The sequence below is a fragment of the Micromonospora sp. HK10 genome (assembly GCF_000982955.1).
In the GTDB taxonomy this organism is placed as follows: Bacteria; Actinomycetota; Actinomycetes; order Mycobacteriales; family Micromonosporaceae; genus Micromonospora.
This window is the reverse complement of the sequence record NZ_KQ058771.1, coordinates 18,727-75,938: the sequence shown is the minus strand read 5'-3', so window position 1 is coordinate 75,938 and position 57,212 is coordinate 18,727. Positions and strand designations below refer to the sequence as shown.

Below are 57,212 nucleotides of genomic sequence, written 5' to 3'. Positions count from 1 at the left end.
CCGGGTCGTCGGCCATGCCGAGGACGAACGACCGGTCCACCTTCACCTCGGACAGCGGCAGCCGGCGCAGGTGTTGCAGGGACGAGTACCCGGTGCCGAAGTCGTCCAGCGCGATGCCGACGCCGATCCGGTGCAACTGGGTGATGCTGGCCAGCACCCGCCGCGGATCGGCCATCAGGGCGCCCTCGGTGATCTCCACCTGGAGGCGGTCCGGGCTGACGCCGTACCGGGTGAGCCGGTCGGCGATCTGGTCGGCGATCTCGCCGGTGTGCAGATCACGCACGCTGACGTTGAGCGCCGCGCGGAGCGTGATGCCGGCCGCCGACCACTTCGCCACCTGCTCCACCACGTCGTCGACCACCCGGCGGGTGAGCAGCCGCATCACCGCGCTCTGCTCGGCGACCTGGATCAGCTCCCCCGGGTCGACCATGCCGCGGCGCGGGTGCCGCCAGCGCAGCAGCGCCTCCACCCCGACGACCTCACCGGTCGCGATCGCGATCTGCGGCTGGTAGTACATGGTGATCTCGCCCGGGTCGCCCGCCGGACCGTCCCCGGTGCCGTCCCCGACCAGCCCGCCCGGACCCACGGCGCCCGGCACGTCCGCAACCGGACCCCCGGCGCCCGGCACGTGCACGCCCGGACCCACGGCACCCGGCAGGCCGGTGACGAGATCCGCAGTGCCCGGCGTACCCGGCCGGACGTCGGCCGGACGCCGGCCGTTCCCGCCCGATCGGGCTGGGGCCGCGGCGCTCGCCCCGGCGCCCGCGGCCGGCACCGGCCCGCCGGCAGCACCTCGCGGCCGGCCGGCGCGGTCGTCGGCGCCCCGGCCGTCCCCGTCCCGCGGCACAGCGGGCGTGGGGGCGAGGCGGGTGGCGGACGCCTCCGGGAGCCGGGCCACGTCACCCGCGACCCCCACCGGCTCCTCGGTGGCGAGCGCCCGCGACCTGCGGCGGATCGGGTCGGCGCTGGTGACGATCCGGTTGATCAGCTCGTCGTCGGCCCGCCCCTCCACCCGGGCCGGCCGCCGGCGCAGCCAGCGCCGCCCCGGTGCGTCGCCCGGGCGGGCCGGACGGCCCCGGCTGCCGTTGCGGGCGACCGCGTCCCCGCGAGCGGCCCGGCCCGGGTTGCCCGAGGCCGGATTGCCCGAAGCCGGATTGCCCGAAGCCGGATTGCCCGAAGCCGGATTGCCCGAGGCCGGATTGCCCGAGGCCGGCCCGGCCGGCAGGGCCGCGCCGTCGCCGCCGCGGACGCCGGCGGGCGGCTCCTCCCGGCGCGGCGTGGCCTCCAGCACCCGGCGCAGGTCGGCCAGGAGGCTGAGCCGCTCCGCCGAGTTGTGGTCGGACTCTGCCGCGTAGACGGCGACCGTGTCGTTGCGGTGCTTGGCGTCGTACATGGCCACGTCGGCGTGGCGCATCAGGGTGGCGAAGTCCTCGCCGTGCTCGGGATAGATCGCCACACCGATGGAACCGCCGACGTCCAGCGGCAGCCCGTCCAGCGGCACCGGCTCGGCGAGCGCGGCGACCACCCGGCCGGCCCGCTCGCGCGCCTGCTCGGCGCCGGTGATCCCGGGTACGACGAGGGCGAACTCGTCGCCGCCGAGCCGGGCCAGCAGCTCACCCTCGCCGACCACCGCGGCCAGCCGGGCGCTCACCTCGACCAGCAGCCGGTCGCCGACCGCGTGCCCGAGCGCGTCGTTGACGTGCTTGAACCGGTCCAGGTCGAGCAGCAGCAGGGCCAGCTGGCCGTCCGGCTCGCCCCGGGCGGCCCGCTCGGCGTGCAGATGCACCTGCTCGGCCACCTCGGTGAGCAGGGCCTTGCGGTTGGGCAGGCCGGTGAGCGGGTCGAGCGCGGCCAGTTGCTCCCGCTCGGCGGAGAGCCGGGCCATCCGGTAGACCGCGAAGAGCGGCACCAGCACCAGCGGAATCAGCGCGGCGCTGGCCCGCGCGGCGGCCACCAGCACCGGGGCCAGCAGCAGCAGCGACCCGGTGGAGAGCAGCTCGTACGCGAGACCGAGCCGGACGGTGGGCCACCAGCGGTCCCCGAAGCGCAGCCGGATCGCGGAGCTGACCAGCGCGTAGTTGACCGCGAACCAGGCCGCGGTGGCGGCACCGACCACGACCACGTCGGTCCAGCGCAGCCGCCCTCCGTCGAAGAGACCGCCGGGCCCCAGCCGGGTCACCGCGTACGCGGCGGCGAGCGCGCAGGCGTACTGGGCGGCGTTGAAGGCGGTGCGCCAGGGGGCGTGCCCCATCCGCCAGCCGGAGACGGCCACCGCGACGGCCTGCACGGCCACGGCCGGGCCGAGCCCCCAACCGAGCAGGATGGCGAAGGTGAAGCAGGTCGACGGGAAGACCGCCGAGCCCGCCCGGCGGCCGGGCGGCAGGAACGGTCGGGCGTCGCAGGCCACGGCGAGCGCCGCCATGGTCCAGAAGGCCGCCGGCATCGCGGACAGCCGCCCGGGTAGCCCGGCCAGCGGCCCGGCCGAGACGAGCACGGCCAGGACACCGACCGCGACCACGAAGCCGAAGAACGGCCCGCCCCGCCCGGGTGGCACGGAGTTGCGCGGATCGGCGGTCTCCATCGCACCTCCCGGGGACAGCCGTGGCGTGCCCGTTCACACGCCGTACGCCAATGAAACGCCCTCGGTGCCGATTTCCCCGACACGACAGTCACGAATCGGTCGTAGTCGTAATTAAGTTGGTATACGCGGCAAGGTCGCGTCAAGATCCAAAATGGGCCGGTGCTCAGCCCTCGACGCGGGCTACCTCCCGGGCGGCGTCCGGGCCGGACTCCAGCAGCACTCGGAAGCCGTCCTCGTCGAGGATCGGCAGCTTGAGGCTGGCCGCCTTGTCGGCCTTGCTGCCGGGGTTGTCCCCCACCACCACGAAACTGGTCTTCTTGGAGACCGAGCCGGTGACCTTGCCGCCCTGCCCCTGGATCGCCTCGGACGCCTGATCCCGGCTGAACCCGGCGAGCGTCCCGGTGACCACCACGGTCACCCCGTCCAGCGGGCGCGGCCCCTCCTCGCCGCCTGCCTCGGCCATCCGTACCCCGGCCGCGGCCCACTTGGCCACCACCTCGCGGTGCCAGTCGACGGCGAACCACTCCTTGATGCTCGCCGCGATGGTCGGGCCGACACCATCCACCGAGGACAGCTCCTCCTCGCCGGCGGCCTCGATCGCGTCGATCGAACGGAAATGCCGGGCGAGGGCCTGCGCCGCGGTCGGGCCGACGTGCCGGATGGAGAGCGCGACGAGCACCCGCCACAGGTCCCGCTCCCGGGCCACCGCCAGGTTGTCCAGCAGTTTGGTGGCGTTGCTGCCGAGCGTGCCGTCCTTGTTGACGAAGAACGGCGAGCGGGCCAACTGCTCGGCGTCGAGCTGGAACAGGTCGCCCTCGTTGGTGATGATCTGCCCGTCCAGCAGCGCGGCCGCGCTCTTCTCGCCCAGCGCCTCGATGTCGAGCACCCGGCGGCTGGCCAGGTAGAAGACCCGCTCCCGGATCTGGCCCGGGCAGCCGCGGGCGTTGGGGCAGCGGATGTCGACGTCGCCCTCCTTGGCCGGCGCCAGCGGGGTGCCGCAGGCCGGGCAGGTGGTCGGCATGATGAACGGCCGGGCGTCGGCGGGGCGCAGGTCGACCACCGGGCCGAGCACCTCCGGGATGACGTCGCCGGCCTTGCGCAGCACCACCGTGTCGCCGATCAGCACGCCCTTGCGCTCGACCTCCTGGGCGTTGTGCAGGGTCGCCAGGGCGACCGTGGAGCCGGCCACCCGCACCGGCTCCAGGACGGCGAACGGGGTGACCCGGCCGGTACGCCCGACGTTCACGTCGATGTCGAGCAGCTTGGTGGTCACCTCCTCCGGCGGGTACTTGAAGGCGATCGCCCAGCGCGGTGCGCGGCTGGTCGAGCCGAGCCGGCCCTGGATGGAAACCGGGTCGACCTTCACCACCACGCCGTCGATCTCGTGCTCGACGTCGTGCCGGTGGGTGCCGTAGTAGGCGATGAAGTCCGCCACGCCGGCCAGGTCGGGCACCACCCGCCAGCGGTCGCTGGTGGGCAGCCCCCAGGCCCGCAGCGCCGCGTACGCCTCGGACTGCGCGGCCGGCTGGAAGCCCTTCCGGGCACCGATGCCGTGCACCACGAGACGCAGCGGCCGGGACGCGGTGATGCGGGGGTCCTTCTGGCGCAGGCTGCCGGCGGCCGCGTTGCGCGGGTTGGCGAACGGGGCCTTGCCCTGCTCGACGAGGCCGGCGTTGAGGTCGGCGAAGGCCGCTACCGGGAAGTAGATCTCGCCGCGCACCTCGAGGAGGGCGGGCACGTCGGGGAAGTCGTCGGAGGGGGTGAGCCGGGCCGGGACGTCCCGGATGCTGCGCACGTTGGCGGTGACGTCCTCGCCGGTGCGCCCGTCGCCCCGGGTCGCGGCCCGGACCAGCCGGCCCTTCTCGTAGGTCAGGTTGATGGCCAGCCCGTCGACCTTCAGCTCGCACAGGTAGGGCACCGGGCCACCGGCGTCGCGCTCGACGCGCTCGGCCCAGGCCGCCAGCTCCTCGTCGGCGAAGGCGTTGTCCAGCGAGAGCATCCGCTCGGCGTGGGTGACCGGGGTGAAGTCGGTGGAGAACGTCCCGCCGACCCGCTGGGTCGGCGAGTCGGGGGTGCGCAGCGCGGGGTATTCCGCCTCGAGGGCCTCCAGCTCGCGCAGCTGCTTGTCGAACTCGGCGTCGGAGATGATCGGCGCGTCCAGCACGTAGTAGCGGTACTGGTGGTCGGTCAGCTCCTGGCTGAGCGTGGCGTGCCGCTCCCGCGCCTGCGGGGTCGGCTCGGCACCCGCCGCTGCCTCCTGGGCCGGGCTGACCGCCTGGGGAACCGCTTCTTCGGACACGCTGCCGCCTTCGGCCACCGCTGTCGACCTCCCGTACTCGTGCTACCCCCGAACCGTAGCGGTCGGTACCGACAACCGTCCGGTCACCCGCCTGACCAGGCATCCCGGCCCGCACCGCCGGACCTCGCGCGGCACGGCCGGGAGGCTCGCCGGGCCACCGCGGGCGGGCCGCCGCCGACCGGGTACGGCGCGCCGGCGAGGACCGCCGGACCGCCGCGGGCGGGTCACCCTCGGCCGGGCCGGCGACGCCCCGGACGCCGGTACGCCGCCCGCCTCCCGCGGCCCGAGGCCGCCCCGCCATAGTGGTGCGGTGACCAGTCGTACCCCCGGGGTCGGGGTGGCGGTGCGGACCCGCTGGCTGCTGGCGCTGCTGGCGTCGCTCGTCGGTGGCCCGTTGCTGCTGCTCTACGGCTACCTGCTGGCCTGGTTCAGCCCCGAGATCACCGGGGCGGGCCGGGCCGCCGACCGGGGCGCGGCATGGTGGCTGACGCTGCTGCTGGCCTGCCTCGCGACGGCCGGCTGCCTGCTGGCCGGCTGGCTCCGGCTGCGCCGGCCGGGACGCTGGTGGCCGTGGCCGGTCGGGATCGGGGTGGCGTTGGCGGTGGGCTGGCTCGCCGCCGGCGCCCTGGCCTGAGCCCGCGCGGGCAGCCGGGGATGGATTTCTTCTGATCGATCCGTCCGGATGATCCACACCGCCCCGGGGTGCTGATAGCTTCCCCGCCAACGAGCGCGCCGTGGCGCTCGCCGGGGGCGCCCGCGCGCCGGATATGGGGACAAAACATGGGGGAACGCTGGCGTGCCCGACTGGCGACGGGCCTGGTGGCCGCGGTCGGCTGGGTCGGACTGGTGGTGCCGGCCGCGCCGGCCCGGGCGGCGGCACTGCCGTCGGGCGGGATGACCGGGGCCGCACTCACCACACTCTTCAACAACTACGGCAACACCAGCGGACGCTGGAGCGGGGCGGACAGCACCGCCTCGGTGGCGCTGCCCGACGGGCGGATGGCCTGGCTCTTCTCCGACACCATGCTCGGCACCGTCAACGCGGACTTCAGCCGGCCCCGCAGCAGCCCGATGATCAACAATTCGGCGGTGGTGCAGGACGGGACGGCGCTCACCTCGACCGTCCACGCTGGCAGCACCAGCAACCCGCAGTCGCTGATCCCGTCCGGGGTGACCGGCGAGTGGTACTGGATCGCCGACGCGACGGTCGAGGGCAACTCGGTCCGGGCACTGGTCAACCGCTACAAGCGCACCGGCGAGGGCAGCCTCGACGTGGTACTGACCGGCACCGCGCTGGCCACCCTGGCGCTGCCCGGCCTCACCACCACCGCCGTCACCGAGCTGCCGCTGGGCGACAAGGTCGCGTGGGGCGCCGCGGTGCTGGAGGACGGCGCCTGGACGTACGTCTACGGCTCCGAGTACGTGGCCGCCGACCAGCAGCGCTTCGCCCACCTGGCCCGGGTGCCCGCCGGCGGGCTCACCGGCGGCTGGCAGTTCTGGACCGGGAGCGGCTGGTCCAGCGGGGTCGCCAACTCGGCGCGGCTGCCGCTGTCCGGTGTCGGCACCGCGTTCGGCGCGCAGCGGGTGGGCGACCAGTACGTGGTCGTCACCGTGCAGGGCAACGTCACCTTCGGCACGCAGGTGATCGCCTACACCGCCGCCTCGCCGACCGGCCCGTTCAGCGGCCCGATCGACCTGTTCACCGCGCCCGAACCGGCGGCACGGCAGGGTGTGATCGTCTACGACGCCCGGCTGCACCCGGAGCTGGCCCCGTCCGGCCGGCTGCTGGTGTCGTACAACGTGCACAGCCTCAACGACGACGACCTGTACAGCGACGCCCGGATCTACCGGCCCCGCTTCGTCGACGTCGCCTGGCCCCCGCCGGCACCCGACCCGGCGCTGCTGCCCGCCGCCCCGACCAACCTGACCGCCACCGCCGACCCGACCGGCGCGGTCCACCTGTCCTGGCCGGCGGTCGCCGGCACCGGGATCAGCTACGAGGTGCACCAGCGCGACGTCACCGTCGGCCAGACCCACTTCGCCCGGGTGGCACAGCCGACCGGCACCAGCGCCGACGTGGGCGGCACCAGGACCGGCCACACCTACGAGTACCGGGTCACCGCCCGCAACTCCACCGGCGTGGGGCAGCCCTCGCCGACCCGCAGCGTCGCGGTGACCATCGCGCCGCCGCCCGCCCCGGCCAACCTGACCGCGACCGCCGGCACCGACGGCTCGGTCAGGCTCACCTGGTCCGCCGTCCCGTACGCCTGGCGCTACGACGTGCTGCGGCGGGACATCACCGCCGGGGAGACCGAGTACGCGCCGGTCAACGACGACAACCCGGTCGACCTGACGGTCACCGCCAACTGGCTCGCCAAGGACCACGAGTACGAGTTCGTGGTCACCGCGAGCCACGGCGGGGGCGAGTCGCCCCGGTCGACGCCGGTGCGCGCCACCGCCCGGTACGCGGTGCCGGCCGCGCCGACCAACCTGACCGCCACGGCCCGCGCCGACGGCCAGATCGACCTGGCCTGGCAGGGCCCGTCCGAGGGGGTGCACTTCCTGGTACGCCAGCGGGACGTGACCGCGGGCGAGACCGAGTTCACCCAGCTGCCGCTGCCGATCACCAGCTGCTGCGCGATGACCGCCGGTTACCTGCTGCACGGCCACCAGTACGAGTTCACGGTCAGCGCGAGCAACCTGGGCGGCGAGTCGGCGGTGTCGAACACCGCCCAGGCCACCTCCACGTACCCGAGGCCGGCGGCGCCGGGCACCCTGACCGCCGTGGCCGGTGACGGCCAGGTCCAGCTGACCTGGGGCGCGAGCACCACCCCGAGCGCCTGGTACTGGGTCTACCGGCGGGACGTCACCGAGGGCGAGACCGCTTTCACCCAGTTGCCGCTGCCGGTCGCCACCTGCTGCACGGTGAACATCGGTTACCTGGCGAACGGGCACACCTACGAGTTCAAGGTGACCACCACGGCGCAGGGCGGCGAGTCCTTGCCGTCGAACGTCGTGCAGGCGACGCCGCGCCGCCCGCTGCCCGGCCAGGTGACCGGGCTCACGGCCACCCCGCAGAGCGACGGGAAGATCAAGCTGACCTGGACCAAGCCGGGGGACGACCTCTACTACTGGGTCTACCAGCGCGACGTCACCGCCGGCCAGACGAGCTTCACCAAGCTGTCGATCCCGGTGACCACCTGCTGCACCTTCAGCCCCGGGCTGCTCGCCCACAACCACGTGTACGAGTTCAAGATCGCGGCGAACAACGAGACCGGCGACGGCCCGACCTCGGCGGTGGTCCGGGCCACCGCGTTCTACCAGCCGCCCGCCGCGCCGACCGGGCTCACCGCGCTGGCCGCCGGCGACGGCAGCATCGACCTGGACTGGAACCCGGTGGGCCCGGACGTCTTCTACTGGATCTACTACCGGGACGTGACCGCCGGGCAGACCGCCTTCACCCGGTCGGTGTACCCCACCGACCGCACCTCGGCCACCTGGGGCTCGCTCGTGCACGGGCACGTCTACGAGTTCAAGGTGACCGCCGACAACGCGGGTGGTGAGGGGCCCGCCTCCGCGGCCGTACGGGAGACGTCGGTCGGCGGGCTGCCCCAGGCGCCGTCCGGGCTGACCGCGAGCGCGGGCGACGGCAAGGTGACGCTGCGCTGGACCGCCAGCGCCACCGCCAACGTCTACTACTGGATCGAGATGCGCCCCGCCGGGGGCACCTGGAAGCGCCTCCAGTACCCGGTCAACACCTGCTGCTCGTTCACCGTCGACCTGCTCGACAACGGCACCACGTACGAGTTCCGGGTCCGGGCCAACAACGTCTCGGGCAACTCGCCGGCCTCCAACGTGGCCAGCGCCCGGCCGCTGCCGCCGCTGCCCCAGGCGCCGTCCGGGCTCACCGCGAGCGCGGGCGACGGCCAGGTGACGCTGCGCTGGAGCGCCAGCCCCACCGGGAGCGTCTACTACTGGATCGAGATGCGCCCCGCCGGCGGCACCTGGAAGCGCCTGCCGTACCCGGTCAGCACCTGCTGCTCGTTCACCGCCGGCCTGCTCGACAACGGCACCACGTACGAGTTCCGGGTCCGGGCCACCAACCTCGCCGGTGACTCGGGGGCGACCAACACGGCCAGCGCCCGGCCCATGCCGCCGCTGCCCCAGCCACCGACCAACCTGACCGCCGCCGCCTCCGGGGACACCGCCGCCAAGCTCTCCTGGCGGGCCAGCAGCACCGGCAACGTCTACTACTGGATCTACTACCGGCTCGCCGGTAAGTCGGGCTGGACCAAGGCGCAGTACCCGCTGAGCACCTGCTGCACGTTCACGATGAGCATGCTCACCCCGGGCAAGACGTACGAGTTCCAGCTCAAGGCGGAGAACCTGACCGGCTACAGCTCGGCGTCGAACACGGCGAGCGTCACCCTGACCATCACGGCCCCGGGCACCCCGCAGGACGTGCGGGCGGTGCCGCAGACCACCTCCTCGGACGTCCGGGTGTCGTGGAACGCGGTGAGCACGGCGACCGGCTACTCGGTCGAGGCGAAGGCCTGCCGGGGTGACTCGTGGCGGCTGGTCGGCTTCATGATCACCACCAACTACGTCACCATCCGGTACGCCGCCGGCTGCTACCAGTACCGGGTCATCGCCGACCGGTACGGCAAGCAGGGGTACGCCTCGTCCGGCAAGTTCGCCTTCGGCACGGTCGACGACTATCCGTGGGGGTCCGGCTTTCCCTGGGTCGACCGGTACGGCTTCGTGCTCCAGCAGTGCACGTCGTTCGTGGCGTCCCGGGTCTACAAGTACATCGCCCACGACCCGCCGGGCTTCACCGCGCTCAACTACTGGCACGCGAAGAACTGGGACAACGCCGCCCCGAAGTACGGCGGCATGGTCTCGCAGACCCCCGCGGTGGGGGCCATCGCCCAGTGGAACGGCGGCGACTACGGCCACGTCGCCTGGGTGTCCGGTATCGACGGGTCGTACATCATCATCGAGGAGTACAACGCCGTGAACCCGAGCGCCTACTCGCGGCGCCGGATCCTCGCCTCCAGCGTGGACAACTACCTCTCGGTGATGTGACCGGGGCGGGGTCGGGCGGCGCGCCGCCCGACCCCGCGCACCGGGTTCAGTCCGTGGCGGCGCCGAAGGCGGCGAGCTGGTCGGCGTACTCGATCCGCGCGGCCCAGTCCGCCGGCCAGGCGGCCATGCCGTGCGCGGCCCCCACGAAGGCGCCCGCGAGCGCCGCGATGGAGTCGGAGTCGCCGGCCGTGGTCGCGCCGCGGGCCAGCGCGCCGACCGGGTCGTCGGCGTGCCACAGCGCGCAGAGCAGGGCCGTGGCCAGGGCCTCCTCGGCGATCCACCCCTCGCCGGTGAACCGGCACGGGTCGCCGCCGTCATCCGGGCGGGCCAGCGCGGCGTCGAGCCGGCCGAGCACGTCCCGGCATTCGTCCCAGCCGCGGGCGATGAACTCCCGCGGTGTCCCGGCGTCGTCCGCGCGCTGCCACAGGTCACCGAGCCAGTCGCCCCGGTAGACGGTGCGCTGCTCGTGCGCCCGCTCGGTGAGCAGGCCCGGCAGGTCGGCGAGCGCCGCGCCGTCGCGCAACAGCCGGACCGCGTACGCGGTCAGCTCGCTGGCCGCCAGGCCGGTCGGGTGGCCGTGGGTCAGGCCCGCCTGGAGCTGGGCCAGCCCGGCCAGGGTGTCCAGGTCGACGTCGAGCAGCCCGACCGGGGTGACCCGCATGTTGGCCCCGCAGCCCTTCGAGCCGGCCACGGTGGCGTCCTGCCAGCGCAGCCCCCGGCTCAGCTCGCCACAGGCCCGCAGGCAGGTCATGCCGGGGGCCCGGTTGTTGTCCGGGCTGGCCGCCCAGTCGAGGAAGCGCTGCCGCAGCAGCGGCTCCACCGCCTCCGCCGAGTAGCCGGGCGCGTCCCGCAGCGCCCCGGCCACGGCCAGCGCCATCTGGGTGTCGTCGGTGACCAGCGCCGGGTCGCCGACGAGCTCCCGGGGGCCGGCCGGCCCGTACCGCCGGACGATCTCGGCGACGGTGAGGAACTCGGTCGGCTTGCCCAGCGCGTCGCCGAAGGCGAGGCCGAAGAGCGAACCCGAGGCGCGGCGCGGCGGGGAGTCGGTCACGGCGTGATCATGCCGGACCGCGGCAACCCGCCGGCGCCCTGGGCACGGGGCCGGGGCGTGGCCGCCCGGCCACGCCCCGGAGGCCAGCCCGGCCGCCCGGCCACGCCCCGGAGGCCAGCCCGGCCGGTCAGTCCCAGCAGAGGCAGAACGGGTGGCCCACCGGGTCGGCGTAGACCCGGAAGCCGTCGCCCTCGCCCGGGAGCCGGCGCGCGCCCAGGGCCAGCGCCGCCTTCTCGGCCGCCTCGATCTCGTCGACCGTCACGTCGAGGTGGAACTGCTGCGGCCGCTCCGGGTCGGGCCAGGCGGGGGCGCGCAGGCCGCGCGCCCGCTGGAAGGCGATGCGGGGCTGGTGCCCCGGCGGGCCGCCGAGCACGACCCACTCGTCGCCGTCGGAGCTCTCCTCGACCAGCGGCAGGCCGAGCAGCTCGGCGTAGAAGCCGGCCAGCGCGCGCGGATCAGGGCAGTCGATCACCACGGAACGGAGCTGTCCAATCATGCCCGTCATCCTGCCCAGCGGGTACGACAGGAAACCTCACTCCTCCTCGGCCAGCCGCCGCCCGGCGTCCCGGCAGGCGGCCAGCACGGTCCGGACGTATCCGGGGGTGGCCCCGGCCAGGCCGCAGGCGGGGGTGACCACCACCTGCTCGGCGAGCCGGCGGCGGGGGAAGCCGAGCTGGTCCCAGAGCCGGCGTACCCGCTCGGCGACCTGGGCCGAGGTCGGCGCGCGACCGGCGGACGGTGGCAGCGCGGGCGCGGCCCCGGCCAGCAGGCCCAGCCCCGCGTCGATCGCCTCGCCGAGCGGGTCCAGCTCGGTGACCAGGCCCAGGTCGAGCGCGACGCCCACGGCCCCGGCGTCGCGGATCAGCGCCACCGGCACGTCCGGCGCGCAGCAGTGCACCACCGTCGGCACCCCGACCGCCTCGAGCACGCCGCGCAGCAGCGCCGCCGCGTCCCCGGACTGCACGGCCCGGTAGGTGCCGAGGCCGCTCTCGGTGGGCACCCGCCCGGCCAGCACCGCCGGCAGGGACGGCTCGTCGAGCTGGAGCAGCACCGACGCCCGGGGCAGCCGGCGGGCCACCGCCGCGACGTGCCCGCGCAACCCCTCGGCCAGCGAACCGGCCAGGTCGCGGACCGCGCCCGCGTCGCGCAGCACCCGGCCGCCGAGCGGCAGCTCCAGCGACGCGGCCAGGGTGAACGGCCCGGCGGCCTGGACCTTGACCGGGCCGGCGTACTCCTCGGCCTGCTCGGCGAGCTGGTCGAGGTCGCGTTCCATCAGGTCGCGGGCGCGGCGCAGGTCCTTGCCGGGCCGCGGGGCGATCCGCCAGCGGGCCGCGTACAGCTCGACCGGCAACTCGGCGAGCAGCCCGCCGGTGCGCCCGATCAGGTCCGCGCCGGGGCCCCGGGCGGGCAGTTCCGGCAGGTGCGGCAGGGCGGGCAGCTCCCCGAGCACGATCCGCTGCGCCTCGGCGATGTCGGTGCCGGGCAGCGAACCGATCCCGGTCGCCGATCCGGTCGGCCAGGGCCACGTCTGGTCACTCACCGCCGAAGACTATCCGCCGCACCGGCCGGCGCACGCCGCCCACGGGTCAGTCGCTGATGGTGGCCGAGCCGAGCACGACGTCACCGGCCGGGTCGGGGCGGTACGCCACGATCGCCTGGCCGGCGGCGACGCCGCGCACCGGCCGGCGCAGCTCGGCGTGCAGGGCGTCACCGTCCAGGGACACCGTGGCCGGCACCACGTCGCCGTGCGCGCGCAACTGCACCTCGCACTCGATCGGTCCGCCGGGCCGCGCGCCACCGGTCCAGACCGGGCGGACGGCCCGCACCCGGTCGACCTCCAGCGCCTCGGCCGGGCCGACGGTCACGGTGTTGGTCACGGGCGTGATGGAGAGCACGTAGCGGGGGCGGCCGTCCGGGGCGGGCCGGTCCAGGTGCAGGCCGCGCCGCTGCCCGACGGTGTACTGGTAGGCGCCGGAGTGGCTGCCGACCACCGCGCCGGTGAGCGCGTCGACCACCTCGCCGGGGGCCTCCCCGAGCCGCTGGGCCAGGAACCCCCGGGTGTCGCCGTCGGCGATGAAACAGATGTCGTGCGAGTCCGGCTTGTCGGCCACCGCGAGGCCGCGCCGGGCGGCCTCGGCCCGGACCTCCGCCTTCGTCGAGTCGCCGAGCGGAAAGATCGACCGGTCCAGCTGCGCGCGGGTCAGCACGGCGAGCACGTACGACTGGTCCTTGGCCGGGTCGACGCTGCGCCGCAGCAGGCCGTCGGCACCGAGCCGGGCGTGGTGGCCGGTCACCACGGCGTCGAAGCCCAGGGCGACGGCCCGGTCCAGCACCGCGGCAAACTTGATCTTCTCGTTGCAGCGCAGGCACGGATTCGGGGTACGGCCGGCCGCGTACTCGGCGACGAAGTCGTCCACCACGTCGGCGTGGAACCGGTCGGCCATGTCCCAGACGTAGAACGGGATCCCCAGCACGTCGGCGGCGCGGCGGGCGTCCCGGGAGTCCTCCAGGGTGCAGCAGCCCCGGGCACCGGTCCGGTAGGTCTGCGGGTTGCGGGCCAGCGCCAGGTGCACGCCGGTCACGTCGTACCCGGCCTGCACCGCGCGGGCCGCCGCCACCGCGGAGTCCACCCCGCCCGACATCGCCGCCAGAACCCTCACCAGCCCACTCCCCTCGTCCTCACCGAGGGTATCCGGGTCAGCGGGGGGTACGGAGGGCGGCCGCGCGCCGGGCCCGGTCGACGGCCGCCGGCAGCGCAGCGATCAGCGCGTCGACGTCCTCCCGGGTGCTGGTGTGGCCGAGGGTGAAGCGCAGCGAGGAGCGGGCCCGGTCGTCGTCGGCGCCCATCGCCAGCAGCACGTGCGAGGGCTGGGCCACCCCGGCGGAGCAGGCCGACCCGGTCGAGCAGGCGATGCCCTGGGCGTCGAGGAGGAGCAGCAGGGCGTCCCCCTCACAGCCCGGGAAGGAGAAGTGCGCGTTGCCGGGGAGCCGGTCCACCGGGTCACCGTTGAAGATCACCTCGGGCACCGCCTGGCGGACCCGCTCCACCAGCTCGTCGCGGAGCGCGGCGACGTGGGCCGCGTACTCCTGCTGGCCCTTCACGGCCGCCTCGACGGCGACCGCGAAGGCCACGATGCCGGCGGTGTCCAGGGTGCCGGACCGGACGTCCCGCTCCTGGCCGCCGCCGTGCAGCAGCGGGGTGGCGGCGACGTCCCGGGCGAGCAGCAGCGCGCCGACCCCGGTCGGGCCGCCGAGCTTGTGGCCGGTGACGGTGAGCGCGGAGACGCCGCTGGCGGCGAAGTCGACCGGCACCTGGCCGACCGCCTGGATCGCGTCGGTGTGGAACGGCACCCCGTGCTCGGCGGCGACGGCGGCCAGTTCGGCCACCGGCTGCACCGTGCCCACCTCGTTGTTGGCCCACATGGCGGTGACCACCGCGACCCGGTCGCCGTGCGCGGCCAGCTCGGCGCGGAGCCGCTCCGGGTCGAGCCGGCCGGCGGCGTCGACCGGCAGCCAGCCGACCTCGGCGCCCTCGTGCCCGGCCAGCCAGTCGACCGCGTCCAGCACGGCGTGGTGCTCGACGGCGCTGGAGACGACCCGGTTGCGGTCGGCGCGGGCGGCGCGGCGGGCCCAGAAGACCCCCTTGACGGCGAGGTTGTCGCTCTCCGTGCCGCCCCCGGTGAAGATCACCTCGGAGGGGCGGGCGCCGAGCACCGCGGCCACCCGCTCGCGGGATTCCTCCACCCGGCGCCGGGCACGCCGGCCCGCCGCGTGCAGCGACGACGCGTTGCCCACCTCGCGGGCGGTGGCGACGTACGCCTCGAGTGCCTCATCGAGCATCGGGGTCGTCGCCGCGTGATCCAGGTATGCCATCACCGTTCAGCCTAACGGCCGACGGGCGCGCCGCCGGATGCCGGACCGCCCGTCCCGTACGGGGTGGCGGTCCGGCCGCTCCGGCGGCGCGCCCGCACGCCGACCCGGTGCCGTCACGCGGGTACGGCAGTGACCACGATGTTGTCCCGGTAGTGCCGGGTCTTCGGGTCGAACGGGCCGCCGCAGGTGATCAGGGTCAGCCGGGGGCGGCCGTCGCGGGCGAAGTACCGGTCCAGCGGGATCTTGGTCTTGGCGTACTCCTCCCGGGCCACCACCCGGTAGCGGCGTTCCCGGCCGTCGGCACCGGAGACCGTGAGGAGATCGCTCCGGTCCAGCTCACGCAGCCGGAAGAACGCCCCCTTGCCCTGCTCGGCGCTGTCCACGTGGCCGGCGATCACCACCGAGCCGGTGGTGGCCTCCAGCCCGGGGCCGTAGCGGTACCAGCCGACCTGGTCGACGCTCGGCGGCACGTCGAACTCGCCGGTGCGGGCGTTGACCCCGACCGGGTTGACCGTGGCGGTGACGCCGATCGCCGGGACGCGCAACCTGGTCGGCGGGACGGTGGCGTCCGCCGGCAGGGTGCCGGTGTTGACCGGCACCCGGCCGGTGGTGCCGGCGCTGGCCGGGGCGGCCGGCGTGGGGGTGGCGCTGGCCAGTGCCGACGCCTCCGCCGCGCCGACGGTCTCGGCCGGCCGGGAGGCGCACGCGACGAGGCCGGCGACGGTGAGCGCGGCAGCGCCGGCGGCCATGGCCGCCAGCGCCCCGCGGTTCCGCACCGTCATCGGCGCCCGGTCCGGACGGTGGCGACCCGCGCCCCACCGACGACCAGCAGCAGCACGCCGACGCCGGCGAGCAGGTACCACCAGGTCTGCACCCCGGTGCCGGCCTGGCCGCCGGTGCCGCTGGGCACGCCGCCCGGCGCGGAGTGCAGGCCGCTGATGGTCTGGGCGACCAGCTTGAGGTTCTTGTCCTCGGCGGAGCCGATGGCGTAGACGATCGTCGCGGTGCCCTCCTTGAGGGTGAGGTCGGCCGGGCCGATCGCCACGGTGTCGGTGCCGGCGAGGACCACGTCCGCCTTGACGGTGCCCGCGTCGATGTCGGCCTTGGCCTCCTTCGGGTTGGTGAGACCCTGGAAGACCGGCTGGCCACCGGCGCGCACGTCGACGGCCGGGGCGGCGGCGGTGTGCCGGACGATCAGCCGGGCCTTGCCGGCGCCCACCTTGGACACGTCGTTGACGAACGGGGTGATCTGCGGCTTGCCGTCGGCGCTGAGGTGCGCGGCGAGGCTGATGTTCGCCCCGCCCGGGACCTTGGCGTCGTCGACCTTGAGGATCGCCTGGTCGAGCGCCTCGCCCGGCTTGGTCAGCGCGATGTCGTAGTCGCCCTCCGGCAGGCTCAGCGGGCCGGCCACGTCACCCGGCTTGAAGTTGTCCAGCGTCTTCTTGCCGTTGACGTACACGTCGACCGGGGTGTCCGGGATGCCGTGCACGACCGAGACCTTGCTGCTGGCCGCGTACGCCGGGGTGGCGGCGGTGGCGAGGCCGCCGGCGAGGGCCAGCGCGGCGACCGCACCGCCGGCGGCGACCCGACGGATGGATACGAGCTGCATTGCGTGCCTCCTGATAGTTCGTGCTGGTTCATCACGCCTGGTGTGCAGAACGGGTTACGCCCGCTCCGCCGCCGCCGGATGCGCCCGGATCGGATTTCTTTTTTCCGCCCGGGATGCATCCGGGGCGGACCTCCGGAGCGAACCAAGGGTGCGGGCACGAGCAGGAGAGGTCGGCCGGGAGAATGGGGCGAGGGCTGTGGCGGTTACAGTCGGGCATGCCCCACCGAAGGCGAACCACCCGGTGACGGGGGTGCCGAGACAGCCGGAACCACCGGGCGACGACGAGCTGGCCGAGCGTTTCCGCGCCGGCGAGGAGGCTGCGCTGCGCGAGGCGTACGACCGCTACGGCCGGGCGGTGCTGCACCTGGCCAGCACCACGCTGGCCAACCGCAGCGACGCGGAGGACGTGACCCAGGCGACCTTTGTGGCCGCCTGGCTGGGCCGGGAGACGTTCGACCCGACCAAGGGATCGCTGGTCGGCTGGCTGCTCGGCATCGGCCGCCGCAAGGTGGTCGACCGGATCCGGGCGGTCGCCCGGGAGACCCGGGTGGTCGAGACGGTCAAGCAGCTGCCCGAGCCGGTGCCCGGCGGGCCCGACCCGGACGCGGTGGTCGACCGGCTGGTGGTCGCCGACGAGCTGGCCCGCCTCCCCGACGACCAGCGACGCATGCTGGAGTTGGCGTTCTACGACGACCTGACCCACCAGCAGATCGCGACCGTGACCGGCGTCCCGCTCGGCACGGTCAAGAGCCACATTCGACGCGGGATGCAGAGCCTCAAGCGCAGATGGGAGGTGGACGGTGTCCCACCTGGACCACGACCGGCTGGTCTTCCTGGCACTCGGTGAGAGCGAGGCGGCGGCTGGCGAGTCCGCCCACCTGGACACCTGCGAGCTCTGCCGGGCCGAGCTGACGACGCTGCGACACGTGGCCGGCCTGGGCGCGGAAACCCAGGGGCTGGGCAACCTGCCCGACCCGCCCGAGCACGTCTGGCAGGGCATCGTCGCGGAGATCCGGGCCGCCGAGGAGCTGCCCGCGCTCGCCGAGCGGCGCGCGGCCCGGCCACCGGCCGAGCCCGGCCCGCGGGTCGCCGCGGCACCGGCGGTGTCCCGGGGCGGTGGGCGGTGGCGGCGCTGGGCGGTCACCGCGGTGACCGCGGCAGCGGCGGCCGCGGCCGGCGTGCTCGGCACGGTGACGGTGCTGCGGTCGGGTGAGTCGGACCCGCCGCAGCCGGCGGTGCTGGCCAGCGCGGCGCTGAGCGCGTACGGGCAGACGCCGAAGGAGGCGGCCGGCGACGCCCGGGTGCTCGGGGACAACCGGCTCCACCTGCACGTGGCGAATCTTCCGGAGGTCCCGGGGTACTACGAGGTCTGGCTGATCGATCCGGGGACGATGAAAATGTTCTCGGTCGGTACGCTGAGCAAGGGGTCGGGAGACGAGTTGCTGCCGATGCCCGCGAACGTGGACCTGCGCACCTTCTCGGTGGTCGACATCTCCGCCGAGCAGTACGACAACAACACCCGCCACTCCGGCGACAGCCTGTTGAGGGGCACCCTGACGAGCTGATCGGCGGGCCGGCTCAGCTCCCCGGCCCGCCGATCAGCTCCCTTCCGCCGCTGCGGAAGGGCCGCAACGCACAGAGCCGCCGCCCGGTGATCCGGGCGGCGGCTCTGTGCGTGGGTCAGCCGGGTGGGCTCACTTGCGCTTGCGGATCTCCTCGGCGGCCTGCGGGACGACCTTGAACAGGTCGCCGACCACGCCGAAGTCGGCCAGCTCGAAGATCGGCGCCTCGGCGTCCTTGTTCACCGCGACGATGGTCTTCGAGGTCTGCATGCCGGCCCGGTGCTGGATGGCGCCGGAGATGCCCAGCGCCACGTAGAGCTGTGGGGAGACCGTCTTGCCGGTCTGGCCGACCTGGAACTGGTGCGGGTAGAAGCCGGAGTCGACCGCGGCACGGGACGCGCCGACCGCGCCGCCGAGCAGGTCGGCCAGCTCCTCGACCAGCTTGAAGTTGTCGGCGTTGCCGACGCCGCGACCGCCGGAGACGACCACCGACGCCTCGGTCAGCTCCGGGCGCGAGCCCTTCTGCTCGGCGACCCGCTCGACGACCTTGGCCAGCTTGTCCGCGTCGGTGACCGAGACGGTGAGCTGCTCGACCGCCGGGGTGGCGGCGGCCGGGGTCGGGTTGAGCGAGTTCGGCCGGACGGTGACCAGCGGCAGGCCCTTGGTGACCTTGGACTTGACGATGGTCGAGCCGGCGAAGGCGACCTGGGTGGCGGTGCCGTCGGCGTCGAGGCCGACCACGTCGGTCAGGATGCCGTTCTCCAGCTTCACGGCCAGCCGGGCGGCGATCTCCTTGCCCTCCTGCGAGGAGGCGAGCAGCACGGCGGCCGGCTGCACCCGGTTGACCAGCTCGGCCAGCACGGTGGCCTTCGGGGCCACCAGGTAGCCGTCGATCTCCGCACCCTCGGCGGCGTAGATCTTCGCCGCGCCGTACTCGCCCAGCTTGGCGCTGAGCGCGTCGGCGGCGCCGGCGCCGCCGAGCACCACGGCGCTCGGGGTGCCCAGCTCGCGGGCGAGGGTGAGCATTTCCAGGGTGACCTTCTTGACGCCGAATTCCTTGGTGGCTTCGACGACGACGAGAACCTCAGCCATGTCCAGACCTCTCACACGAACTTCTCGGTGGCGAGGAACTCGACCAGCTTGACGCCGCCCTCGCCCTCATCGGTGATCTTGGCGCCGCCGGAGCGCGGCGGGCGCTTGGAGTGCTCGACCACGGCGCTGGTGGCGCCGTCGAAGCCCACCTCGGCGGGCGCGACCCCGAGGTCGGCCAGGGCGAGCGTCTGCACCGGCTTCTTCTTGGCGGCCATGATGCCCTTGAAGGACGGGTAGCGCGGCTCGTTGATGGTGTCCCAGACGGAGACCACGGCCGGGGTCGAGGCGGTGACCACCTCGTAGCCCTCCTCGGTCTGCCGCTCGACGGTCAGGGTGGCGCCGTCGACGGTGAGCTTGCGCGCGCCGGTCAGCGCCGCGACGCCCAGCCGCTCGGCGATCATGTGCGGCATGACCTGCACCCGGCCGTCGGTGGACTCGGCGCCGCAGATCACCAGGTCGGCACCGAGCTGACCGAGGGCGGCGGCGAGCACCTTGGAGGTGGCCACGGCGCAGGACCCGTGCAGGGCGTCGTCCACCACGTGCACGGCCTTGTCCGGACCCATGGAGAGCGCCTTGCGGATCGACTCGGTCGCCCGGTCCGGACCCATGGTCAGGACGGTCACCTCGCCGCCGTGCGCCTCCTTGATCTTCAACGCCTCCTCGATGGCGTACTCGTCCATCTCGTTGATGACGTTGTTCGCCGAACCGCGGTCGACGGTGTTGTCGTCAGCACGCAGGTTGCGGTCCGCGCCCGAATCGGGCACCTGCTTGACGAGTACGACGATGTTCATCGCGCTTCGACGACCCTCCTGTTTGGTGTAGCGATCTCTCGCCCGGTCACGGGCGCAGCCTCGCGCGTGACTTAACGTTCGGTCAACCGCGCGCAACTGTGCAGTTGCCCACGGAGGCAATGTTACCCGCAAGTAGCATTGCCTCTCCCGAGCCCCAGAGTGACACAGCTCACCGGAGCCCGCGCCGCCGGGTAAGCTGCCGGAAAAAGGAGGTGACGGACATGTCCGACTCTGCGCGCCGCGCCGGGCGACGCGGCCCGGCCGAGGCGGTCGCCGCCTCCCGCCGGGCCTGCCGCCGGATGATCCCGGACACCTACCGGTGCGCCTGCGGCCGGGTGCGCGACCGGTGCGTCCGCGCCAGCGTCCGGGCGCTCTGGTCCGGCGAGCCGGTCAGGCCGGCTCGGCCAACGCCTGCCTGATCTTCTCGATCACCGCGGCCTCGGCCGGCGCCACCCCGCGGTGCGCCTGCGCCACCCGGTCCGCCGCGGCCAGCACCACCGACCGGTACGCCGCGACGTCCGCCGGCGACTTGGCCCGCAGGATCCGCACCGCCTCGCCCAGCGCCGGCAGCACGGTCGCCTCGACCTCCAGCGCGGAGTCCCGGGGCAACTGCGGCAGCGGCCCGGAGGTCAGCGCCGCCCGGACCACCCCGCTGGCGTCGGCGAGCGCCCCCGACGCGGCCATGCTCTCCCGCACCATGGCCAACATCCCGGGCTCCGCGTTGGAGACCAGGAAGACGGCCCCGAAGGCGCCCGTCCGGAGGGTGAGCTGCTCGTCCGCCGTCAACGGTTCCATGATCACGGAGTGTAGACGTACGGGGTGGTGGTGGTGACCGCAACGAGCCCGAGCCGCTCCAGGATCGGCCGGCTCTCCGGCGAGCAGTCCACCTGCACCAGGGTCTTGCCGCGCTGCTCGGCCAGGCGCGCCCGGTACGCCACCAGCGCCCGGTAGATGCCCTTCTTCCGCCACTGCGGCAGCGTCGAGCCGCCCCAGAGGGTGGCGAAGCCGGTGCCCCGCTGGTAGCGGACCCAGCCGGCGCTCACCACGGTGCCGTCCGCCTCGGCCACCACGATCGTGATCGACTGCGGGTCCGCCTCGATCTCCCTGGCCAGCCCGGTCACCAGATGGCTCCGGTCCGCCTGCCAGACCTCCTCCTCCATCGCCGCGATCCGGTCCAGGTCCTCGCGGGCGGTGACCTCGCGCAGGCGTACCCCCTCGGGCAGGACCGGGACGGCGCCGGCCAGGGCCGCGACCGGCCCAATCACGACGGTCTCCAGGTCTTCCGGCACGAAGCCGGCGGCGCGCAGCCGGTCGCCCAGGTCGGCCGGCTCGTCGTGGCCGGCCAGCTTCCACTCGACCGACTCGCCCCGGGCGCGGAAGAACTCGACCTGCCGGGCGATCAGGGCGTCCAGCTCGGCGCCGGCCAGCCCGTCCAGGGTCCGGTACGTGATGAAACCACCCCGGTCCAGGTTGAGGACCCGGAACAGCGGGCCGTCCCGATCGATGATCACCCCGGCCGGCACCGGGTCCGGCAGCTCGGGTCGGATCTGCGTGTCATAGGCGTCGCGCAGGCGTAGCGCGTCAAGATCGGTCATCCCCTCAGGGTAGGCACCGGGCAAAGCGGATAATCGACGACGTGTGGCAGACGATCAGACGCTGGTTCGATCCGCGCGAGCTGCGGTCGGTCGGCACCACCCCCGACTACCGCTTCTCGCTGGCCAACGAGCGCACGTTCCTGGCCTGGCTGCGGACCGGGCTGGCGCTGATCGCCGGCGGGCTCGCCGCCGCGCAGTTCCTGCCGCAGCTGGCCCTGGAACACCTGCGGGAGGTGATCGCCGTCACGCTGCTGCTGCTCGGGGCCGCGGTGGCGATCCGGGCGGTGGACCACTGGGCCCGGACCGAGCGGGCCATCCGGCTGGGCGAGGAGCTGCCCGCCTCCCGCTTCCCGGCCATCCTCGCCCTGGTCGTGGCGCTCGGCGCGCTGCTGCTGGTCGCCGCCGTGCTGACCCGGGCCCTCGGGTGACCCGCGACCCCGGGCTGCAGCCGGAACGGACCCGGTTGGCCTGGCGGCGCACCCTGCTCTCCCTCACCGCGGTCACCGTGCTGGAAGTGCGGCTCTCGCTCGGCGGCGGGACCGTGGACGCGCTGCTCGGCGGGGTGGCCGTGCTCGGCTGGCTGGCCATCCTGCTGATCACCTGGCGCCGGGCCACCGGCACCGGGCTGCGTCGCGCGCCACGCTGGGCGCTCCCGCTCACCGCGCTGGCCGCCGCCGGGTCCGCCCTGCTCGGCGTCCTGCACGTGCTGGGCGGGCTGCGCTGACCGGCACCCGTGGTCCATGATGGCCGGCATGGTTCGCCTGTACGGGCTTCTCTTCCTCGCCCAGGTCGTGCTCGCCGTCTGTGCCCTGATCAGCTGCCTCTCCGCCGAGGAGGGGGAGATCCGGGCCCTGCCGCGGGTCGCCTGGGTGCTGATCATCCTGTTCTTCCCGCTGGTCGGGTCGATCGCCTGGTTCGTCGCCGGGCGGGAAACGGGCGGACGGCGTCCCCGTACCGCCTGGCCGGTGGGGAACGGCTTCGCCGAAACCGAGCGCCGCCGGCCGGTCGCGCCGGACGACGACCCGGAGTTCCTGGCCTCGCTGAAGGAGCAGGCCCGCCGCGACGACCAGGACCTGCTCCGAAAGTGGGAGGCGGACCTGCGCCGCCGCGAGGAGGAGTTGCGCCGCAACACCGACGACCGGGACCGGCCGGAGGTCTGAGCGCCGCCGGCGTGCCCCGGGCGGGCAGAATCGACGCCGTGCGGATCAACCTGCTCGGGCCCCTGGAGCTGCGCACCGACGCCGGCACGCCGGTCGAGGTCGGCGGTGCCCGGCTGCGCCGGCTGCTGATCCTGCTGGCGCTGGAGCCGGGGCGGACGGTCACCGCGGGCCGGCTCACCGACGCGCTCTGGGCGGGCGAGCCACCGGCCAGGGCCGCCAACGCGCTCCAGGCCCTGGTCTCGCGGCTACGCCGGGCCGGGCTGCCCGTCGAGGCGCAACCGGGCGGCTACCGGCTCGCCGTCGCACCGGACGACGTCGACGCGCACCGGTTCGAGACCGCCGTCCGGGCCGGCCGGGCCCGGCTCGCCGACGACCCGGCCGAGGGCTGCCGCCGGCTCACCGAGGCGCTGGCGCTCTGGCGCGGCGCGGCCCTGGCCGACGTGTCCGACGCCGACTTCGCCCGGGCACCCCTGGCCCGGCTCACCGAGCTGCGGCTCGCCGCCACCGAGGACCTGGCCGAGGCGCGGCTGGACCGGGCCGCGCCGGACACCCTGCTGCCGCGGCTGCGGGAGCTGGTCGCGGCCCATCCGCTGCGGGAGCGGCTGGCCGGGCTGCTGATCCGGGCGCTGCACCGGGCCGGCCACCCGGCCGAGGCCCTCGCCGAGTACGAACGACTGCGCGCCACCCTCGCCGACACGCTCGGCGCCGACCCCGGGCCCGAACTGGCCGCCCTGCACCTGGAGATCCTGCGCGGCGAGCCGGCGGCCGCCCCGGCCCGCACCGACCACCGCGCCCTGGCCGACCCGGCGCGGGGGAACCTGCCGGCCACGCTGACCAGTTTCGTGGGGCGCGAGCAGGAGGTGACCCGGGTCGCCGAGCTGCTCGACCGGTCCCGCCTGGCCACGCTCACGGGCCCGGGCGGAGCCGGCAAGACCCGGCTGGCCGTCGAGTCGGGCCGGGCGCTGGCCGGCCGCTTCCCGGACGGGGTGTGGCTGGTGCCGCTCGCCCCGGTGACCGACCCCGCCGAGGTGCCGCAGGCCGCCCTCGCCGCGCTCGGCCTGCGCGAGCAGGCGCTGCTGGCCCGGGCCGGCCGCAGTGCCCCCGAGCCGGCCGACCCGGTCGGGCGTCTCGTGGACGCGCTCGCCGGGCGTACCGTCCTGCTGCTGCTGGACAACTGCGAGCATCTGCTCGACGCCGCGGCCGGGCTCACCGACCGGCTGCTCACCGCCTGCCCGGGGCTGCGGGTGCTGGCCACCAGCCGGGAGCCGCTCGGCATCACCGGCGAGGCACTGCGGCCCGTGGAGTCGCTGGGCCTGCCACCGGCCGACGCGGCGCCGGACACCGCGCTGGCGTACCCGGCGGTGCGGCTCTTCGCCGACCGGGCCGGCGCGGTGCGCCCGGACTTCGCGGTGGACGCGGCCACGGTCGGGCCGGTGGTGCGCATCTGCCGGGCGCTCGACGGCATGCCGCTCGCCATCGAGCTGGCCGCGGCACGGCTGCGCGCCCTGACCGCACAGCAGGTGGACACCCGGCTGGACGACCGGTTCCGGCTCCTCACCGGCGGCAGCCGGACGGCCCTGCCCCGGCACCAGACGCTGCGCGCCGTGGTCGACTGGAGCTGGGACCTCCTCGACGACGGGGAGCGTGCGCTCTGGCGGCGGCTGGCCACCTTCGCCGGCGGCGCCACCCTGGACGCGGTGGAGCGGGTCTGCGCGGCCGTACGACCCGACCCGCCCGGGGCCGCGCCGGACGTCCTCGACGGCCTCTCCGCGCTGGTGGACAAGTCGCTGGTGGTGGCGGGCGGCACGGCCGAGCCGCGCTACCGGATGCTGGAGACCATCCGCGAGTACGGCCTGCACCGGCTGGCCGAGGCCGGCGAGACGGACGCGGTCCGGCGGGCGCACGCCGCCGAGTACCTGGCGCTGGCCGAGGCGGCCGAACCGGAACTGCGCGGGGCGGCACAGCTGGACTGGTTGCGCCGGCTCTCGACCGACCACGACAACCTGCACGCCGGCCTGCGCTACGCGATCACCACGGGCGACGCCCTCACCGCCGTCCGGTACGCCGCCGCCCTGGGCTGGTACTGGTGGCTCACCGGCCAGCGCGCCGAGGGCGCCGACCTGGCCGGCCAGGTGCTGGCGCTGCCCGGATTGGCCGACGCGGCACCGGCCGCCACCGCGCTCGCCCTGGCCACCGGCGCGCTGAACCTGATCGACAACCACTCCCGCAACATCAGCACCAGCCGGGAGTGGCTGACCCGGGCCGCCGAGCTGGCCCGGGGGCACGAGCAGGAACACCCGCTGCTGCGCCTCGCCGGGCCGATCGAGGCGGCGTTCGAGACGAACTTCCAGCCGCCGGCCATGGCCGCCGTGGTGGCCCTGTTCGACGACCCGGATCCGTGGGTTGCCGGGATCGCCCGGCTGATGCGGGCGCACGCCCTGCTCAACGGAGGCCTGCCGGACTCCGACGCGGAGGCGGACCTGCGGGCCGGGCTGGCGCACTACCGCCGGGTCGGCGACCGGTGGGGCATGTCGTTCAGCCTCACCTCGCTGGCCGACCTGCTCGACCGGCGCGGCGAAGCCGCCGAGGCGACGCGGTACCACGAGGAGGCCATGGCCTACTTCGAGGAGCTGGGCATCCGCGAGGAGGTGGCGGAGATGCGGGCGCGGCTGGCGCACAACCTGTGGCGGCGCGGCGACCGCGGCCGGGCGTGGGCGGAACTTGAGCGGGCGCTGCACGAGGCCGAACTCTGCGGGTCGGACGAGACCCGGGCCGCGGTCGCGTACGGCAGGGCGGAGCTGCTGCGCGCCGAGGGGGACCGGGCCGGGGCGCGGGCCTGCCTCACGGAGAGCGCCCGGCTGGTGGGCGACCGCCCCATCGCCGCGCAGTGGCGCGCGCTCAACGTCTCCGCCCTGGCCGTGCTGGACGCCGACGACGGCAACCTGGTCGCCGCCCGGAACCACCACGACCAGGCCCTGAAGCTGGCCGTCGGCTCGCAGGACGCACCGGTGATCGCGGCCGTGCTGGTCGGGTACGCCGATCTGGCGCTGCGGCTGGACCGCCCGGCCGCCGCCGCCCGGCTGCTCGGCGCGGCCACCGGGATCCGGGGCGGCCCGGACCACGCGGTGCTGGACCGCCCCCGGGTGGAGGCAGCCGCCCGCGCCGCGCTCGGCGAGCCGGGCTTCGCCGAGGCGTACGCGGGCGGGCTGTCCTACCGCTGGGAGACCGCCGCCGAGGCGGTGGCCGTCACACTCGACGGCTGAGCGCCCGCACCGACAGCGGCGCGAACACCAGCAGGATCCCGGCGGCCCAGAGCAGCGACTGCCCGACCGGGCCGGCCACCGGCCCGCCGACCAGCAGCCCGCGCAGCGCGTCGGCCAGGATGGTCACCGGGTTGACCTCCACCCAGTGCTGCAACCAGGTCGGCATCTGGTCCGTCGGCACGAAGACGTTGCTGGTGAAGGTCAGCGGGAAGATCACCGTGAAACCGAAGATCTGCACCTTGTCCGGCTCGCTGACCAGCACGCCGACCAGCACGGAGATCCACGAGGCGGCGAGCGAGAAGACGAGCAGCAGGACCAGCGCGCCGAGCAGCCCGGCCGCGCCGTTGCCGAGCCGGAACCCGAGGATCATGCCGACCCCGAGCAGCAGCGCCAGCGACCAGGCCTGCTTGACCGTGTCGGCGACGATCCGGCCGGCCAGCGGCGCCCAGCGCGCCACCGGCAGCGCGCGGAGCCGGTCGAAGACGCCCTTGGTGAGGTCCTGGTTGAGCCCGAACCCGGTGGTCATGGTGGCGAAGAGCGCGGTCTGCACGATGATGCCGGGCAGCGCGAACTTCAGGTACGTCCCGGGTGAGCCGGAGATCGCCGTGCCGAAGACGTAGGTGAACAGCAACACGAACATGACCGGCTGCACGCTCAGGTCGAGCAGCTCCATCGGGTTGTGCTTGATCTGCACCAGGCTGCGCCAGGCCAGGGTGAGGGTGTGCCGCACGCCGGCGAGCGGCCCCGGCCTGCGGGCCGGCGCGACCGGGGACGCGGTGGCGGTGAGGGTGCTCATGCCGGGCTCCCTTCCAGGGTCGGGGTGTCCTCCTCGGCCCGGTGGCCGGTGAGGGAGAGGAAGACCTCGTCGAGGCTGGAGCCGCGCAGGGCCAGTTCGGCCACGCGTACCCCGGCGTCGTCGAGGCGACGGACCACCGCGGGCAGCACCTCCGGGTCGCTGACCCCGACGGTGACGGTCTGGTTGGCCACCTCCGGGGTGGCCCGGGCCACCTCGCCCGCGACGGCGAGCACCGTGGGCAGGTCGGCCGGGTCCGCCGGCCGGACGGCGAGCACCTGCCCACCCACCTTCGCCTTCAGCTCCTCGGGGGTGCCCTGGGCGATGACCCGGCCATGGTCGACCACGGCGATCTCGCCGGCGAGCTGGTCGGCCTCCTCCAGGTACTGCGTGGTCAGCAGCACGGTCACCCCGTCGGCGACCAGGGTGCGGACGATGTCCCACAGCTCGTTGCGGCTGCGCGGGTCGAGCCCGGTGGTCGGCTCGTCGAGGAAGAGCACCTGCGGCCGGCCGACCAGGCTGGCCGCCAGGTCGAGGCGGCGCCGCATGCCGCCGGAGTAGGTCTTGGCCGCCCGGGCGGCGGCGTCGGTGAGCTGGAAGTCGGCGAGCAGCTCGCCGGCCCTGGCCCGGGCGTCGGCCCGGGACAGCCCGAGCAGCCGGCCGATCAGCAGCAGGTTCTCGGTGCCGGTCAGGTTCTCGTCCACCGAGGCGTACTGGCCGGTGAGGCCGATCAGCTGGCGCACCCGGTGGCCCTCGCGGCGCACGTCGTACCCGCCGACGGTGGCGTGCCCCGCGTCGGCGGTGAGCAGGGTGGCCAGCACCCGGACGGCGGTGGTCTTGCCCGCGCCGTTCGGCCCGAGCAGCCCGAACACCGTCCCGGTGGGGACGGCGAGGTCCACCCCGGCCAGCGCGGTGGTCGCGCCGAAGCGGCGCACCAGACCCTCCGCGCGGATCGCGTATGTCATCGACAACTCCTGTCGTTCTCGCTGGTCACCCCACGATGAGCGACGGCGCTGACGTTACGGCGACAGGCGCTGACATTCCGCTGATTTAGCTCCGGGCAGCACGACCCGACCGCCGCCGCCGGTCGTCCCGGTGGCGGCGGTCGCGGTGGCGCGGATCAGGCCAGGTTCGAGGAGCGGGGGTACGCGTCGGCCGGGTCGGTCAGCACGTTGACCAGGTACGGCACGCCGGCGTCGAAGGCCCGGGTCAGGGCCGGGCCGAGGTCGGCGGCCTTCTCCACCGTCTCGCCCGCGCCGCCGAGCGCCTCGACCACCCGGTCGTAGCGCAGGCCGGGCTGAAGGTCGGCGGCGACGTCGTAGCCGTACATGGCCCGCATCGGGTGCTTCTCCAGGCCCCAGATGCCGTTGTTGCCGACCACGATGACCACGGGCAGCCGCTGCCGGGCCAGGGACTCGACGTCCATCAGCGAGAACCCGGCCGCGCCGTCGCCCATCAGCACGCAGATCTGCCGGTCCGGGTGGCTGACCCGGGCTCCCATGGCGTACCCCAGGCCGGTGCCGAGGCAGCCGTACGGGCCGGGGTCGAGCCAGGTGCCGGGCTGGGCGGGCTCCAGGTACTTCCCGGCGTACGAGACGAAGTCGCCGCCGTCGCCGATGGTGATCGCGTCGGGAGCGAGCACCTTGCGCAGCTCCCCGTAGACGCGGGCCGGGCGGATCGGGTCGGAGTCGGCGGCCATCGCCTCGGCGTCGCGGGCCTTCGCGGCGTCCTCGGCGGTGCGCAGCTCGGCGATCCAGCCGGCGTGGTCGGCCCGGTCGCCGGGGTGTTCGGCGAAGGCGGTGAGGATCAGCCGCAGGTCGCCGGCCGGGGCGGCGGCCGGCGTGACGTGCCCGGCCCGCTGGCTCGGCGCGTCGACCACGTGCACCACCCGGGCGTCGCCGAAGTCGCCGAAGGCGAGCCGGAAGTCCAGCGGGGTGCCGATCACCACGACCAGGTCGGCACCCTTGAGCGCGACCCGGCGGGCCTTGGCGAAGGCGAGCGGGTGCTCCGGCGGCAGGGCGCCCCGGCCCATGCCGTTGGTGAAGACCGGCACCTGGAGGGACTCGGCGGCGGCGCGAAGCGCGTCAACGGCGTCGCCCGCGTATACGTCGGAGCCGGCGATGATCACCGGGCGGGACGCGGCGGCGATCAGGCGGGCCGCCGTGCTGACCTCCTCCGGGTCGGCCTCGATCGGGGTGACCGGGGTGACCGCGGGCAGCTCGGCGTCGCCGACGGAGAAGACCGCCTCGAGCGGGAAGTCGAGGAAGACCGGGCCGCGGTGCGGGGTGAGCGCCGTGGTCAGCGCCGCGGACACGGCGCGCGGGATGTCGTCGGCGCCGAACACGGTCTCGGCGTGCTTGGTGACCGGGGCGACCAGCGGCAGGTGGTCCATCTCCTGGAGGCTGCCGGAGCCCCAGCGGAACTGCGGGGCCCGCCCGCCGAGCACCAGCACCGGTGAGGCGTTGAAGTAGGCGCTGGTCAGGCCGGATACGCCGTTGGTGACGCCGGGGCCGGCGGTGAGCACGGCCAGGCCGGGCCGGCGCTGGAGCTTGGCGACCGCCTCGGCGGCGAAGACCGCCGACTGCTCGTGCCGGACGTCGTAGATCGGGAAGCCGGTCCGGTGCGCCGCGTCGTAGAGCGGGAAGACGTGCCCGCCGGAGAGGGTGAACATCTCCCGTACGCCGTGCGCGCGCAGCGCCGCCAGCGCCAGCTCTCCGCCGTGCCCCTCGACCCGTTCCGTCATGGTCACTCCCCTTCGTCCAGGACCGGAGTCACACGCTACTGGCCGGTAAGCAAGATGTGAACAGCCCTCGGGTCGGCGGCGGGGGTGCCGCCGCCGACCCGGGGCCGCGGTCAGCGGCCGGTGAAGCCGGGCTTGCGCTTCTCGACGAAGGCGACCATGCCCTCGCGCCGGTCCTCGGTGGCGAAGAGCGCCGCGAACAGCTGACTCTCCCAGGCCAGACCCGAATTCAGGTCCATGTCCAGGCCGCCGTCGACGGCCAGCTTGGCCGCCCGCAGCGCCTGCACCGGGCCGGTCAGGAACGGCGTCACGTAGGCGACGGCCGCCGCGTAGACCTCGGCGGCCGGGACCACCTGGTCGGCCAGGCCGATCCGCAGCGCCTCCTGCGCGTCGACCATCCGGCCGGTCATGACCAGGTCCTTGGCGCGGGCCGGGCCGACCAGCCGGGCCAGCCGCTGGGTGCCACCGGCGCCCGGGATGATGCCCAGCTTGATCTCGGGCTGGCCGAGCTTGGCGTCCTCGGCCACGATCCGCCAGTCGCAGGCCAGCGCCAGCTCGCAGCCGCCGCCCAGGGCGTATCCGGTGATCGCCGCGACCACCGGCTTGGGGATCCGGGCGATCGCGCCGAGCGCGCTGGACAGGTCGGCGGCCCGCTCCGCCATGTCCACGTAGGACATGTCGGCCATCTCCTTGATGTCCGCGCCGGCCGCGAAGACCTTCTCCCCGCCGTACACGATGACCGCCCGGACCTCGGCGTCGGCGGTGGCCGCGGCCGCGGCGGCGCGCAACTCCTCCTGCACCTGGGTGTTGAGCGCGTTCATCGGCGGCCGCTCCAGCCGGATGGTGCCGATGCCGTCCTTCACGTCCAGCCTGACCAGCTCGCCCACGCTGCCCTCACTTCCTCGTCGAAGTCGCGTGCCAACCTTACGGCCCGGCTCGTTGGGGTAGACAGTGTGGTATCGACAGCCCAGGTCGCTGCCCGGCGTCCGCCGCGCCGAGCTGAGGTTGTCGCAGCCGCGACACCCGGAGTGAGGCCATGACCACCTACTACGACGATCGAGCGGTGCAGGTGACCTCCACCGCGCTGCGGGTCGACGGCCGGACCTACCCGCTCGCCGAGCTGGGCATGGTGTGGCACCGGCGGGGCAGCCGCTCCTGGCGGGTGCTCGCCGGGCGGGGCGCCGTCGGCGCCGCCCTCGCCGGGCCGCTGGTGGCCGCCGTGCTCGGCATCGGGCTGGCCGTCTGGCTGCACCGCTCCGCCGTGGTCACGATCGCCATCGTGGGCGCCTCGGTGCTGATCGGCCTCGGCGTCGGCCCCCTCGCCGACGTGCTCTTCGAGCGCCTGGACCGCTCCTACGCCCGGGGCAGCCGGGAGCTGGAGATGTGGGCGCGCTGGCGGGGGCAGCCGGTGCGGCTGCTGCAGACCCGCGACGCGCTGCGGTTCGGGAAGATCTACCGGGCCATGCAGCGGGCGATGGAGCAGGCGCCTCAGTCAAAGGTGATCGGCGCGTCCGGCAGCAGACCCAGGCCGCGCAGCAGGCCGTAGGTGTCCTGCTCGCCCCAGAACTGCACGATCCGCCCGCCGGCCAGCCGGTACATTTTGCAGGCGCTCTGCACCGTGGTGGCACCCGTCGCGTCCCGCCGGTACGTCTGCGCCAGCGAGACCACCACCCGGTCCTCGGCCGCGAAGATCTCCCGGATCTCCTGGTCGAGCACGGTGAGCCCGGGCGAGGAGACGGCCGCCTCGGGGTAACGCCGGCCGCACACCGCCGTGCCCGAGCCGTAGATCTCCACGTCCTCGGCGACCACCTCGGCCAGCTCGGCCAGGTCCTTGGTGACGAAGGTCCGCAGATACCGCCGGACCACCTCGACGTTGCGCTCCTGCTCGCGTCCGACCGTCCCGGGCTCGCCCCGATCCGCCGCCCCGGCCCCGCCCCGATCCGCCGTCCCGGCCCCGCCCCGATCCGTCATGCCGGCGACGCTACCCGGGCTCGCCCCCGAGGCGCGGCCCTCCACGCGCCCGAGCGCGGTCCCGGGCGCCGCCCGAGGAGCGGTCCGCGAGGCCGGCATGCCTTCCGCTCCGCTGCCGGCTTGATGACGCGAGCAGATCGCACCACGCCCACCGACCGACACCCCACCCGCGTCCCGGGCCCGCGCCAGGGGCGGCACACCCCCACGCCCACTACCGACCTGATGACGCAAACGGATCGCACCACACCCCACCCATCGACACGTCATCCACGCCAGCCCCGCCAGGGCCGCCATACCCCCCACGCCCACTACCGACCTGATGACGCAAACGGATCGCACCACACCCCACCCATCGACACGTCACCCGCGTCCCGGGCCCGGCCCGTCGCCCGGCCGTGAATCAGCTACGTCATCAAGTCGGTAGCGAGTCCGAACCGACTGCCGCCCGGGCGAAACAACGGAGCGCAGCCGGGCCGCACCTGGCCCGCTGGACCGGCCCTGGAGGCGCCCCGGCAACGGACCCGACGGACGGCCCGGCGGCACCGAACTCTGCCGACGGGCCTGCGGTCCCGCCGCCAGCACCCCACCCTGCGGTCCCGCCGCCAGCACCCCCCTGCGGTCCCGCCGCCAGCACCCCACCCTGCGGTCCCGCCGAGCGAGCGGGGCAGGGAGGGCTCGATGAGCACCCGCGCCATCCGGCGGCGCTGGCCGGGACCACGCACACTGGTGGGCATGGCGATTCCCCTCCCCCGGCCCGGCGCCGTCGTCGGCCTCACCCGTTCCGCCCTGGACCAGGCGCTCGGCTCGGCCGCCGCGTTCGCCGGCGTACCGGCCCGCGCCTTCGCGGTGCTCGACGAGGTGGAGGCGCTGCTGCGCCGGATCAACGGGGTGGTCGACCGGATCGAGGAGACCCTCGACCGCACCGACCGGGTGCTCACCGACGCCGAGGGGGCGGTCCGGGAGGTCGCCGTGATCAGCGCCGCCGCGACCGAGGCGATCGGCACCGCGACCGAGGTCGCCGCGGCCGCGGCCGTGGTGGTCGGCGAGGCCGAGCGGGTCTCCGCCGCCGCCGGGGTGGTGGTCGGCGAGGCCGAGCGGGTGGCGCGGACGGCCGGCACGGTGGTGACCGACGTCGAGGCGGTGGCCGGGCGGGCCGCCGGCACGGTGGCCGCCGCCGAGCAGGCGGCCGGCACCGCCACCGAACTGCTGGCGGCGTACGAGCCGGCGCTGCGCCGGGCCGCGCCGATGGCGGCCCGCTTCGTCGAGCAGCTCAGCCCGGAGGAGGTGACCGCCGCGATCCGGCTCGTCGACGAGTTGCCGAAGCTCAAGGAGCATCTGACCGGGGACGTCCTGCCGATCCTGGCCACTCTGGACCGGGTCGGCCCGGACCTGCACGACCTGCTCGCCGTCACCCGGGACCTCAAGCTGGCCGTGGCGGGCATCCCGGGCCTCGGCATGCTGCGCCGCCGCGGCGAGCGGCTCACCGACGAACCGGACCGCGACGCCGCCGCGAACTGAGCGGCAGCCGCGGCTCAGCAGTCGCAGACCACGGCGGAGCGCGGCGCGGTCAGCTCGTCCACCCGGCGCCGTACGGTCCCCTCCGGGGTGACCACCGGCAGCCCTTCCCGGACCCAGTACTCGAAGCCGCCGATCATCTCCCGCACCGGCCAGCCGAGCCGGGCGAACTCCAGCGCGGCCCGGGTCGCCCCGTTGCAGCCCGGCCCCCAGCAGTAGGTGACCACGCTTGATCCGGGCGGCAGCACCGCCGCGGCCCGGGCGGCGATCTGCGCGGTGGGCAGGTGCACGGCCCCCGGCAGGTGGCCCTGCCGCCAGGCCGCGTCGCCCCGCGAGTCGACCACCACCAGGCCGGGCCGGCCCGCCTCCAGGGCGGCGTGCACGTCGCTGACGTCGGTCTCGAAGCTGAGCCGGGCGAGGAAGTGGGCGGCGGCGGTCGCCGGGTCGGCCGGCGGTACGTCGAAGGTCATACCTCGATCCTGCGGCTCGTCCCGCCGGTCCCGGGAGTGGCGTGATCGCCCGCCACCGCTAGCATTCCGCCATGGCTGCCGTGGACCGGAGCGTGGCGGTGCTCGCCTACCCCGGGATGTCCGTCTTCGAGACCGGCATCGTCACCGAGGTCTTCGGGCTGCCCCGGCCGGAGCTGGGCGTCGAGTGGTACCGGCTCACCGTCTGCGCGGAGCGCCCCGGGCCGGTGCCGGTGGTCGGCGGTGCCGCCCTGCACACCCCGTACGGCCTGGCGGAGCTGGCGGCGGCGGGCACGGTGATCCTGCCCGGGGTGCCCGACGTGACCGCCGACCCGTCGCCGGGGCTGGTGGCCGCGCTGCGCCGGGCCCACCGCCGGGGCGCCCGGCTGATGTCGATCTGCTCCGGCGCGTTCGCCCTGGCCGGGGCGGGTCTGCTCGACGGGCGGCGGGCCACCACCCACTGGCGGTACGCGGACCTGCTGGCCCGCCGCCACCCGGCGGTCACCGTCGACCCGGACGTGCTCTACCTCGACGACGGCGACATCCTCACCAGCGCCGGCAGCGCCGCCGGGCTGGACCTCTGCGTGCACGTGGTCCGCCGCGACCTGGGCGCGGCGGTGGCCAACGCGGTGGCCCGCCGGCTGGTCATCCCGCCGCACCGGGACGGCGGGCAGGCCCAGTTCATCGAGGCGCCGGTGAGCGTCGACCCGGACGACGACCGGATCTCGGCCAGCATGGCCTGGGCGGTGCGGCACCTGGCCGAGCCGCTGACCGTGGCGGCGCTGGCCCGGCACGCGCACATGTCGACCCGTAGCTACCTGCGCCACTTCGCCCGGGCCACCGGGACCAGCCCGATCCGCTGGCTGCTCGACCAGCGGGTCCGGGCCAGCCTGGCCCTGCTGGAGACGACCGACGCGCCGGTGGCGGAGATCGCCACCGCCGTCGGGTTCGACAGCCCGGTCACCTACCGGCACCACTTCGGCCGGGCGATGCGGACCGCACCGTCGGCGTACCGGCGGGCGTTCCGGGCCGGCGCGGCCTGAGGGCGGCGGCCCGCGGGTCAGGACGGCCGGGCGTAGAGCTCGTCGATCTCGGCCCGGTGGGGCAGCGCCACCGACGCGCCGAGCCGGCGTACGCAGGCCGCGCCGGCCGCCGCCGCCCAGCGCACCGCGTCGAGCAGCTCGCGCCCCTCGCCCCAGGCCACGGCGAGGGCGGCGGTGAAGGCGTCGCCGGCCGCGGTGGAGTCGACCACGTCCACCCGGACCGCCGGCACGTGGGTCGCGCCCCCCGCCCGGTCGACGTACCAGGCGCCGTTGCCGCCGAGCGTGACCACCGCCCGGGGCACCAGCTCCAGCAGCGCGGTCGGCTCGTCCGGGCCGCGGCCGGTCAGCGCGTACGCCTCGCTCTCGTTGACCACCAGCAGGTCCACGGCGGCCAGCAGCTCCGCCGGCACCGGCCGGGCGGGCGCCGCGTTGAGCACCACGCGGGTGCCGGCCGCCCGGGCCGTGACGGCCGCCTCCGTCACCGTCTCGACCGGCACCTCCAGCTGCGCGACCAGCACGTCCGCCTCGCGTACGGCGGCCAGCTCGGCCGGGGTGAGGCCGGTGAACGCGCCGTTCGCGCCGGGGCTGACCAGGATCGCGTTCTCGCCGGCGGCACCGACCAGGACCAGCGCGACCCCGGAGGCGCCGTACACCACCCGGAGCTGGCTGGTGTCCACGCCGGCGGCGGTGATCCGCGCCCGGAGCGTCACCCCGAAGGCGTCCGACCCGATGGCGCCGAGGAAGACGCAGGACGCGCCGGCCCGGACCGCGGCGATGGCCTGGTTGGCGCCCTTGCCGCCGGGGAGCATCACGAACTCGCTGCCCAGCACCGTCTCGCCCGGCCGGGGCAGCGCGGGGGCGGTGCCGACCAGGTCCATGTTGGCGCTGCCCACCACGGCCACCCGGGTCTGCCGCACGTGTTCCTCCGTCGGCTTCAGGCGGCCCGGGCGGTCCAGCGTTCGCCGGACCGCTCGACGACCAGGGGCAGGCCGAAGGTCTTCGACAGGTTGTCGGCGGTGAGGGTCTCGGTGAGCAGGCCCTGGGCCACCACCCCGCCCTCGCGCAGCAGCAGCGCATGGGTGAAGCCGGGCGGGATCTCCTCGACGTGGTGGGTGACCAGCACCAGGGCCGGGGCGTCCGGGTCGTACGCCAGCTCGGCGAGCCGGCCGACCAGGTCCTCGCGCCCGCCCAGGTCGAGCCCGGCGGCCGGCTCGTCGAGGAGCAGCAGCTCCGGGTCGGTCATCAGGGCCCGGGAGATCTGCACCCGCTTGCGCTCCCCCTCCGACAGCGTGCCGTAGGCCCGGTCGGCGAGGTGACCGATGCCGAGCTGGCTCAGCAGCGCCTGCGCGCGGGCCTCGTCGGCGCGGTCGTAGCTCTCCCGCCAGCGGCCCACGACGGCCCACGCGGCGGTGACCACCACGTCGACGACCCGCTCGTCGGCGGGGATCCGCTCGGCCAGGGTGGCGGTGGAGAGGCCGATCCGGGTCCGCAGCTCGTTGACGTCCGTGCGGCCGATCCGCTCGCCGAGCACGTGCACGGTCCCGGTGGTCGGATACAGCCGGCCGGCCGCGAGGTTGAGCAGGGTGGTCTTGCCGGCCCCGTTCGGGCCCAGCACCACCCAGCGCTCGTCCAGCTCGACCTGCCAGTCGACGTCGCGCACCAGCGCGGTGCCGGAGCGCTTGACGCCGACCCCGTCGAGGCTGACCACCAGATCCGCGTCCACGTGCGAGGGGGCGGCAGGGGCACCGGCGGCGCCGGGGATCAGGTCACCAGTCACCGCTCCATCCAACCACGCAGCCCGCGAGGTGCCCCCCACGGGCGGCGTCACCGCCATATGGTGGGTCGCCATGCCGTTGCCCACCTCGCCCGGGAGGTCGCTGATGCCCGATCGCTGCCAGGAGCGGCGCCGATGAGCGCGGTCATCGAGATCGCCGGGCTGCGCAAGTCGTTCCACTCCGCGCGTCAGGGGCGGCGGGTCGCCGTCGACGGCTTCGACCTGCTGGTCGAGGCCGGGCAGATCCACGGCTTCCTCGGCCCGAACGGCTCCGGCAAGACCACCACGCTGCGTGCCCTGCTCGGGCTGGTCGGGGCCGACGAGGGGCGGATGAGCGTGCTCGGGGCCAGCTCGCCCGAGCGGCTGCCGGAGGTGGCCGGCCGGGTCGGCGCGATCGTGGAGAGCCCGCAGTTCTTCGGCAACTTCACCGCCCGCAAGACGCTGCGGCTGCTGGCCGTCGCCGGCGGCGTGCCCACCAGCCGGGTGGACGAGGTGCTGGAGCAGGTGGGGCTGCGCGACCGGGGTGGCGAGCGGGTCAAGGGCTACTCGCTGGGCATGCGGCAGCGGTTGGCGGTGGCCTCGGCCCTGCTGAAGAACCCCGAGCTGCTCATCCTCGACGAGCCGGCGAACGGCCTGGACCCGGCCGGCATCCGGGAGATGCGCGACCTGATGCGGTCGCTGGCCGCGGCCGGGGTCACCGTGCTGCTCTCCAGCCACATCCTGGCCGAGATCCAGCTGATCTGCGACCACGTGACGATCATCAGTCGCGGCCGCCGGGTGGCGCACGGCCGGGTCGACGAGGTGCTGGCCGGCTACGACCAGCACCAGTGGCGGGTCGTGGTGGCGGCGCCCGACCGGGCCGCCGAACTGCTCGGCATGGCCGGGGTGTCGGTCACCACCCTCGCCGACCAGCTGGTGGTCACCGGTGTGGACGACCCCGAGCTGATCAGCCGCACCCTGGGCGAGCAGGGCCTGTGGGTACGCGAGCTCGTCCCGCTCCGGCCGGACCTGGAGAGCGTCTTCCTGGAGCTGACCGGCGCGCACCCGCAGCCGGCGGTGCCCCGTCAGGTGGACGGTGGGGTCCCGCCCGAGGGGCCGGACGGCCCGCTCATCGACCTCGACGTACGCGAGACCCGGGAGGTGGGCGCGTGAGGCTGGTCCGTGCCGAGGTGGAGCGGCTGGCCGCCCGCCGCTTCGTGCAGTTGATGGTGGTGTTGCTGCTCGCCGCCTTCGCGGTGACCGTGGTGACCACCCTGGCCGGGTCGCACCGGCCCAGCGTGGCCGAGTTGACCCGGGCCCAGGCGCAGGCGGCCGAGGCGGTACGCGAGCTGGAGATGCAGCACGACCGCTGCCTGGCGATCAAGGCGGGCACGACCACCCCGGTGGAGACCGACTACATCCCCCGGGACTGCTCGGAGGTGGACCCGGCGCTGATGGAGCGGCTGCCCACGTCGGCGGACTACCTGAGCGGGGTGTTCGTCTTCGGCCACGAGGCGGAAGGGCTGCTCTACTTCCTCATCGCGTTCCTGGCCCTCTTCGGGTTCCTGGTCGGCGCCTCCTACATCGGTGCGGACCTGAACTCCGGTGGGGTGGTCAACCTGCTGCTGTGGCGGCCGCAGCGGCGGGCCGTGCTCGGCGCGAAGCTCGGCACCCTGCTCGGCGCGGTGCTGGCGCTGGCCGCCGTGGCGTCGGCGGCGTACCTCGCGGTGTTCTGGCTGATCGGCCAGTTCGCCGGGCGGCCCGGGCAGCCGGACTGGGCCGCGCTCGGGGTGACCCACGGGCGGGGCTTGGTGCTGGTGCTGCTCACCGCGGCGCTCGGCTTCGCCATCGCCACGCTGGGTCGGCACACCTCGGCGGCGCTCGGCACCGTCGCGGCGTACCTGGTGGTGTGGGAGCTGGGTGCCCGGCTGGTGTTCGACATCCTCTCGGTGAGCCGCCCGGAGCGGCTGATGCTCTCCACCTACCTGGGCGCCTGGCTGGCCGGCGAGGTCCGGTTCTTCGACAGCGCGTCCTGCGCGAGCGTGACCGAGACGTTCTGCGACGCCTCCTACACCATCGGCTGGGCGCCCGGGATGGTGGTGCTGGTCGGGCTGACGGTGGCGCTGGTGCTGGCCGCGTTCGCCGCGTTCCGCCGGCGGGACCTGATCTGAGCCGCCGGTGCGGTCCCCCGAGGGCCGTACCGGCAACTCCTTGCAGGCCATCGCCGCGTCGTGAAGAATTCCTTCACATGGTGGCAGGGGTGGCGGGCGACGGGCGGTCAGCCGACCGTCGAGCCGAACACCTCGTCGCGTACCGCGTCCAGCGCGGTCCGCAGCGCACCACGCAGGATCGGCTCCTCGGTGAGACCGGTGCTGACCACCCGCGGCCGGACCAGCGTGATCGCCGCCACCTCGTGCTGCACCCGCTCGGCCAGCGCCGCCCCACCGGCCCGCCCCACCTCGCCGGCGAGCACCACCAGCGGGGGGTCCAGCACCACGCAGGTGCTCGCCACGCCGAGGGCCAGCCGGCGGGCCAACTCGTCCAGCATCGGGCCGCCGGCCGTGCCGGCCGCGATCGCCGCGCGGACCGCGTCGGCGGCGTGGTCGGCCGGGAAGCCGTGCTCGGCGGCCACCGCCCGCACCGCGTCGGCGCCGGCGAGCTGCTGGAACGCCGGCTTGGCCCGCTTCGACACGTCCCGCGGGATGGGTGCGCCGGGCACCGGGAGGTAACCGATCTCGCCGGCCGCACCGCTGCTGCCGTGGTGCAGCCGCCCGCCCAACATGATCGCCAGGCCGACACCCGCGTCCACCCAGACCAACACGAAGTCCGCGGTGTCCTGGGCGGCGCCGGACTGCGCCTCGGCGACGGCGGCCAGGTTGACGTCGTTCTCGAAGACCACCGGGATGCGCAGGTCCTCGCGGAGCGCGGCGAGCAGCCCGCTGTGCCAGCGCGGCAGGTTGAAGGCGAAGGTGATGTCGCCGCTGCCCGGGTCCACCAGGCCGGGGGTGCCCAGCACCACCCGGCGCACGCTGGACAGCTCCGCGCCGGCGCTGCTGGCCGCCTGCACCACGGCGTTGTGCACCACACCCACCGGGTCGTCGGTGTCCTTCGTCGACTGCTCGGCGCGGCCGGCGACGGTGCCGGTGATGTCCGCGCAGGCGGCCACCACCCGTTCGGCGCCGACGTCCACGCCGACCACGTAGGCGCTGCCCGGGCGGACGGCGTAGAGCTGGGCGTTCGGGCCCCGCCCGCCGGCCTGCTCGCCCACCCGGGCGACCAGCCCGCGCTCCTCCAGCCGTTCGACCAGCTGGGAGGCGGTGACCTTGGACAGCCCGGTCAGCTCGCCGAGCCGAGCCCGGGTGAGCGGCCCGCGCTCGAGGAGCAGCTCCAGCGCCGCGCGGTCGTTCAGCGCCCGCAACAGGCGGGGGGTGCCGGGCAGCCGGGTCGCACTCATGCCACGTCCTCAATTTTCAGTAAAGTTTGCTAACCACCAAACGCCTGCGGCGGGGCGCCCGCTAGCGTATCGGCCACCCCGGTAGGGAGTCGTCGGACGACCCGGCAGGGAAAGGGGAAGACTCGTGGGATCCGATCCGGGACTGCGCCGCCTCGCGCTGGGCACCCTGCTGGCCGCGTACCCGGGACCGGTCCCGCCCGACTGGGCGGTCGACCTGCTCGCCGAGGGGCTCGCCGGGCACACCCTGTTCGGCACCAACATCCACGACCCGGCCCAGGTGGCGGCCAGCACCGCCGCGCTGCGCGCCGGCCGCCCCGACGTGATCCTCGCGATCGACGAGGAGGGCGGCGACGTCACCCGGCTGGCCCACGCCACCGGCAGCCCGTACCCGGGCAACGCGGCGCTCGGCGCGGTCGACGACCCGACCCTGACCCGCCAGGTGTACGCCGCGATCGGCGCCGAGCTGGCCGCCCTCGGCCTCACCCTCGACCTCGCCCCCACGGTCGACGTGAACACCGCCGACGAGAACCCGGTGATCGGCACCCGCTCGTTCGGCGCCGATCCGGCCCGGGTCGCCCGGCACTCGGCCGCCGCGGTCGCCGGCCTCCAGTCGACCGGGGTGGCCGCCTGCGCGAAGCACTTCCCCGGGCACGGGGCGACGGTCGCCGACTCCCACTACGAGCTGCCCACCGTGGACGTGCCGCCGGCGGTGCTGCGCGAGCGGGACCTGCCCCCCTTCGCCGCGGTGATCGACGCCGGGGTCCGGGCGATCATGACCGCGCACATCCGGGTACCGGCGCTGACCGGCGAGGGGCCGGCGACGTTCAGCCGGGCGGTCCTGGTCGACCTGCTGCGCCGCGAGTACGGCTTCACCGGCGCGGTGATCACCGACGCGCTGGAGATGAAGGGCGCCGCCCTGGCCGCCGGCGGGACCGGTCCGGCCGCGGTCCGCGCCCTGGCCGCCGGGGCGGACCTGCTCTGCATCGGCGCCAAGGTCGACGCCGGGCTGGTCGAGCTGGTGGTCACCGAGATCGTCGGCGCGCTCGGCGACGGCCGGCTGGACCGGGCCCGGGTCGAGCAGGCCACCGGCCGGGCCGCCGAGCTGGCGGGCTGGCGGCCCGCCGCCGCCGTCCCGGTCGCCACCGCGGACGGCCTCGGGTACGCCGCCGCGCTGCGCGCGGTCCGCGTCGAGGGCGACCTCACCGGCCTGGTTCGGCCGCTCGTGGTGCAGGTGCACGCCACCTCCACCATCGCCGAGGGGCGGGTGCCGTGGGGGCTGGGCCCGCACCTGCACGGGGTCGAGGAGGTCCGCGCCGTCGCCGGCGAGACCGCACCGGACGAGCTGCGCCGGCGCGCCGGGGACCGGCCGATCGTGCTGGTCGGCCGCCACCTGCACCGGCTGCCGGGGGCACGCGAGCTGGTCGAGTCGCTGGCCGCCGCGCACCCGGTGACCGTGGTCGAGATGGGCTGGCCGGGCGACTGGCGGCCGGCCGGCGCCCGCGCCTTCGTCAGCACGTACGGCGCCAGCCACGCCAACGGCCGCGCCGCCGCGGAGGTGCTCGGTCTGACCGGCTGAACCGGGCCCTGGTGGGTATCTGATCCAGATGGCCACCACCGAAGCCTGGCTCCGCGCCGTCGCCGACCTGCTGTCCCGGGCCCACCGCATCTCCCCGGACCGGTTGCCGGAGGTGATCGACGAGGCGCTGCGGCCGCTCGGCGTCACCGCCACGGCGTACCTGGTCGACGTGGAGCAGGATCTGCTGCGCCCGGTGGCCGCGCCGGGCCGGCCCCGGCCGGAGCCGCTGCCGGTGGACACCAGCCTGCCCGGCCGGGCGTACACGGAGGTGCGGATCCGGGCCGGCCAGGACGGCCGGCTCTGGGTGCCGGTGGTGGACGGGACCGAGCGGCTGGGTCTGCTGGAGTTCATCCTGCCGGCCGGGGCGGACCCGGACGACGACAGCGTGCGGGACGGCGCGCGGGCCGTCGCCGGGCTGATCGGGCACCTGATGGCCGGCAAGCTGCGCTACGGCGACGCGCTGCACCGGGCGCGGCGCAGCAGGCCGATGACGGTCTCCGCCGAGCTGCTCTGGCAACTGCTGCCGCCGCTGACCTTCGCGACCGACACGTTCGTGGTCAGCGCGGTCCTCGAGCCCTGCTACGAGGTGGGCGGCGACGCCTTCGACTACGCCCTGGACGGTGGCCGGCTCACCCTCGCCGTCCTGGACGGGGTCGGGCACGGCCTCCCGGCGACGCTGACCACCTCGGTGGCGCTCGCGGCGCTGCGGGCCGCCCGGCGGGTCGAGCCCGGGCTGCCGGAGCTGGCGGCGGCCATCGACGCGGCGCTGCGCAGCCAGTGGACGGACGGGCGGTTCGTGACCGCCGTGCTGGCCGAGTTCGACCTGGACAGCGGGCGGCTGCGCTACGTCAACGCCGGCCATCCCGCCCCGGTGCTGCTGCGCCACGGCCGGGCGGTGCGCGCGTTGACCGGCGGGCGGCGGCTGCCGCTCGGCCTGGCGCCGGCCACCACCACGCCGGACGAGGTGCGGTTGCAGCCGGGCGACCGGTTGCTGCTCTACACCGACGGGGTCACCGAGGCGCGGAACCGGGCCGGGGAGATGTTCGGGCTGTCCCGGCTGGCGGACCTCGCCGAACGGCACACCGGGTCGGGCCGGCCCGCGCCCGAGACGCTGCGCCGGTTGATCCGCGCGGTGGCCGCGCACGCCGACGGCTCGTCCCGCGACGACGCCAGCCTGGTGCTGCTGGAGTGGTCCGGCGAGGCGGCCGCGCGGGTGGAGCCCTGAGGCGGCTCAGCGCAGCCTGCGCCACCCGTGCCCGGCGTTCGAGGTGTCGTCGCCCGCGCCGCCGGGCAGGCCGAGCAGGACGTCGACGGCGGTGATCCGGAGCACCCGGGCCACCACCGGCCGGGGCCGGGTGGCCCGCAGGGTGGCGCCGCGACCGACGGCCTCCGCCGCCGCGCGGAGCAGGGCGGCCACCCCGGTCGAGTCGACGAACTCGACGGCGCCGAGATCGACCTCGACCGCCACCAGGCCGGGCCGCTCCAGCACCGCCGCGAACGCGCGGTCGAACGCCGGCACGCCGGCCAGGTCGAGGTCGCCGGCCGGGGCGACGACCACCCGTCCGGGCCCCGCGTACCGCGTACCGATGTCCATGACCCGCCCGTCTCCCCGCGCCGTCGCCGCCGCCCGGAACCCTACCCACCGGGTGCGTCACCCACCCGTGTTGATCGTGTTCGCGTCCTCTCATACGCGCGGCGGGCCGGTGCCGCCGCGGCCGGTCACCCGCCGGCTGCTCGACATCACCTGTACGCTCCGTCACCAGTCGGTCCGGGGGCGATTCCAGCCTTATCGCAGGTCAAGTCCACTACCGGACAGCGGGAACCCGATCGACACCCCTTGCTCACACCATTTTCGACACCTAGCGTTACCAGGAACGGGACCTGGGAGGAGAAGGCTGCGGACCGTGGATCCGGCCCGGGATCCACGGTCCGCGCCCGTTGCCCGTCCCCCGGTCCGGCGAGCGCCCCCGGCGCGACCCGCCGCCCCGATGCCGCGCCGCCCCGACGATTCAGCGCGGGAAGACCCCGAACGACGTCCAGCCCCGGTCCGGGAAGCCGGCGGCCTCGGCGACCCGGGCCGAGGCGTGGTTGCCGGCGTCGTGCAGGTAGGTCGGGACCGCGCCCTCGTCGAGCACCCGGCGGGCCGCCCGGGCCACCAGCCGCCGGGCCAGTCCCCGCCCCCGGGCCGCCGGCACAGTGCCGACGGCCAGCTCATGCCCGTACGCGTCGTGCCGTTTGATGCCGGCGCCCGCCAGGTAACGCCCGTCGTCGTCCCGGACCACCAGCACCTCCCGGTCGAAGAGGCGCAGCCAGGGCGGCAGCCCGGGCCCGGTCGGCGGCTCCCACCCACCGACGTCGGGCAGCCGGGCCGGGGCGGTGCACCAGCGGAACGAACCCGTGTGGGTGGCGAACTCGGGAGCGCCGACCGTCGCCGGCAGCACGGGCAGCAGGTCCGCGGGCGCCCGCTCGCGGACCAGGGCCCGGACGGCGTCGACCCGGTCGGGCGGCACCGACAGGACGGCGCAGTCGGGCGCGGCCACCGCGATCGCGGGGCGCAGCCGGCCGTCCCACGCCGGCCGGGCGCGGCGGTGCGATCGGACCACGTGCAGCCCCGGGCCCGCCGGCCACTGCCCGAGCCAGGTCGCCAGGTGCAGGAACAACCGCCGGTCGAGCACCGCGGCCACCTCCTCCCCGCCCGCCGTCGCATTCGTGATCACGGTACGCCGGGCCGCGCGGGCCGGCGCGACCGATCCGCGGCGGCCGACGTAAGAACCTGGCAATGGTTCGGCCCGCCCCGACGTGGCTAGGCTGGCCGCGCGACGGGAGGTACGTGGTGACGCAGCGGGTGCTGGTGGTCGACGACGACCGGACGGTCGCCGACGTGGTCTGCCGCTACCTGACGCACGCCGGTTACGAGGTCGACCACGTCGGCGACGGGCTGGGCGCGCTGGCCGCCGTGGCCCGCCACCCGCCGCACCTGGTGGTGCTGGATCTGATGCTGCCGGGGCTGGACGGGTTGGCGGTCTGCCGCCGGCTGCGGGAGCGCCCGGACGGCGTACCCATCGTGATGCTCACCGCGCGCGGCGACGAGGCGGACCGGGTGCTCGGCCTGCAACTCGGCGCCGACGACTACCTGAGCAAGCCGTTCTCCCCCCGCGAGCTGGTGCTGCGGGTCCAGTCGGTGCTGCGCCGCGCCGGCGGCGAGCCGGCCGCCGTACCCCCGGCGGTGCTGCGCGACGACGGCCTGGAGGTGGCGACCGGGCCCCGGGTGGCCCGCCTGCACGGCCGGGAACTGGCCCTCACCGTGCGCGAGTTCGACCTGCTCGCCCACCTGATGCGCCACCCGGCGCGGGCGTTCCGCCGGGCCGAGTTGCTGGACCGGGTGTGGGGGTGGAGCTTCGGCGACCAGTCCACGGTGACCGTCCACGTCCGGCGGTTGCGGGAGAAGATCGAGGTCGACCCGGCGAACCCGCGACGCATCCTCACCGTGTGGGGCGTCGGCTACCGGTACCGGCCGGCCGATGCGTGACCTGGCGCTGATCTTCGGGGCCGCGCTGCTCGCCGCGCTCGCGGTCGGGCTGGCCGGCGCGGTCGCCCTGCGGCTGCTGCGCGGCCGGTCGATCACCGGGCACATCTTCGTGCTGCTGACCATGACGGTGGCCGCGGTGGCCGCCGGGGTGGCGGTGGTCGCCGAGGCGATGTTCCTCTCCCGGCACGACCTGGAGGTGGTGCTGATCACGGTCTCCGCCGCCGCCGTGGTGAGCCTCGCGGTCGGGCTGCTCTTCGGCCGTCGGCTCGCCGCCGCGGCGGTCTGGGCCGACCAGGCGCGGGAGCGGGAACGCCGGGTCGAGAAGGGCCGCCGGGACCTGGTCGCCTGGGTGTCGCACGACCTGCGCACCCCGCTCGCCGGGCTGCGGGCGATGGCCGAGGCGCTGGAGGACGGCGTGGTCGGCGACCCGGTGACGGTGGCCGAGTACCACCGGCGGATCCGGGTGGAGACCGACCGGATGACCCGGCTGGTGGACGACCTGTTCGAGCTGTCCCGGATCAACGCGGGCGCGCTGCGGCTGTCGCTGTCGGCGGTGCCGCTGGGCGACGTGGTGTCGGACGCCCTGGCCAGCACCGCGCCGCTGGCCGCCGCCCGCCGGATCCGGCTGGTCGCCGGCGAGTCGGGCTGGCCGACGGTGGTCGCCAGCGAGCCGGAACTGGCCCGCGCGGTGGGCAACCTGCTGCTCAACGCGATCCGCTACACCCCGGACGACGGTACGGTACGGGTCGATGCGGGCCGGGACGCGGACACCGCGTGGCTGGCCGTGGCGGACACCTGCGGCGGTATCCCGGAGGGCGACCTGCCCCGGCTGTTCGACGTGGCGTTCCGGGGTGAGCCGGCGCGTACGCCGCGCCCGGGCGACGGCGGGCCGGAGGGATCGGGCGGGTTGGGCCTGGCCATCGTGCGCGGGCTGGTTGAGGCGCACGGCGGGCGGGTAGATGTGCAGAACGTCACCGACGGCTGCCGGTTCGTCCTCCGGCTGCCGGCGGCGGGAACCTGACGCATCGATCGCGCGTCATATTCATTTCCATACATGGACACCTTTCTCTGGGACGGTAATGGTCATGCCGATTCAGCCGAATGACCGGTACCAGCAGGACACCGAACGCAGCTGGGGGGCCGTCGAGGACCCCGGGCGGTTTCCGGCGCAGGCCCGTTACCGGGAGGCCCGGGCCGGGAGCCGGCTCTCCTGGGCCGACGTGAACGCGCTGCCGGCCCGGGTCTCCACCCGGAACGGCCTGAACACCCGCTGAGCCGCCCGCGGTCGGCCGCCCCGCCGGGGCGACCCGCCGGCGGAGGAAAGCGACGACACATCCCCGGCGCTCCGAGCCGGCGTTGGAACACCTGTCGGGTAACGTCTTCTGGTCCGAATCCCGGCCAACGACAGGAGATGCTCCCCGCATGGGCAAGAAGACGATCCACGTCTCCGACTTCAGTGGTCAGCTGCTGAGCCCCGACGACGAGGTGGCCAAGGTCGTCGTGCTCGAGCACCCCGACCTGGTCGCCGGGCCCGTGCAGCTGGACGCCACCCCGCTGGAGGTGGAGAGCATCGACGACGCGGCGCTGGACGTGGCAGTGGTGGAGATCCACGACCGGCACGGCGACGGCGAGCCGCGCCGGGTGGTGCTGACCGCCAGCGAGTTCGACGCCATGGCCACCGACGTACCGATGGCGCAGCTGCTGCGGACCGCCGAGCGGGTCAAACCGCCCAAGGCCCGCCGGGGCGCGGAGAAGGTCGACTACGGCACCATCGAGCACGCCGGCAGGCCGCACCGGGGCCGGGTCACCGAGGAGGAGGCCCGGCTGGTCCGGGAACGGCTCGACGAGGTCAACAAGCGGCTCGCCGACGCCGGCATCCGCCAGGTCGACCCGGCCGATCCCGAGCACGCCGCCCGGTACGGCTTCCCGACCGCCGACTGACCACCGGGCGGGCCGCCGGTCAGGCCATTTTCCGGGCGATCTCGGCCAGCGCGCTGCCGATCGCCGCCTCCATGGCCTCCTTCTCCAGCCCGAGGCCGGCGAGCACACCGTCGCCGCCCTCCTCCTCGAGCAGGGCGAGCAGGATGTGCTCGGTGCCGATGTAGTTGTGGCCGAGCCGCAGCGCCTCGCGGAAGGTCAGCTCCAGGACCTTCTTGCCGCGCGCGTCGTAGGGGATCAGGTCCGGCACCTGCTCGGCGCGCGGCGGCAGGGTCGCGGTGACGGCCTCGCGGAGCCGCTCCGGCGACACCCCGCGGGTCTCGATCAGCTTGGGGGCGAGGGCGTCCGGCTCGGCGAGCAGGCCGAGCGCCAGGTGCCCCGGGCCGATCTCGGCGTTGCCGGCCGCCCGCGCCTCTTCCTGCGCGGCCACCACGACCTGGCGCGCCCGGGGGGTGAACCGGCCGAAGCCGGCGTTGGGGTCCAGCGCCGCCGCCGTCTCGGCCTTGGCGGCCGAGCGCTTCTGCGCGGCCTGCTTGCTGACACCCATGCTGCGGCCGATCTCCGTCCAGGAAGCGCCGGAGCGGCGGGCCTGGTCGACGAAGTGACCGATCAGATGGTCGGCGACGTCGCCGAGGTGGTCGGCGATCACCACGGCGTCGGCCAGCTGGTCGAGCGCGTCGGTGCGCGCCTTCTTGATGCCCTCGATCAGGTCGTCGAGGCGTACCGGGTGGGTCATCTTGAAAGGTTCGCTCATGCGTCAACCATAGGTTGACGATATCGCTCCGTCAACCCTTGGTTGACGTTTGTCAGGTGCCGAGCCGGTCCACTCCCCCGGCCGCGTTACGCGCCGTGTACGTCCAGTCCGTCGACGCGTCGGGGAACGCCATGACGAAGAACTTGGCCGCCCCGCTGCCGCTGGGCATGGCTCGCGCCGGCACCACGACCGGATCCCGACCGCGTGCCGAGGCCTCCACCGAGCCGACCGTCTCCCGCAGCGGCCCGTACGCGAACTCCGTGCCGCCGGGACCGGTGCCGTCCAGGTAGGCGCCACTGCCCGGCTCCGCGACGGCCCAACCGCCGCACCCACCGCTGTAGCTGCTCTTTCCCGCCGCGTCACGCAGCTCGAGGCAGAGCTCACCGGACTCGTTCCGGAAGGAGACCAGAGTCCAGCCGCCGCCGTCCACCACACCGGAGGCGAGCGTCACGGGCTCCGTGCTCCGGTCGCTGGAGCAGCCGACGAGCCCGACGCAGGCGACCGCCACAACGGTCAGCCCGGCCAACCACATGTCCCGGTGACGGCCGCTGCCCTCGACTGGATGCCCCGGTTGCCTCCGCGCCACCGCACCCCTCCGCGTCCGTCCACAGCGTCGTACCAGCCCGTCGGGAGAACGGTACCGGTGAAACGAGACGGTCTCCTATGGCTCGCCCGCCCAGTTGCATCCCGCACCTACGGGTGAGGTCGGGCGCGGCGACGGTCGGGCCGGCGCGCGGCGGGGCCGCTCCGGGGAAGGAGCGGCCCCGCAGCTCGACGTTCAGCCCATTCGATCGGTCCGGCCGGCATCGAGGATCACCTGGTACGAGCTGATCCGCACCGGTGACAGCGTCAGTCGCTCGTGGGCGAGCAGCGCACCCGTCGCCGGGTCGAAGATCAGCAGAGACTGCGCATCGTGTTCGTGCGGGCCAACCGAGGAACCGGTCGAACATGTCGGCGGCGCTGCCCGTGACGCTCGGGTTGAGCCGGTGCAGGTCGTCGATCGCGTCGTGCAGACAGCCGGCCAGGTAGAGGAACAAACTCACCCGGGCCTCCCGGTACTCGGCCAGCAGCGCGAGCTTCGCCGCGCCGCAGGGCCACGGCTGCCCGCAACGGCGGCACAACCACAGCGGACGCATCGGCAGGTGGTCCACCTCGGCCGGCGCGGACCGGTCCACCGCGAGACGGCGGCGCTGCCCGGTCACGGCCGGCCACCCTCGCGTTCCGACCTGTCGCCGATCGGTACGTCCATCTGGATCTCCCTGCCGTGAGGTTGCCGCTGGCCACCGCACACCGGTGATCGGTGTCGGCAGGTCCAGGCTGGCTCGGGCGACGCACGGGCGGAATGCCTCGCCGGTGCACCGGCAGTGCACCAGCCGTCACCCCGGGTGCGGATACCATCACCTCCACCGATGACTGCCCGTTCCGAAAGGACGTGCGATGGCTACGGTGACGACCTGGACCGGCCGGGACGCGAACGCGCTCCGCAATGCGTTGCGGATGAGCGTGACCGCCTTCGCCGAGCACCTCGGCACGGCACGGCGGACCGTGGCCACGTGGAGCAGCCAGGGCGACAAGGTGCTTCCCCGTGCGGACATGCAGGCCGCACTGGACACCGTGCTGTCCCGAGCCACGCCTGAGGTGCGGGAACGCTTTGCGGCGCTGCGGGTGGGTGGCACCGGCAGGGCCACCGCAGATGCCTTGCGGTCGCCTGCCGGCACGCACGCGGATACTGGCGAGGACGGAGTTGGTGACTCGGGTTCGGATGGTGACGTGCGACGCAGAGAACTCCTGCGCGGGGCGGCGATCGGCGTCGCCGCCGCCCCTGACCTCGCACCGCTGCTCGACGCGCTGTGCTCGCCTCGGCACCCGGACGCTGCGCCGCTGTCCCTCTCGCACTTCAACCGGGCCGTCGCCGCCGCCAAGGCCGACTATCAGGCCTGCCGGTACGAGCGCGTACTCGATCGGCTCGGGACACTCCTGCCGTCCCTGGAACCGGTGCGGTCCAGCGCGGAGGGCGAGCGACGGCAACGGGTCGAGGTCGTGGCCGCCGACCTGTACCACGTCGTCGGCAGCGTCCTGCTCAAGCTGGGCGATCGTGGGATGGCTCTGGTGGCAGCCGAACGCAGCACCCGGGCCGCTGCCCTGAGTCAGGATCCGGTGGCGACCGCCGCAAGCGCCCGGATAATGACCCACGCGCTGATGGGCAACGGCCACGACGCCCAAGCGGTGGCGCTCGCCGGTGGTGCCGCCCATTCGCTCGACCGGGACACCCGCCTCGCGTCGGCCGATGCCGTGGCCGTCTATGGCGCTCTCGTGCTGCGAGGGGCCATCGCCGCCGCCCGCCGGGACGACCGGGACACCGCACACGCGATGCTCGACGAGGCGACCCGCGCGGCGAGCCGCCTCGGCTACGACGGCAACGACCGGTGGACCGGTTTCGGCGTCACCAACGTCCTGCTGCACCGGGTCACCATCGCGCTGGCCCTCGGTGACGCCGGGACAGCCATCGCGATCGCCCGCACGGTGCCGCTGGAGAAGGTGGCGCTGGCCGAACGCAAGGCGTCCCTGTTCGTCGACGTGGCACGCGCCTACACCCGCTGGGGCCGCTACGAGCACGGCCTCGCCGCGCTGCGCACCGCGTACGAGGTGGCACCCGAGGAGATCCGGTGCCGACCGACGGTCCAGCGCATCGCCAAAGACCTCGCCATGCTCACGAACGGGCCTGCCCGCACCGCCGCCGTCGGCTTCGCCCATAGCGTCGGGATCCGGTTGTGACCGGCGGTCACCTCCGGATCGTCGTCTGCGGCGCCGGTCCGGCCACCGACGTGGCCCAGCTCGTCACGGCGGCCCAGGAACGATCGTGGACAACGGCGGTCACCGCCACGCCAAGCGCGCTCGACTTCATCGAGCCCGAGGCGCTCGAAACCCTCACCGGGCATCCGGTCCGGTCGACCTACCGGTCGTCACCCAGCACCGGACGGTGCCTTCCCGCGACCGACGCCCTCATCATCGCGCCCGCGACCTACAACTCGATCAACAAGGCAGCCCTCGGTCTGGCCGACAACTACGCCCTGACCTCGGTCGCCGAGCTGATCGGCAGGCGGGTGCCGACCGTCATCGTCCCGTTCGTCAACGCCGCCCTCGCCGCGCGGGCACCGTTCCGGCACGCCGTGGCCAGCCTCCGCGACGAAGGGGTACGCGTCCTGCTAGGTGCCGAGGACCAATGGGAACCGCACCCGCCCGGCAGCGGCAACGAGCGACAGAGAGCCTTCCCCTGGCTGGTGGCTTTCACGACAGCGGTCCGGCTCGCCGCCGAATCTCGGTCTGCAGCCGCCAGCCAGCCCCGATCGTGACGCCGTCCGGACCTACCATTTCTGCCAGTCGAGCTGGCGGTGTTCGCTGACCACGGGCCGGGTCGTCAGCATGCCCGCACACCACCCTGGACAGGCCGCGTCGCCCTCAGCGCACCGCCAGCGTGACCTGCCCGGTCGCCGCCCCGGACGGGTCCACCACCAGCGTGTACGCCCCGGCGGCCGGCAACACGGCCGGCCCGAGTTCACCAGCCCCGTTGATCACGCAGCCGGTGCTGACGGTGCTGCCGTCCGGCGCGCGCAGCGCCAGCACGCCGCACTGGTCCGGCAGGTTCGAGGCGGTCGCGCGCACCGTCACCGACGTGCCGGCGGCGGCGGTGAACCGGTAGCCGGTGACCGCGCCGGGCCGGTCCACGGTGGCGACGACCGGCGGCCCGCCGAGCGTGACCTTCGCCTCCCGGTCCCGGCTGGTGACCAGCCGCAGCGTGGTCGCACCGGTGCCGCGTTCGGTGGGGTCGACGACCACGGTGTACGTCCCGTCGGCGGGCAGCAGCGTGCCGTCGATCTCGCCGGCCCCGTTGATTACGCAGCCGCTGCGCAGTTGCCGTCCCTCGGCGTCCCGCAGCTCCAGCGGTGAACACTGATCGCTGAGCGTGCTCGCGGGCACCTCCACGTAGACGCGCTCGCCCTTCCGGCCGGTGAACCGGTAGCGGGCCCGCGCGCCGGGCTGCTCGACGGTCGCGGTGACCGCCGGGCCGTTCGGTTGCACCGTGCCGTCGCTGTCCCGGGCCACGTACACCCGCACCGCGGCGCGGCCGGTGTCACCGGGTGCGGCGGTGACCCGCAGGGCGTACCTGCCGGTGACGGTGAGGTCGACGCGGTCGACGTACCCGCTGCCCTTGATGTTGCAGCCGCTGGCGACCTCCCGGCCGTCCGGGTCGGTGAGCAGGTACGGCGAGCAGCGGTCGCCGATGCCCGGTGCGGTGGCGTCGACGAAGACGGCGTCCCCGGCGCGACCGGCGAACGTCAACGGTTCGCCGCCGGGAGTCAGGGTGGCGGTGGCGACGGGTACGGCGGTTATCGGGGTGCCGGCCGGCGGGGCGACCCGTTCGGTGCTCGCGCCGGCCACGGCGAACTCGGGGCGTCCGCTCACCGCGACGTCGAAGACGCACTCGGCGAGCTGCGCCGGGGCGGTGACGCCGGCCCAGCGGCAGATCTGCTCGGCCGTCGCGCGCCGGGCCGGGTCGAGGTCGCCGGCGGTGACCTCCCGTTCCGGGAACGCCCGATCGGTGAACGTGCCGGTGTCCTCCCCGTCGTCGTAGTGCAGCAGCGAACGGTCCGCGGTGATCCGCCAGCTGTCCGCGTACCCGGGATAGAGCTTCCCGAACGGCGCCGGCTGGGCCAGCGCCGGGCCGGTGGCGGGCGCGATGTCGTCGGCCGGGTCGCCGTCGAAGTCGCCGAGCAGGCCGCGTACCTTGCCGGCCCGGCCGTCGGCGAGCCGGACCAGCACCCGGTAGCCGTAGCGGCCGATCTGGTCCACCGCCGCCGCCGAGCCGTCCGGCCAGGTCACGTCGTACCCGTCGGTGGGGCCGGTGTCCGACGGGCGGCGGGTGAGGCTGCCGCCGCCGGCCAGGTCGGTGCGGTCCGGCGGCGCGGGCCGCGACGCGCCGTCGACGTGCACCCGGGTGCCGCCGCCGGTGAGCGTCAGCGCGACCCGGTGCGCGCCGACCCGGAACGCGACGGCCGAGTTGACCGAGGCGGTCCGGGTGCCGGGCATCGGCGTCTGGCGGACCTGCACCTCCAGCGGGTCACCGGCGGTGGCCGCGACCAGGGTGAACTCACCGACGGCCTGGAAGTCGTAGCTGACCCGGTCGAAGGTGACCAGGTGCGGGTCGCCGTTGCTGCCGCCGCAGTCGGCGCCGTCCTCGCAGAGCTTCACCGGCCCCTTCGGCGGGGGCGTCTTCTTCGCCGGCTTCTTGCACTCGTCGAGGCTCTTCGGCAGCGGGTTCCCCTTGTATCCGGTGCGCGGCGGCAGACCCTTCGCCGCCCGGTAGCGGTTCTCCGCGAACGTCGCCTTCACCTCCGCGGTGGGGATCCCGGTGCTGCCGCACTGGCCCGGCGGGACCGCGTCGCGGGAGATGTCGTCGGCGTGGTTCAGCTCGTGGTAGAGCGCCGCGCACGGGTCCCGGGCCACCCCGTCGTCGTACGGGTCGGTCGAGGTCGGGTTCCAGGTGACCGTGGACGAGCCCTTGCCGTCGGCGCTCTCCGGCGTCTCGAACGCGCCCGAGCCGCCCGGGGTGGGGATGATCCGCACCTTCGGGCTCTTCTTGTCCTTCAGCCTGGGCAGCAGGCCGGACGGGTCGCCGCCGGGCTCGGCGAACCCCTTGAGGCAGCCGTCGACCGCCGCCTGGAAGTCGACGCCGCTGACCGGCACGCCGGCGGTCGGGTCGACGGTGTAGTCCGCGCGGGCCGGCCGGGAGCTGCCGCCGACCAGTGCGCCCACGGCCACCAGCAGCAGGGCCACGGCGGCGGCGGTCGGCCGCCGGCGGCGGGCCCGCAGCAGGATCACGAGCGCGCCGAGGAGCAGCACCAGCAGCGCTCCGACGGCCGGCCAGAGCCAGCGAGGGCCGGACGGGCCGCCGGCACCGACCGTGAACGCGGTGCTCCGCAGTGCCGTGGCGCCCGGGCAGAGGTTCGTCGCGCCGGTGACCGGCAGCGTCACGTAGCCGGCCGTGACCTCGTACCGGCCCGGAGCGCCGACCGGCCAGAGCGAGTCCAGGCCACCGCCGTCGCCGGTGGCGGCCACCGAGCGGAGCACGACGTCCCCGGGCGCGCCGCCGTCGTGCAGCCGGAGACCGGTGAGCGGCACGGTCGCGGTCGCGCCGGGTTCGACAGTGGTCAGGCCGGCACCGGCCGCGGCGGTGATCCCGTCGTCGTGGAAGCTGCGGGTGAGCGCCGGCGTGAGGTCGCGCCCGTCCCGGCGTACGCCGGTGATCTGGACGGTGCCGACGGCGCTGGTGGGCAGCGCGCACGCCGAGCCGGTGGAGTTCGTGACGGTGAGGTCGAGGCGGACCTGGTCGCCGGCGCGGTAGTCCGCCTGCCCGGGGCGCAGCGCCAGGCCGAGGCCGCCGTCGGCGGGCGCCGCGGCGGCGCTCGCCGCCGGAGCCAGCAGGGCCGTCACCAGTACGGCGAGCCCGGTCACGGAGCGCAGCGTCCACCTCATGGTGGGGACTGTAGGGGCGCGGACCCGCGTTTTCCCTGCTCTGTCGGGGACCGGTCGGACGAGCGGCCCGGCGGGCCTCGCCGGTCAGCGTCGGCGCTGCGGCAGGACGAGCAGCGTCACGGAGTTCGCCGGGTACGTCGCGCTGACGCCGCCCCGGGTCACCCGCAGGTCCTCACCGCGGACGATCGAGGTGAGATCGGCCGGACCGTAGCTGAACCGCTGCGCCTTGTCGCCGCCGTGGAACCCGGTGAGCGCCAACCGGGACGTCAGATCCCCGCCCGTCTTGTTGACCACCATCACGGTGAGCGCCTTGTCGGACGAGCGCTGCGCGGCGTAGACCGCGAGCTGCCCCTGGTCGCTGCTGACCGCCGACACGCTCACGTCGCCGAACCTGCTCCTGGCGCCGTCGTAGTTCCGGTACATCCGGAACGCGTACGCGCCGGGGTCGGTCGGTCTGGGCTCACCCCAGATGGTGGCCAGGTCCAGACCTTCGCGCCCGAAGATACCGAGCACGTCGGCCTGGGCGAGCGCCCCGTTGATGTCGTCCAGCGCGCCCCAGTTGTATTCGGTGATGGCGACCTTGGTGCCGGGGTAGTACTGCGCGACCCAGGCCTTCATCTGCCGGATGAACTGCAACGGCGGCGCGTTCACCCCGCCGGGACCGATCCACGACTCGTCCACGTACGTGGGATCCCACAGCGACCGGGTGGAGCGCAGCCGCAGCGCGTTGGCCTCCGGGTCCTTGCCGCCGCTGATCTGCGGGTAGTAGTGCTGATCGAAGTAGTCGAGGAAGCGTTTCCCGCCGTGGGCGTCGCTGAAGTCCTTCATGTTCTTCAGGTACCACTGCGACAGGTTCAGCCCGCCGTGCGCTGCCGCGTCGGCACCCGGCGCGCAGCCGTCCAGGCCGGACGCCAGCCACTCGCAGTAGCCCCAACCGGACGGGCCGAGCACGGCCGCGCGCGGGTCAGCGGCCTTGATGGCCGCGGCGGTCGCCGTGCCCTTGCTGCCCAGCTCGTCGTAGCTCACCGGCTCGGGATGCACGTCGCGGTGGGTGGAGCTCCACAGCACCGGCTCGTTGTCGAGTTCGTAGATCGGTACGCCGCCGCGGGCCGCCGGGCCGAACTGGTTCACGAGATGGGACACCAGCTCGCCCGCGAACGACGCGTCCGCCGGGACCGAGGTGTCCGTGGGGACGGCCCCGGTCAGGTTCGTGTCGGCGTGCCGCCCGTTGCCGCAGTTGGGGTCCCACTGGTCGAACGAGTCCTGCTCGGGGAAGCGGGTGGCCGGGAAGCCGCAGGCGAACGGGTGCGACGAGGGCGAGTCCTTCGCCACCCAGCCGATCAACGGCACGGTGACCACCTGCCGGGTGCCCGCGTCCCGGTTCCGCTGGACGAACGCCTCGAGCGTGTTGTCGGGCCCGGCCACGATGTTCTCGAAGTACCAGTCGCTGCCGGTGTTGTAGGTGTGGTTCTTGAAGTTGTAGCGGCTGCTCGCGTTACCGCCCCAGCGCGCCACCGGCGTGCCGAGTTCCGCGACGAGCGCGGGGTCGCCACCGTTCATGCCGTAGATGTCGGGGCTGATCGGGTGCCGGGCGGCGGACACGTCCACGGCCAGGGTGAGCCCGGTGGCGGCCGCCGCCGGGCCGGCGACGGCCGGGGTGGTCAGCAGCCCCGCCACGAGAGAACCGGCCACCCCGATCACCATGGTCGGACGTGGCTTGCGCGGTCGTCGCACACCCATCGGAAACTCCTGCCGCCGATCAGCCCGGGACGGGCCAAGCTCGCATATATATTACCCTTCGTCTATATCAAGTCAATTGAACTACATCAATTGATCCGTCGATGGCGCCGCGTGCCCGGTCCGTCCGAGGACTCCCGCCCGCAGCCGGGCGGCACGGTCGGGGACGACACGCGGCCGACGGGACCGTTGCCCCGTCGGCCGCGTGTCGAAAGAGGTCAGGCCCGAAGTCCGATCAACACCTCGACGCACCCGGATAGACCCGGTATCCACCCCAGTAGAGGTTGGCCTCCGACTCGAAGCGATCCGGATCGGCCAGGTAGAGGCCTACGAAGGTCTGCCAGTTGTCGTACCTGTTCCACTGCATGGAGTGCACCTGCTCGTGCCAGAGCAGGTCCGGGCCCTTGTCGGCCGCGGTGGCCGCGTCGTACCTCCGCCGCAGGATCAACCGCTGCTGAACCTCGCAGACCAGTTCCTCCTCCAAGCTCTCGGGACCCGAGATGTAGAAGAGGTAGTCACCCACCGTCATCGACTGTGATCGTCCGAGCTTGGTGGGCGGCGGCTTGCCGTAACAGATCGTCTGGAACCAGTCGCCCCGACATTGCAGGCGATTGTTCAGGGCGTAGCCGAGGGCCAGGACGTTGCTGCCGTTGGTGGTGTTCTTCCCGCGCTTCGGACCGTTGGTGTACGGCACCGGCCGGTACGGGATCTCCTGCCGGATCGTGGTGGCGAAGGCCTCACCGGACAGGTTCTGGACGGAGACCCTGAACTCGTACGCCCGCAGCGGCGTGAGGTAGTCATAGAAGGTGAAGCTGTTTCCCAGGATCGAGGCCGGATACTTCGTCCAGCTCGTCTGCCCGTCGCTGACGTTGCGGTAGTAGATGTTGTACCAGGCGTCGACCGGTTCGGGGACGTCGTCATTTCGCCACCAGTTCAACATGACCCGGTTGACGCCGGCCGAGCTGAACAGGCCGGAGGGGGCCTTCGGTGCCGGTGGCATCGGCCGGGCCCGGACGGTGTTGGAGAAGCCGCTGACGCCGGAGAGGTTCGTCGCGGCGATCTTCCACTCGTAGGTGTGCCCGTTGATCAGCAGGTCGCCGCTGAAGGAGCAGCACGTGGTCACCGGATAGGGCAGCTTCTGCCACGACTGCCCGGTGGTCACATCCCGCTGGTAGATGAGGTACCAGACGTTCGGAGTCGAGCTGGCGGTCCACGTCAGTGCCACGCCCCTGCTCTTGGCGGTGGCGGTCAGACCGCTGGGTGCGGACGGGAACGGCGGCATCGGTCGCGCGCTGACCGTGTTCGAGTATCCGCTGGCCCCGGCGATGTTCGTGGCCCGGATCCGCCACTCGTAGGTGTGCCCGTTGGCGAGCAGCTTGGCGGTGAAGGAACAGCAGGTGGTCACCGGGTACGGCAACTTCTGGAACGACTGCCCCGCCGTCACGTC

General features: G+C 74.5%; 50 protein-coding genes and 1 pseudogene (1 of these 51 running past the window's edge). 21 read left to right on the top strand and 30 right to left on the bottom strand.

The features are described from left to right. Together LQ51_RS10495 and ligA are read right to left on the bottom strand one after the other, a co-directional pair. Positions 1-2,581 carry the 5' portion of a bifunctional diguanylate cyclase/phosphodiesterase gene (locus tag LQ51_RS10495; RefSeq protein ID WP_046564539.1) on the bottom strand. Its footprint begins 248 nt before the window's first position, so 2,581 of the gene's 2,829 nt are visible here — the first part of the coding sequence; the start codon lies at positions 2,579-2,581; the stop codon falls past the left edge of the window. Between the two features lie 163 nt (positions 2,582-2,744). Continuing rightward, entirely contained in the window at positions 2,745-4,880 is a 2,136-nt protein-coding gene (gene ligA / locus LQ51_RS10490) for an NAD-dependent DNA ligase LigA (protein ID WP_046564591.1), read from the bottom strand. 310 nt (positions 4,881-5,190) lie between these two features. Between ligA and LQ51_RS10485 the strand changes: the two genes are divergently transcribed. Together LQ51_RS10485 and LQ51_RS31930 are read left to right on the top strand one after the other, a co-directional pair. Continuing rightward, entirely contained in the window at positions 5,191-5,514 is a 324-nt protein-coding gene (locus tag LQ51_RS10485) for a hypothetical protein (protein ID WP_156313030.1), read from the top strand. A gap of 146 nt (positions 5,515-5,660) precedes the next feature. Then, entirely contained in the window at positions 5,661-9,965 is a 4,305-nt protein-coding gene (locus LQ51_RS31930; RefSeq protein WP_082159355.1) for a fibronectin type III domain-containing protein, read from the top strand. 46 nt (positions 9,966-10,011) lie between these two features. On the opposite strand, the gene LQ51_RS10475 is transcribed toward LQ51_RS31930, so the two are convergent. From LQ51_RS10475 to LQ51_RS10445, 7 genes are all read right to left on the bottom strand, one after another. Continuing rightward, the gene (locus tag LQ51_RS10475) at positions 10,012-11,016 is read right to left on the bottom strand and encodes an ADP-ribosylglycohydrolase family protein (RefSeq protein ID WP_046564538.1); all 1,005 of its coding nucleotides are present in this window, start codon (positions 11,014-11,016) and stop codon (positions 10,012-10,014) included. A 127-nt stretch (positions 11,017-11,143) separates the two neighbouring features. Further along, positions 11,144-11,512, bottom strand: a complete 369-nt coding sequence (locus LQ51_RS10470) for a VOC family protein (RefSeq protein ID WP_197087640.1) — start codon at positions 11,510-11,512, stop codon at positions 11,144-11,146. Between the two features lie 36 nt (positions 11,513-11,548). Further along, positions 11,549-12,556: a uroporphyrinogen decarboxylase/cobalamine-independent methonine synthase family protein gene (locus LQ51_RS10465; protein ID WP_046564536.1), complete on the bottom strand. Its 1,008-nt coding sequence runs from the start codon at positions 12,554-12,556 to the stop codon at positions 11,549-11,551. A gap of 46 nt (positions 12,557-12,602) precedes the next feature. Further along, on the bottom strand, positions 12,603-13,676 hold the full coding sequence (gene mnmA, locus LQ51_RS10460; RefSeq protein ID WP_046564535.1) for a tRNA 2-thiouridine(34) synthase MnmA: 1,074 nt from the start codon (positions 13,674-13,676) through the stop codon (positions 12,603-12,605). Between the two features lie 37 nt (positions 13,677-13,713). Continuing rightward, positions 13,714-14,889, bottom strand: coding sequence for a cysteine desulfurase family protein (locus tag LQ51_RS10455; protein ID WP_046564533.1), 1,176 nt, complete (start codon positions 14,887-14,889; stop codon positions 13,714-13,716). Between the two features lie 113 nt (positions 14,890-15,002). Further along, positions 15,003-15,671 (bottom strand): class F sortase, encoded by a 669-nt coding sequence (locus LQ51_RS10450; RefSeq protein ID WP_046564532.1) that lies wholly within the window; start codon positions 15,669-15,671, stop codon positions 15,003-15,005. Continuing rightward, a complete protein-coding gene (locus LQ51_RS10445; protein ID WP_046564530.1) occupies positions 15,668-16,498 on the bottom strand; it encodes a DUF4397 domain-containing protein in 831 nt (276 codons plus the stop codon). The genes LQ51_RS10450 and LQ51_RS10445 overlap by 4 nt, the downstream gene beginning before the upstream one ends. Before the next feature lie 241 nt (positions 16,499-16,739). Between LQ51_RS10445 and LQ51_RS10440 the strand changes: the two genes are divergently transcribed. Beyond that, positions 16,740-17,345: an RNA polymerase sigma factor gene (locus LQ51_RS10440; protein WP_046564528.1), complete on the top strand. Its 606-nt coding sequence runs from the start codon at positions 16,740-16,742 to the stop codon at positions 17,343-17,345. Then, a complete protein-coding gene (locus LQ51_RS10435; protein ID WP_046564527.1) occupies positions 17,299-18,063 on the top strand; it encodes an anti-sigma factor in 765 nt (254 codons plus the stop codon). The genes LQ51_RS10440 and LQ51_RS10435 overlap by 47 nt, the downstream gene beginning before the upstream one ends. Before the next feature lie 129 nt (positions 18,064-18,192). On the opposite strand, the gene LQ51_RS10430 is transcribed toward LQ51_RS10435, so the two are convergent. The 4 genes from LQ51_RS10430 to LQ51_RS10415 all read right to left on the bottom strand — a co-directional run bounded on the left by LQ51_RS10430 (position 18,193) and on the right by LQ51_RS10415 (position 21,538). Beyond that, on the bottom strand, positions 18,193-19,152 hold the full coding sequence (locus tag LQ51_RS10430) for an electron transfer flavoprotein subunit alpha/FixB family protein (protein WP_046564525.1): 960 nt from the start codon (positions 19,150-19,152) through the stop codon (positions 18,193-18,195). Positions 19,153-19,163: 11 nt separating this feature from the next. Further along, positions 19,164-19,943, bottom strand: coding sequence for an electron transfer flavoprotein subunit beta/FixA family protein (locus LQ51_RS10425; RefSeq protein WP_046564523.1), 780 nt, complete (start codon positions 19,941-19,943; stop codon positions 19,164-19,166). A 390-nt stretch (positions 19,944-20,333) separates the two neighbouring features. Then, entirely contained in the window at positions 20,334-20,738 is a 405-nt protein-coding gene (locus LQ51_RS10420; RefSeq protein WP_046564521.1) for a hypothetical protein, read from the bottom strand. A gap of 2 nt (positions 20,739-20,740) precedes the next feature. Continuing rightward, positions 20,741-21,538: a GNAT family N-acetyltransferase gene (locus tag LQ51_RS10415; RefSeq protein WP_046564519.1), complete on the bottom strand. Its 798-nt coding sequence runs from the start codon at positions 21,536-21,538 to the stop codon at positions 20,741-20,743. A 41-nt stretch (positions 21,539-21,579) separates the two neighbouring features. Here LQ51_RS10415 and LQ51_RS10410 point away from each other — a divergent pair, with 41 nt between their 5' ends. From LQ51_RS10410 to LQ51_RS10395, 4 genes are read left to right on the top strand one after another with little or no spacing between them, the layout of a single operon-like run. Continuing rightward, a complete protein-coding gene (locus tag LQ51_RS10410) occupies positions 21,580-21,966 on the top strand; it encodes a YidH family protein (protein ID WP_046564518.1) in 387 nt (128 codons plus the stop codon). Continuing rightward, complete coding sequence (locus tag LQ51_RS10405; protein ID WP_046564517.1) at positions 21,963-22,262, top strand: DUF202 domain-containing protein; 300 nt, start codon at positions 21,963-21,965, stop codon at positions 22,260-22,262. Before LQ51_RS10410 ends, LQ51_RS10405 begins: the two co-directional genes overlap by 4 nt. Positions 22,263-22,290: 28 nt before the next feature. Beyond that, positions 22,291-22,698, top strand: a complete 408-nt coding sequence (locus tag LQ51_RS10400) for a PLD nuclease N-terminal domain-containing protein (RefSeq protein WP_046564583.1) — start codon at positions 22,291-22,293, stop codon at positions 22,696-22,698. 38 nt (positions 22,699-22,736) lie between these two features. After that, positions 22,737-25,961 (top strand): AfsR/SARP family transcriptional regulator, encoded by a 3,225-nt coding sequence (locus tag LQ51_RS10395; RefSeq protein ID WP_046564580.1) that lies wholly within the window; start codon positions 22,737-22,739, stop codon positions 25,959-25,961. Here the strand turns inward: LQ51_RS10395 and LQ51_RS10390 are convergent. The 4 genes from LQ51_RS10390 to LQ51_RS10375 all read right to left on the bottom strand — a co-directional run bounded on the left by LQ51_RS10390 (position 25,945) and on the right by LQ51_RS10375 (position 30,381). Then, positions 25,945-26,757: an ABC transporter permease gene (locus LQ51_RS10390; RefSeq protein ID WP_046564515.1), complete on the bottom strand. Its 813-nt coding sequence runs from the start codon at positions 26,755-26,757 to the stop codon at positions 25,945-25,947. The genes LQ51_RS10395 and LQ51_RS10390 overlap by 17 nt on opposite strands. Beyond that, positions 26,754-27,719: an ATP-binding cassette domain-containing protein gene (locus LQ51_RS10385; protein WP_046564514.1), complete on the bottom strand. Its 966-nt coding sequence runs from the start codon at positions 27,717-27,719 to the stop codon at positions 26,754-26,756. Before LQ51_RS10385 ends, LQ51_RS10390 begins: the two co-directional genes overlap by 4 nt. Positions 27,720-27,874: 155 nt before the next feature. Next, positions 27,875-29,497 carry an acetolactate synthase gene (locus LQ51_RS10380; protein WP_046564579.1) on the bottom strand — a complete coding sequence of 541 codons (1,623 nt, stop codon included), beginning with the start codon at positions 29,495-29,497 and terminating at the stop codon, positions 27,875-27,877. 110 nt (positions 29,498-29,607) lie between these two features. Continuing rightward, positions 29,608-30,381: an enoyl-CoA hydratase-related protein gene (locus LQ51_RS10375; protein WP_046564513.1), complete on the bottom strand. Its 774-nt coding sequence runs from the start codon at positions 30,379-30,381 to the stop codon at positions 29,608-29,610. 149 nt (positions 30,382-30,530) lie between these two features. On the opposite strand from LQ51_RS10375, the gene LQ51_RS10370 reads away from it, so the two are divergent. Next, positions 30,531-31,040 (top strand): DUF6232 family protein, encoded by a 510-nt coding sequence (locus LQ51_RS10370; protein WP_046564512.1) that lies wholly within the window; start codon positions 30,531-30,533, stop codon positions 31,038-31,040. Here the strand turns inward: LQ51_RS10370 and LQ51_RS10365 are convergent. After that, entirely contained in the window at positions 30,983-31,465 is a 483-nt protein-coding gene (locus LQ51_RS10365) for a nuclear transport factor 2 family protein (protein ID WP_231605689.1), read from the bottom strand. The two genes, LQ51_RS10370 and LQ51_RS10365, sit on opposite strands and share 58 nt — an antisense overlap. 732 nt (positions 31,466-32,197) lie before the next feature. Between LQ51_RS10365 and LQ51_RS10360 the strand changes: the two genes are divergently transcribed. Continuing rightward, on the top strand, positions 32,198-32,983 hold the full coding sequence (locus tag LQ51_RS10360; protein ID WP_046564508.1) for a hypothetical protein: 786 nt from the start codon (positions 32,198-32,200) through the stop codon (positions 32,981-32,983). Positions 32,984-32,997: 14 nt separating this feature from the next. On the opposite strand, the gene LQ51_RS10355 is transcribed toward LQ51_RS10360, so the two are convergent. Next, positions 32,998-33,450: a rhodanese-like domain-containing protein gene (locus LQ51_RS10355; RefSeq protein WP_046564506.1), complete on the bottom strand. Its 453-nt coding sequence runs from the start codon at positions 33,448-33,450 to the stop codon at positions 32,998-33,000. Positions 33,451-33,521: 71 nt separating this feature from the next. Between LQ51_RS10355 and LQ51_RS10350 the strand changes: the two genes are divergently transcribed. Next, positions 33,522-34,490 (top strand): helix-turn-helix domain-containing protein, encoded by a 969-nt coding sequence (locus LQ51_RS10350; RefSeq protein WP_197087637.1) that lies wholly within the window; start codon positions 33,522-33,524, stop codon positions 34,488-34,490. 17 nt (positions 34,491-34,507) lie between these two features. On the opposite strand, the gene LQ51_RS10345 is transcribed toward LQ51_RS10350, so the two are convergent. Together LQ51_RS10345 and LQ51_RS10340 are read right to left on the bottom strand one after the other, a co-directional pair. After that, positions 34,508-35,407, bottom strand: a complete 900-nt coding sequence (locus LQ51_RS10345) for a ribokinase (protein WP_046564502.1) — start codon at positions 35,405-35,407, stop codon at positions 34,508-34,510. 17 nt (positions 35,408-35,424) lie between these two features. Continuing rightward, on the bottom strand, positions 35,425-36,324 hold the full coding sequence (locus LQ51_RS10340; RefSeq protein ID WP_046564500.1) for an ABC transporter ATP-binding protein: 900 nt from the start codon (positions 36,322-36,324) through the stop codon (positions 35,425-35,427). Positions 36,325-36,399: 75 nt separating this feature from the next. On the opposite strand from LQ51_RS10340, the gene LQ51_RS10335 reads away from it, so the two are divergent. Both LQ51_RS10335 and LQ51_RS10330 read left to right on the top strand, forming a co-directional pair. Continuing rightward, positions 36,400-37,416: an ABC transporter ATP-binding protein gene (locus LQ51_RS10335; RefSeq protein WP_046564499.1), complete on the top strand. Its 1,017-nt coding sequence runs from the start codon at positions 36,400-36,402 to the stop codon at positions 37,414-37,416. Further along, positions 37,413-38,414, top strand: coding sequence for an ABC transporter permease subunit (locus tag LQ51_RS10330; protein ID WP_046564498.1), 1,002 nt, complete (start codon positions 37,413-37,415; stop codon positions 38,412-38,414). Before LQ51_RS10335 ends, LQ51_RS10330 begins: the two co-directional genes overlap by 4 nt. A 107-nt stretch (positions 38,415-38,521) precedes the next feature. Here LQ51_RS10330 and LQ51_RS10325 read toward each other — a convergent pair whose 3' ends face one another. Further along, positions 38,522-39,697, bottom strand: coding sequence for an ROK family transcriptional regulator (locus LQ51_RS10325; RefSeq protein WP_046564497.1), 1,176 nt, complete (start codon positions 39,695-39,697; stop codon positions 38,522-38,524). Positions 39,698-39,821: 124 nt separating this feature from the next. Here LQ51_RS10325 and LQ51_RS10320 point away from each other — a divergent pair, with 124 nt between their 5' ends. After that, positions 39,822-41,273, top strand: a complete 1,452-nt coding sequence (locus LQ51_RS10320) for a glycoside hydrolase family 3 protein (RefSeq protein ID WP_046564496.1) — start codon at positions 39,822-39,824, stop codon at positions 41,271-41,273. Positions 41,274-41,301: 28 nt separating this feature from the next. Beyond that, a complete protein-coding gene (locus tag LQ51_RS10315; protein WP_046564495.1) occupies positions 41,302-42,498 on the top strand; it encodes a PP2C family protein-serine/threonine phosphatase in 1,197 nt (398 codons plus the stop codon). Positions 42,499-42,504: 6 nt separating this feature from the next. Here LQ51_RS10315 and LQ51_RS10310 read toward each other — a convergent pair whose 3' ends face one another. Together LQ51_RS10310 and LQ51_RS10305 are read right to left on the bottom strand one after the other, a co-directional pair. After that, the gene (locus LQ51_RS10310; protein WP_046564494.1) at positions 42,505-42,867 is read right to left on the bottom strand and encodes an STAS domain-containing protein; all 363 of its coding nucleotides are present in this window, start codon (positions 42,865-42,867) and stop codon (positions 42,505-42,507) included. Positions 42,868-43,282: 415 nt separating this feature from the next. After that, positions 43,283-43,990 (bottom strand): GNAT family N-acetyltransferase, encoded by a 708-nt coding sequence (locus LQ51_RS10305; protein WP_046564493.1) that lies wholly within the window; start codon positions 43,988-43,990, stop codon positions 43,283-43,285. 116 nt (positions 43,991-44,106) lie between these two features. On the opposite strand from LQ51_RS10305, the gene LQ51_RS10300 reads away from it, so the two are divergent. The 4 genes from LQ51_RS10300 (at position 44,107) to LQ51_RS10285 (ending at position 46,743) form a co-directional block, all read left to right on the top strand. Beyond that, positions 44,107-44,802, top strand: coding sequence for a response regulator transcription factor (locus LQ51_RS10300; protein ID WP_046564576.1), 696 nt, complete (start codon positions 44,107-44,109; stop codon positions 44,800-44,802). Next, positions 44,795-45,823, top strand: coding sequence for a sensor histidine kinase (locus tag LQ51_RS10295; RefSeq protein ID WP_046564492.1), 1,029 nt, complete (start codon positions 44,795-44,797; stop codon positions 45,821-45,823). Before LQ51_RS10300 ends, LQ51_RS10295 begins: the two co-directional genes overlap by 8 nt. A gap of 64 nt (positions 45,824-45,887) precedes the next feature. After that, positions 45,888-46,076, top strand: coding sequence for a hypothetical protein (locus tag LQ51_RS10290; RefSeq protein ID WP_046564572.1), 189 nt, complete (start codon positions 45,888-45,890; stop codon positions 46,074-46,076). Positions 46,077-46,224: 148 nt separating this feature from the next. Further along, positions 46,225-46,743: a hypothetical protein gene (locus LQ51_RS10285; RefSeq protein WP_046564491.1), complete on the top strand. Its 519-nt coding sequence runs from the start codon at positions 46,225-46,227 to the stop codon at positions 46,741-46,743. Between the two features lie 19 nt (positions 46,744-46,762). Here LQ51_RS10285 and LQ51_RS10280 read toward each other — a convergent pair whose 3' ends face one another. From LQ51_RS10280 to LQ51_RS31920, 3 genes and pseudogenes are all read right to left on the bottom strand, one after another. Continuing rightward, positions 46,763-47,494: a Clp protease N-terminal domain-containing protein gene (locus tag LQ51_RS10280; RefSeq protein WP_046564490.1), complete on the bottom strand. Its 732-nt coding sequence runs from the start codon at positions 47,492-47,494 to the stop codon at positions 46,763-46,765. Positions 47,495-47,546: 52 nt separating this feature from the next. After that, on the bottom strand, positions 47,547-47,945 hold the full coding sequence (locus LQ51_RS10275) for a hypothetical protein (protein WP_156313029.1): 399 nt from the start codon (positions 47,943-47,945) through the stop codon (positions 47,547-47,549). A 466-nt stretch (positions 47,946-48,411) separates the two neighbouring features. Then, a pseudogene (locus LQ51_RS31920) lies at positions 48,412-48,696 on the bottom strand (hypothetical protein); the annotation flags it as partial. Between the two features lie 235 nt (positions 48,697-48,931). Here LQ51_RS31920 and LQ51_RS10270 point away from each other — a divergent pair. Both LQ51_RS10270 and LQ51_RS10265 read left to right on the top strand, forming a co-directional pair. Further along, the gene (locus tag LQ51_RS10270; RefSeq protein ID WP_046564488.1) at positions 48,932-50,269 is read left to right on the top strand and encodes a hypothetical protein; all 1,338 of its coding nucleotides are present in this window, start codon (positions 48,932-48,934) and stop codon (positions 50,267-50,269) included. Further along, positions 50,266-50,847, top strand: a complete 582-nt coding sequence (locus tag LQ51_RS10265; RefSeq protein ID WP_046564487.1) for a flavoprotein — start codon at positions 50,266-50,268, stop codon at positions 50,845-50,847. The genes LQ51_RS10270 and LQ51_RS10265 overlap by 4 nt, the downstream gene beginning before the upstream one ends. A 106-nt stretch (positions 50,848-50,953) precedes the next feature. Here the strand turns inward: LQ51_RS10265 and LQ51_RS10260 are convergent, their stop codons facing one another. From LQ51_RS10260 to LQ51_RS31165, 3 genes are all read right to left on the bottom strand, one after another. Beyond that, the gene (locus LQ51_RS10260) at positions 50,954-54,028 is read right to left on the bottom strand and encodes a VWD domain-containing protein (RefSeq protein ID WP_046564486.1); all 3,075 of its coding nucleotides are present in this window, start codon (positions 54,026-54,028) and stop codon (positions 50,954-50,956) included. Positions 54,029-54,112: 84 nt separating this feature from the next. Beyond that, positions 54,113-55,768, bottom strand: coding sequence for a glycoside hydrolase family 44 protein (locus tag LQ51_RS10255; protein ID WP_046564485.1), 1,656 nt, complete (start codon positions 55,766-55,768; stop codon positions 54,113-54,115). Positions 55,769-56,000: 232 nt separating this feature from the next. Beyond that, positions 56,001-57,212, bottom strand: a 1,212-nt coding sequence (locus tag LQ51_RS31165; protein ID WP_197087635.1) for a fibronectin type III domain-containing protein, incomplete at its 5' end; no start/stop codon positions are given.

Coding starts and splice junctions, on each gene's coding strand:
- LQ51_RS31930 (WP_082159355.1), top strand. CDS start 5,661: ATGGGGGAACGCTGGCGTGCCCGACTGGCGACGGGCCTGGTGGCCGCG.
- LQ51_RS10470 (WP_197087640.1), bottom strand. CDS start 11,512: ATGATTGGACAGCTCCGTTCCGTGGTGATCGACTGCCCTGATCCGCGC.
- LQ51_RS10455 (WP_046564533.1), bottom strand. CDS start 14,889: ATGGCATACCTGGATCACGCGGCGACGACCCCGATGCTCGATGAGGCA.
- LQ51_RS10450 (WP_046564532.1), bottom strand. CDS start 15,671: ATGACGGTGCGGAACCGCGGGGCGCTGGCGGCCATGGCCGCCGGCGCT.
- LQ51_RS10445 (WP_046564530.1), bottom strand. CDS start 16,498: ATGCAGCTCGTATCCATCCGTCGGGTCGCCGCCGGCGGTGCGGTCGCC.
- LQ51_RS10430 (WP_046564525.1), bottom strand. CDS start 19,152: ATGGCTGAGGTTCTCGTCGTCGTCGAAGCCACCAAGGAATTCGGCGTC.
- LQ51_RS10425 (WP_046564523.1), bottom strand. CDS start 19,943: ATGAACATCGTCGTACTCGTCAAGCAGGTGCCCGATTCGGGCGCGGAC.
- LQ51_RS10420 (WP_046564521.1), bottom strand. CDS start 20,738: ATGGAACCGTTGACGGCGGACGAGCAGCTCACCCTCCGGACGGGCGCC.
- LQ51_RS10415 (WP_046564519.1), bottom strand. CDS start 21,538: ATGACCGATCTTGACGCGCTACGCCTGCGCGACGCCTATGACACGCAG.
- LQ51_RS10400 (WP_046564583.1), top strand. CDS start 22,291: ATGGTTCGCCTGTACGGGCTTCTCTTCCTCGCCCAGGTCGTGCTCGCC.
- LQ51_RS10390 (WP_046564515.1), bottom strand. CDS start 26,757: ATGAGCACCCTCACCGCCACCGCGTCCCCGGTCGCGCCGGCCCGCAGG.
- LQ51_RS10385 (WP_046564514.1), bottom strand. CDS start 27,719: ATGACATACGCGATCCGCGCGGAGGGTCTGGTGCGCCGCTTCGGCGCG.
- LQ51_RS10380 (WP_046564579.1), bottom strand. CDS start 29,497: ATGACGGAACGGGTCGAGGGGCACGGCGGAGAGCTGGCGCTGGCGGCG.
- LQ51_RS10370 (WP_046564512.1), top strand. CDS start 30,531: ATGACCACCTACTACGACGATCGAGCGGTGCAGGTGACCTCCACCGCG.
- LQ51_RS10365 (WP_231605689.1), bottom strand. CDS start 31,465: ATGACGGATCGGGGCGGGGCCGGGACGGCGGATCGGGGCGGGGCCGGG.
- LQ51_RS10360 (WP_046564508.1), top strand. CDS start 32,198: ATGGCGATTCCCCTCCCCCGGCCCGGCGCCGTCGTCGGCCTCACCCGT.
- LQ51_RS10355 (WP_046564506.1), bottom strand. CDS start 33,450: ATGACCTTCGACGTACCGCCGGCCGACCCGGCGACCGCCGCCGCCCAC.
- LQ51_RS10350 (WP_197087637.1), top strand. CDS start 33,522: ATGGCTGCCGTGGACCGGAGCGTGGCGGTGCTCGCCTACCCCGGGATG.
- LQ51_RS10340 (WP_046564500.1), bottom strand. CDS start 36,324: ATGGCGGTGACGCCGCCCGTGGGGGGCACCTCGCGGGCTGCGTGGTTG.
- LQ51_RS10335 (WP_046564499.1), top strand. CDS start 36,400: ATGAGCGCGGTCATCGAGATCGCCGGGCTGCGCAAGTCGTTCCACTCC.
- LQ51_RS10325 (WP_046564497.1), bottom strand. CDS start 39,697: ATGAGTGCGACCCGGCTGCCCGGCACCCCCCGCCTGTTGCGGGCGCTG.
- LQ51_RS10315 (WP_046564495.1), top strand. CDS start 41,302: ATGGCCACCACCGAAGCCTGGCTCCGCGCCGTCGCCGACCTGCTGTCC.
- LQ51_RS10310 (WP_046564494.1), bottom strand. CDS start 42,867: ATGGACATCGGTACGCGGTACGCGGGGCCCGGACGGGTGGTCGTCGCC.
- LQ51_RS10295 (WP_046564492.1), top strand. CDS start 44,795: ATGCGTGACCTGGCGCTGATCTTCGGGGCCGCGCTGCTCGCCGCGCTC.
- LQ51_RS10290 (WP_046564572.1), top strand. CDS start 45,888: ATGCCGATTCAGCCGAATGACCGGTACCAGCAGGACACCGAACGCAGC.
- LQ51_RS10285 (WP_046564491.1), top strand. CDS start 46,225: ATGGGCAAGAAGACGATCCACGTCTCCGACTTCAGTGGTCAGCTGCTG.
- LQ51_RS10280 (WP_046564490.1), bottom strand. CDS start 47,494: ATGAGCGAACCTTTCAAGATGACCCACCCGGTACGCCTCGACGACCTG.
- LQ51_RS10270 (WP_046564488.1), top strand. CDS start 48,932: ATGGCTACGGTGACGACCTGGACCGGCCGGGACGCGAACGCGCTCCGC.
- LQ51_RS10260 (WP_046564486.1), bottom strand. CDS start 54,028: ATGAGGTGGACGCTGCGCTCCGTGACCGGGCTCGCCGTACTGGTGACG.
- LQ51_RS10255 (WP_046564485.1), bottom strand. CDS start 55,768: ATGGGTGTGCGACGACCGCGCAAGCCACGTCCGACCATGGTGATCGGG.